The sequence below is a fragment of the Methylobacterium sp. J-048 genome (assembly GCF_022829515.1).
In the GTDB taxonomy this organism is placed as follows: Bacteria; Pseudomonadota; Alphaproteobacteria; order Rhizobiales; family Beijerinckiaceae; genus Methylobacterium.
Map to the genome: position 1 here is coordinate 56,811 of NZ_JAKSYL010000077.1, position 54,686 is coordinate 111,496.

Genomic DNA, 54,686 nt, shown 5'->3' on the forward strand with positions numbered 1-54,686 from the left:
ACCTCGGTCTTGCGGCGCAGGCGGTTGATCTGCACGTCGACGGTGCGTTCCGCGGCGGCTCCTCCGGGGCCGGCGAGCTGCTCGCGCTCGACATTGGCGCCTGCGGCCACCGCCAGGATCGTCAGGATCTCGCGTTCCCGCTCGGTGATGCGGATCAGCGCGTCGTCCCGGCGCAATTCGCCCCGGTCGATGCGGAACGCGAACGGCCCGAAGGTCACGGTCTCGGCCGCCGCCTCGCGCGGGCCGACGCCGCGCTTGATGATGTTGCTGAGCCGCAGGGTCAGCTCCCGGGGCTCGAACGGCTTGGGCAGGTAATCGTCCGCCCCGATCTCCAGGCCCATCACCCGGTCGTTGGGGTTGGACCGGGCCGTGAGCATCAGGATCGGCACCCGGGAGGTCTCGCGGACGCTGCGGGCGTAGTCGAAGCCGTTCTCGCCGGGCATCATCACGTCGAGCACCATCGCGTCGAACACCACGCTCTGGGCCCGGGCCCGGGCCTCGGCGGCACTCGCCGCCACGGTGACGCGAAAGCCCTGGTCGGTCAGGTAGCGGGCGAGCAATTCGCGCAGGCGCCGGTCGTCATCGACCACCAGGACATGCGGCGCCGCGTCCGGCAGCTCGGCCCGGGGCGCGGCCATCAGGCGCCGCCGGCTCCGCGCCGGGCCATCAGGCGCCGGACCGCCGCCCGGTCGTCCGGCTCGATCATCGCCATCAGAAAATCCTCCGGGGAGCCCAGCGCGTCCGGGGCGGCGAGCGCCCGGGCGAGGCGGCGGGCCTGGACCCGGGTGAGGTCGGCGGCCAGCTCCGCGCCGGACGGCGTGCAGTACAGCAGGCGCTGGCGCCGGTCGCTCGGGCCGGTCTTCTGCGCGACGTAGCCCTGGCCGATCAGGTCCTTCAGCACGCGGTTGAGGCTCTGCTTGGTGATCCGCAGGATGTCGAGCAGCTCCGCGATGGTCAGTCCCGGATAGCGGTCGACGAAGTGCAGCACCCGGTGATGCGCCCGGCCGAACCCGTAGGCGGCCAGGATCCGGTCGGGATCGCCGACGAAATCCCGGTAGGCGAAGAACAGCAGCTCGATCAGGTCGTCGCTGCGGAGGACGTGCGCCGGCGCCGCGGCGGCATCGGTCCGGCGGAGCGCGGGCGCCGATGCGGACCCGGCTGCGACGCCGCCGTCGCGGTGTGCCGATGAGGTCACGGGGGGCAGCGTGTCACGGGGGGACCGTCCGAATGGCAAGAAGGTCAGTCCCGCTGACATGTCTCAGCGCCGTCCGGGAGCGTCAAGTCCGGCGGCGCCCGCCCGCGAGACACTTGGCGCCTCGTCCCGGGATCCGGGTCCGAGGCGCGGCACTAAGGCGCTCATCGACATCGTGTTTTCCGGAATCCGGCAGCCGCCGTTCGGGATGCCGCCGCGATCGGGGACTTGCCGGTGGCGACGGCGCGTCCGATACCGGTTCGGGCCGATATCAGCGCCCGAGGGGAACAGCATGAGCGACGCCGACGCACAGGCCCGCCGCCTCTGGATCCGCGATCCGCTGGCCATCCTGGCCGAGGAGGCCGGGGGCGGTGTCGTGGTGGCGGGCAGCCGCATCGTCGAGCGCGTCGCCGCGGGCGCCCGGCCGGCCGACCCGGTGGACGAGACCTTCGACGCCTCGCGCCACGTGGTCATCCCGGGCCTCGTCAACACCCATCACCACGCCTTCCAGACCCTGACGCGGGCGCACCCGATCGCGATCAACAAGCCGCTGTTTCCGTGGTTGAAGGCGCTCTACACGGTGTGGGGCCGGATCACCCCGGAGGCGTTCCGGCTCGCCACCCGAGTGGCCTATACCGAGCTGCTGCTGTCGGGCTGCACCACGGCGGGGGACCACCATTACCTGTTCCCGAAGGGGCTGGAGCAGTCGGTCGACATCCAGGTCGAGGAGGCCAAAAGCCTCGGGATCCGCGCCGCCATCACTCGCGGCTCGATGAGCCTGTCCGACCGGGACGGCGGCTTGCCTCCGGAGACGCTGACCCAGGACGACGACACGATTCTTTCGGACTGCGAGCGGGTGCTGAACCTGTTCCATGACCCCGCCCCCGGGGCGATGGTGCAGATCGGGCTCGCCCCTTGCTCGCCGTTCGCGGTGACGAAGCGGCTGATGCGCGAGAGCGCGGATCTCGCCGCCCGGCACGGCTGCCGCCTGCACACCCATCTCGGCGAGACGCTGGACGAGGACCAGTTCTGCCTGTCGATGTTCGGCTGCCGCCCGGTGGATTATCTGGAGGAGGTCGGCTGGATGACCGACCGGGTCTGGCTCGCCCACGGCATCCACTTCAACGATGCCGAGGTCGCCCGGCTCGGCAAGGCCGGGGTCGGCGTGTGCCATTGCCCGACCTCGAACATGACGCTGGCGTCGGGCCATTGCCGCACCTGCGAGCTGGAGGCGGCGGGCTCCCCCGTCGGCCTCGGCGTCGACGGCTCGGCCTCGAACGACAGCTCGAACCTGATGGAGGGGGTGCGCCACGCGCTGATGCTGAACCGGCTCACCTACGGCGCCGAGACCGTGACCCATCTCGATGCGCTCCGCTGGGCCACCGAGGGCTCGGCCGCCTGCCTGGGACGCTCCGATATCGGCCGGATCGCGCCGGGCCGCGAGGCCGACCTTGCCCTGTTCACCCTGGACGAGCTGCGCTTCTCCGGCGCCCACGACCCGCTCGCCGCCTTGGTCCTGTGCGGCGCGACCCGGGCCGACCGGGTGATGGTGGCCGGGCACTGGCGGGTGATCGACGGTGAGCCGCTCGGGATCGACACGGGCCGTTTGCGCGAGGATCATTCGCGGCTGGCCGTGGAGCTGTTCGGGGTGGGGTGAAGGCTCGAAGGTTCGGATTCAAAAGGTCCGGGACCTTTTGCGGGTGCAGGGTGGAACCCTGCTCAGTCGCGGTGAGCCTTGAAGGCTTAAAATCGCCAGCGTAGCGTTGCTGCGGAGCTACGCCGAGGTGGAGAAGCCGCCCATGACGATCACCACCCTCAACAACCAAGAGTTCGAACACGATACCGGCCGCGCCAAGAAGGCTGCGGCTGAAGAACCGCTCTTCATCATCGAGATCTTGGGCCAACCGGCAGGCGTCGAAGACGTGGCGGTGGATTTCCCCCGCGCGCGCGACCTCGCGCAAGGCGCCGATTTCGACTGATGGTTCTGCTTATCGCAAGGTCCTGAGGGCCTTCCCAGTAGACCGAGCCGGTTCAGATGAAAACGTGCGACGTGAAGCGGTAACGCAGTCCTTCTTCTTAGAAGGTGCGACTGGATTCACACGTCGCCGAACGAGGCGTGGGTCCCCTCTCCCGCACGGGAGAGGGGACCCGCGCTTTATCCTGCACCCGTGCTGCCGCACCGGCACGGAATTCAGCAGCCCGAACGGAAGAGGGAACGCGGCGCGGCCTGCGGAAGGCGATGTGTGAACATCATTGCCTGCAGAGGCGCAGCCTGAGCGCTCCCGCTCAAAACAACCCGTCGATCTGCCCGTCGGCATCCAGCCGGATCGTGTCCGCGGCGGGCACCCGGGGCAGGCCCGGCATGGTCATGATTTCTCCGCAGATCGCCACCACGAAGCCGGCCCCCGCCGAGAGGCGGACGTCGCGCACGCCGACCACGTGGCCCTCGGGGGCGCCCATCAGGCTCGGGTCGGTGGAGAACGAGTACTGGGTCTTGGCCATGCAGATCGGCAGGTGGCCGTAGCCGTCCTTCTCGAAGGTGGCGAGTTTTTGCGCCGCCTTGCTCTCGATCTGGATGTCGGCAGCGCCGTACAGCTTGGTGGCGATCGCCCGGATCTTTTCCGAAAGCGGCGCCTCGGTCTCGTAGGCGTAGCGGATCGGCGCGGGCTCGGCGGCGGAAAGCTGCACCACCGCGCGGGCGAGATCCTCGGCGCCGGCGCCGCCCTCCGCCCAGTGGCGGCAGGTGATCGCCTCGACATCCAGCCGCTCGCGGCACAGCTCCTTGAGCCGGGCATGCTCGGCGTCGGTGTCGGCGTAGAAGTGGTTGACCGCGACCACCACGGGCAGGCCGAAGCCGCGCAGGTTGGTCACGTGCCGGGCGAGGTTGGCGAACCCCTTCTCCAGGGCGCCGATATTCTCGCCCCCGAGGCTCTTCTTGTCGACGCCGCCATGCATCTTGAGGGCGCGGATCGTGGCCACGACCACGACCGCCGACGGGGTCAGGCCGGCCTGCCGGCACTTGATGTCGAGGAACTTCTCCGCGCCGAGATCGGCGCCGAACCCGGCTTCCGTCACGGTGTAGTCGGCGAGCCGCAGGCCGGCCCGGGTGGCGATCACCGAGTTGCAGCCATGGGCGATGTTGGCGAACGGGCCGCCATGGATCAGGGCGGGGTTGCCCTCCAGCGTCTGCACCAGGTTCGGCTGCAGGGCGTCCTTGAGCAGCACCGTCATGGCGCCGGTGGCCTTCACGTCCTTGAGGGTAACGAGCTTGCGGTCGCGGGTCTCGGCGATGACGATCCGGCCGAGGCGCTCCTCCAGGTCGGCCAGATCACGCGCAAGGCAGAACACCGCCATCACCTCGGAGGCGACCGTGATGTCGAACCCGTCTTCCCGGGGGAAGCCGTTGGCGACGCCACCGAGGGACTGGTTGATCTGGCGCAGGGCCCGGTCGTTCATGTCGACCACCCGGCGCCAGTGGATCCGGCGCACGTCGATGTTGAGCTCGTTGGCCCAGTAGACGTGGTTGTCGATCAGCGCCGCCGCGAGGCTGTGGGCCGAGGTGATGGCGTGGAAATCGCCGGTGAAGTGCAGGTTGATCTGCTCCATCGGCACGACCTGCGCCTTGCCGCCGCCGGCCGCCCCGCCCTTCATGCCGAAGCAGGGGCCGAGAGAGGGCTCGCGCAGGCAGATCATGGTCTTCTCGCCGATGCGGTTCAGCGCGTCGCCGAGGCCCACCGTGGTGGTGGTCTTGCCCTCGCCCGCGGGCGTCGGGGAGATCGCCGTCACCAGCACAAGCTTGCCGGGTGTCTTGCCGTCCAGCCCGGCGATGTAGCCGTGGTCGAGCTTGGCGATGTGCTTGCCGTAATTGTGGAGCGCCGCATCCGGGATGCCGAGCTTCTCCGCGACCTGCGCGATCGGCTTCAGGGTCGCGGCGCGGGCGATCTCGATATCTGACGGCATGGGCGTTCCTCCCTGGCTCCGCGGGCACGGCGCCCGCCCACCCGCCGACTGTTATCGTGCGGGGATCTTGCCTCGCGATGTCCTGCCGCGCCGGTCTCGCGCGGACGCGGTCGCACGGCGAGGCCGCCCGACGCGCAGCGGCAGCACTGTGCGTCAAACCGGACGAAAACGCCCGTCGATTTTTATGAGCCGGCCGACAAATTAGTCTTGCCGGCGCGGAGAGGATGCGCAGGCGGTCAGAGGCTGCAGGGGGCCTTCAGCCCCCCGACTTCTTGGCCTTGTCGGCGGAGCCCGGGGCCTCGTGCGGCTGGGGCGCGCCCTTGGGCAGTTCCGGGTTCTCGGCGTTGTGCGGCACGGCGACCGGGGCCGGCGTGGTCTCGGCGGTGGCGGTCGGCTTCTCGGTGTCCGGCAGGCCGTCCTTGAGCTTGTCGTTGATCTGCGCGAGGTCGTCCGGCTCGGGGTTCAGGTCCTTGGCGTGCTGCCACTGGAACTTGCCCTCGAGGCGCCGTCCGGCCCGCCAATAGGCGTCGCCGAGATGGTCGTTGATGGTCGGGTCGCCGGGCTTCAGCTCGACCGCCTTCTCCAATTCGCGCACCGCGTCGTCCCAGCGGCCGAGGCGGTAATAGGCCCAGCCGAGGCTGTCGACGATCATGCCGTCCCGGGGGCTGGCGTCGGCGGCCTGCTGCAGCAGCCTGAACGCCTCGTCGATGTTGATCTTCTGGTCGACCCAGGAATAGCCGAGGTAGTTCATCACCTGCGCCTTGGCGGCCGGCTGGCTCGCGGGCACCAGCGACAGGGCCTTCTTCAGGTCGGCCTCGGCCTTCGGCCATTGCTTGGCGCGCTCGTAGGCTGTGCCGCGGAAGTAGAAGGTCGTCCAGTAATTCGCCAGCGGCCGGTCGCCGATCAGCGCGATGGCGCGGGTGTAGGTGGCGGCCGCCTCCTCGTACTTCTTGCGCGCCCGCTGGACGTTGCCCAGCGCGGTGATCACGTCGATGTCGTCCGGGTGGGCCTTCATGGCCGCGTCGAGATGGGCGAGCGCCTCGTCGCCCTTGCCCATCTGCTCCAGGTTGAGGCCGATCTGGATGTCGGCATTGAGCTTGAGCGGCGAGGTCGCGGGGATCTGGGCGTAGGCCTCGTTGGCGCGCTCGGTCTGCTTCATTCGGTCGAGGGTGTCGGCGAGCGTCAGCCGGGCGAGCCCGTGGTCCGGGGCGAGGTAGAGCGCCAGCCGCAGGTAGATCACCGCGGGCAGCTCGTCCCCCTGCGTCGAGCCCGCCGAGCCCAGCCCGTACAGCACCTCGGCGGCGCCCTCCTGGGCGGTGCCGATCAGCCGGGTCAGGGGCTTGCCGTCCTTGAGCTTGTCCAGGGCGTCGCGCACCAGCGGGTGGCGGGGCGAGAGCTGGTCGAAGTCGGAATAGGCCTGGATCGCCAGGTCGGTGCGGCCGAGGCTGGCCTCGAGCCGGGCATAGGCGTCGACGATGCGCAGGGTGTTCCGGTCGGCCTCGTAGGCGGCCTTGAGGCGCCGCTCGGCCTCGGCGTTGTCGCCGATCACCGAGGCGATCAGGCCGGCATGGTAGTCGCGGAAGGTGTTGTAGTAGCGCTCGCCCCGGAGCTTGTTGACCGTCTCCAGCGCCTTCTTGCCGTCGCCCGCGCCGGCATAAGACCAGGCGGTCAGCAGGGTCGCGGTGAGATCCGTCGCAGCTCCGCGGCCGCTGCGGGAAAAATTCTGGCGGGCGGCGGCCCATTGACCGGCCTTGATCTGGCGCACCCCCAGCGAGAGGTTGGCGAGCCCGTTGGTCGGATCGCGCGCGATCAGCTTCTCGGCGGCCCGGAACGCGTCCGGCAGGGCGCCGTCGGCCAAGAGCGAGATGAAGGCGCGCTCGACCAGCTCGGCGTTGCGCGGATCGGCCTTGACCGCCTCGCGGTAGAAGCTCGCCGCCGCCGCCGTGTCCCGGGACGCACCCGCGATGTAGGCGGAGAGGAAGTTGCCCTCCAGGGATTCCGCGGGCTCGTATTCGAGCAGCGGGGCCGACTCGCGCGGCTGGGCGGCCAGAACGGTCTGGGGCAAGCCGGCGGCGAGCATCAGGGCGAGCGCCGAGACGCTCCGGCGGGCGCGTGTTGTCATCATGAACCGGTCGCGGCTCCTGGGCGCCGGCCTACGAGGGCCAGGCGCGAGAATGGCGGGGCATCCCCGAAAATCGCTGGGGACACTGGACTCATCCCGCCAGCCCCGCAAGGCGAAAGGATGGCGCGGGCCGGCCGTATGGTCTCAGGCGGGCTCGGGGGCAGGCTTCCTCGGAGGCTTGCTCCGTTCGCCGAGCAGGCTCGACAGAACCTCGGCTGGGATCATTGCCGGCAACGCAGCCGTCAGGAGGCCGTGAACGCTGACATGGATGTCTAGGTCAGCAATTTCGAAGGCAGCCCCGCCAGGCCATAGCTCGATCTGCGACAGAAAAGCCGGATCGACATCACGCAAGGGTTCGATCAGCCTGCGCGGGACCAAGAAGCCACCGTGCCGCTCGGTCAGGATCGCGACGGCGTCATGATCCAGCCAGTAGGCCACCGAACTTGCCCGGAACTCGCGCTCCGATTGCGCACGGCCCTGCCGAAGCGCCCGGGTGAAGTCCGCCTCGGAAACGACGTGGCGCGTCATGCCTCATCCCCTGTTCCGGCCTTGATCGTCGCCCTCGAACCGTCGTTGAAGTCCAGCGTCAGGTCCTCGCCGATCGAGTCGTAGACGGCCGTGCGAACCTGGCGGACGCTTCCACGCCGCCGCGCCAGAAACGTGAGGGATCCTGGCTGCCCGAACTCCTGAGCCTTGGCCAATCGCCCTTCGAGACAGGTCGTGCCTTGGACGGACCACCAAACTCTTCGGCAGGCCGCGAGATCGTCCTGTATCTCGTCGAGAAGCAGCCCGATCTCGCGACGCCGAGGCGCGTTCCGGAGCGGCTCGATGTCCCAGAGGGCGACGGCATCCGTAACGAACGAGAACCCGACGCGTGCGAGCCAGGCCTCGCGGCGCTTGAGAGCGCTGACATGCGGCGGGCAATGATCGTGCGAGAACACCACGACCTGCGCCCCCGTCCGCGCCGAAACGAAGACCTCCGCCATGCGAGACCTGCCCCCGAGCCGATCCTAACCGGTCCTGTCGGGTTTCCAAGCACCGCAGCGGAGCGCCTCCCGTCGGCCCCCCTCACATATTCGGATAGTTCGGCCCGCCCGGCCCCTCCGGCGTCACCCAGTCGATGTTCTGGTTCGGGTCCTTGATATCGCAGGTCTTGCAGTGGACGCAGTTCTGCGCGTTGATCTGGTAGCGCACGCCGTCGCTGGCGGCGGCGTCCTCGACCCATTCGTAGACGCCGGCCGGGCAGTAGCGGCTTGAGGGGCCGCCGTAGACGTCGTGCTCGGAGTGCTTCTGGAGTTCCATGTCCCGGACCTTCAGGTGCGGCGGCTGGTCCTCCTCGTGGTTGGTGTTTGACAGGTAGACCGAGGAGAGCCGGTCGAAGGTCAGCTTGCCGTCGGGCTTGGGGTAGGTGATCGGCGTCACCTCCGAGAGCGGCTTGAGGCAGGCATGGTCCGGCTTGCCGTGCTTGAGCGTGCCGAACAGCGAGGTGCCGAGCAGGCTGGTGGTCCACATGTCGATCCCGCCGAGCCCGACGCCCACCAGGGTGCCGTAGCGCGACCAGAGCGGCTTGACGTTGCGCACGGCCTTGAGGTCCTGCCCGATCGGGCTGTCGCGCCAGCCGGCCTCGTAGGCGGTGAGCTCGTCGCCGGCCCGGCCGGCCTTCAGGGCGTCCGCGATGGCGTCAGCCGCCTGGATCCCGGACAGGACCGCGTTGTGCGAGCCCTTGATCCGCGGCACGTTGACGAAGCCCGCCGAGCAGCCGACCAGGCAGCCGCCGGGGAAGACCAACTTGGGCACCGATTGCCAGCCGCCCTCCATGATGGCCCGCGCACCGTAGCCGATGCGCTTGGCGCCCGCGAAGGTGTCGGCGATCAGCGGATGGGTCTTGAACCGCTGGAACTCCTCGAACGGCGACAGGGTCGGGTTCTCGTAGTTCAGGTGCGTGACGAAGCCGACCGAGAGCAGGTTGTCGTCGAAATGGTACAGCCAGGAGCCGCCGCCCGCCTTGTTGGGCAGGGGCCAGCCCATTGTGTGGCGCACCAGCCCCGGTTCGAAGGTGGAATCCGGCAGCTGCCACAGCTCCTTCACGCCGAGCCCGTATTTCTGGTGGTCGCTATGGCGGTTGAGGGAGAAGCGCTGGACCAGGCCCTTGGTCAGGTTGCCCCGGGCGCCCTCGCCGAACACCGTGTACTTGCCGCGCAGCTCCATCCCGCGGGTGTAGTCGTCGCGCGGCTCGCCCGACTTGCCGATCCCGAGATCGCCCGTGGCGATGCCCGCCACCGCGCCGGATTCGTCGAACAGCACCTCGGAGGCCGGGAAGCCCGGATAGATCTCGACGCCGAGCGCTTCGGCCTGGACACCGAGATACTTGCAGACGTTCGACAGCGAACCCACGAAGTTGCCGTGGTTCGACATGAGCTTGGGGAAGAACACGTTCGGCAGGGTGACGCCGCTGTTCTTGGTGAGCATCATGAACTCGTCGCGCCGGACCTCGGTCTTCAGCGGCCGCTCCGGATCGGTGCGCCAGTCCGGCACCAGCAGGTCGAGGCCGTTCGGGTCGATCACCGCGCCCGACAGGATATGGGCGCCGACCTCGGAGCCCTTTTCCACCACGACGACGGAAATCTCTTCGCCGATCTCGGCGGCGCGCTGCTTCAGGCGGATCGCGGTGGCGAGCCCGGCCGGGCCGGCGCCGACCACGACCACGTCGAAATCCATGCTTTCGCGTTCGGGCAGCGCCATCGTCGAGCCTCCTGATTTCTTGTCGATTTGTTCGATCCGTTGCCGGATCGGCATTGCGTGCTGCCGTCTCAAGCGATTCCAGACTGGAAAGGCAAGCGGCCGGAGCCCGGACTTGAGCGAAAGCTCCCCTATGCCGCATGGGTGGGGCCACGGACGAGGTCGGGGCGACTCGGCGGTTCCCTTCGGGCACGGCACGGCGCCCGGGGCCGCGCCGTTCGGTCACGCAAGTCCTTGCCGTCGAGCGGGTTTCAAGAGTTGTCCACAGGCATCGAGCGCCCCACATGCTGAGCAGCATGCCGAGCCCCAACGACGCGCAAGCCGACCTCATCGCCTATCTCGATTTCCACGTGGAGGCCGGCGCCGACGCGGTCCTCGACGAGCAGCCGCATGACCGGTTCGGCGAGGCCGACACGCCGGCCCCGACCCTGCGGGCACCCCGGCGCCCGGCCGCGGCGCCGCGGCCCGTGGCCCAGGCGAACAGCCTCGTCCCGCCCCCGGGCTCGCCCCCGCCGGCGGCGCCCGCCCGCACCTTCGGACGCGCGGCCAGCGCCCAGCCGGACGAGGCGGCGAGCGACGCCCGCGCCCGGGCGCGCGAGGCCAAGAGCCTCGACGAGCTCGAAAAGATCCTGGCGGATTTCGACGCCTGCCCGCTGCGCTTCACCGCCAAGAACCTGGTCTTCGCCGACGGCAACCCGGAGGCCCGGGTGATGTTTCTGGGCGAGGCACCAGGCGCCGACGAGGACCGGATCGGCAAGCCGTTCATGGGCCGCTCGGGCCAGCTCCTCGACAAGATGATGGCGGCGGTCGGCCTCGACCGAACCAGCGCCTATATCGGCAACATCGTGCCCTGGCGGCCCCCGGGCAACCGCAACCCGACCCCCCAGGAGGTGGCGGTGTGCCGGCCCTTCGTGGAGCGCCAGATCGAGCTGGTCGACCCGGAGGTGATCGTCTGCCTCGGCGCCCCCGCGACCCAGACCCTGACCGGCACCAAGGACGGCATCCTGCGCACCCGCGGCCGGTTGTTCCCCTACAAGCTGCCGACCCGCGAGGCGAAGCTGCTCGCCACCCTCCACCCGGCCTTCCTGCTGCGCCAGCCGGTGCAGAAGCGCCTGGCCTGGCGGGATTTCCGGTCCTTGCGCGCCCTGCTCGACGGAAAAGCTTGACCGTGGGCGCGGAACCGGGCGTTCCCTCCCGTCATTAGAGCTTCGTCCCGAACGGTGTCTGCCGGCTTTCGGACATAGGCGATGCACAGTGAGGACCGCGCCCTGCCCGGCGGCAGGCGCGGCATCAGGGCGGTACCATGCGCTGGGACGATCTACGCAGCTCCGACAACGTCGAGGATCGCCGCGGTGAGGGCGGCGGCGGTGGTGGCATGGGCTTCCCGGGCGGCGGCGCGGGCGGACTCGGGATCGGCACCATCGTGGTGTTGATGATCATCGGCTACTTCACGGGCATCAACCCGGCGATTTTGATCGGCGGCGCCCAGCAGATCGGCCGCGGCGGCGGCCAGCAGGAGCAGCAGGCGGACCCGCAGACCCAGTCCAAGCGCCGCCAGGCGCCCACCGACGAGAGCGGCCGGTTCGCCTCGAAAATCCTGGGCAATACCGAGGATGTGTGGAGCCAGATCCTGCCGCAGCAGACCGGCAAGCAATACACCCCGACGACCCTGGTGCTCTACACCGGCGGCACCCGCTCGGGCTGCGGCTCGGCCCAGGCGGCCATGGGGCCGTTCTACTGCCCGCTCGACAAGAAGGTCTACCTGGATACCGGCTTCTTCAAGGAGATGGCGACCAAGTTCGGGGTGAAGGGCGATTTCGCCTACGCCTACGTCATCGCCCACGAGGTCGGCCACCACGTCCAGGACGTGCTCGGCATCCTCGGCAAGGTTCAGGCGCGCCAGCAGCAGGCCTCCAGCAAGACCGAGGCGAACGCCCTGTCGGTGCGGATCGAGCTGATGGCCGATTGCCTCGCCGGCGTCTGGGCCAAGAACTCCAACGACAAATACGCCGAGCTGGAGCAGGGCGACATCGACGAGGCCCTCAACGCCGCTGCCCAGATCGGCGACGATTCGCTGCAGAAGCGCTCGCAGGGCTACGTGGTGCCGGATTCCTTCACCCACGGCTCCTCGGCGCAGCGCCAGCGCTGGTTCACCGCCGGCTACAAGAGCGGCCAGACCAAGGCCTGCGACACGTTCCGGACGGCGAACAATTGAGACGGGGTGACGGGTTCTGCGAGCAGGCCCCGTCTTTGCGAGCGTAGCGAAGCAACCCAGCGGCGCTGCGCTCCCCGACGTGGCGTTACCCTGGGTTGCCTTCGCTCGCGATGACGGCGAAAGCTCCCAGTCAAGCGTCCCCTCTCACCTGCGGCTCCAGCGAAGGGCATTGGCCCGGACCTTCCTGCCTCTGCGGCATCCCGGCGACAGGGCTACGGACTTGACGCGAATGTCATTTCGCATTCCCGTTCCACCCGGTCTGACCCATGGAGAGCGCGATGGCGTCCCTCGCCGTGACGGCGAAAGGACAGGTCACCCTGAAACGTGACCTGCTGCAACACCTCGGCATCAAACCCGGGGAGCGAATCGACTTCGAGAAGCTGCCTGGTGGCGAGCTGCGCGTGCGGGCGGCTCGGCCATCCGGCACGATCGACAAGTTCCTCCATGCCCTCGATGGAAAAGTGACGCTGGATGCGCCGCTGACGATCGAGGCGATGAACGCCATTGCGGAAGCGGGCTGGACTGGCGCGCCGGACGACGGATGAACATCGCCGTCGATACCAACGTGTTGGCCCGGGCGATTCTGATGGACGATCCCGAGCAGGGCCGCACGGCGCGAAAGCTTCTCACGGATGCGACCACGATCGCGATCCCGCTCCCGTGCCAGTTGGTCTGGATCCTCGGCGCGGGGCCAAGCTCGCGACCGCGGATGTGGCGTCCGCGCTGCGCGCGTTGCTCGAAACCGGGAACGTCGCCATGAACCGGCCCGCCGTGGAGGCCGGGCTCGGGCTGCTTGAGGCCGGCGGCGACTTCGCCGACGGTGTCATCGCCCATGAAGGCCGCTGGCTCGGCGGCGAGACCTTCGTCTCGTTCGACCGGAAGGCTGTGGCGCTGCTGTCCCAGCAGGGGGAGGCCGCGCAGCTGCTATCTTGAGCGCGGCCTCGGTCGGGACATATCAACCCTTGCTCAGCCGCCGAGCATTCGCCTGGACCTTCCGGCGGTAGCTGCGGATCACCTTGCTGTTCGAGGCGCCGGAGGCGACCATCAGGGCCGCTTCGCTGGCCGCCATGATCTTCTCCGTCACCATGCGCTGCGCCTCGATCTGCGCGGCCGGACCGCCCACCGCGAACATCGCCATGCGCTGGGCAATCACGCCTTGAGCCTCGAGGCCCAGCATGGCCATGTCGAGGCTCGTCTTCCACCAACCGAACAGCATCGCGTTCCTCTGTCTCGCGCGGGGCAACGGCCCAGCCTGCGCTTGGCTCCCGGCGCCGGTCCCACGGTTGCGTGAGGGGCCCGCGGCCCCCGCGACCCCGGCTCCGTCTTTGCGCCGTCTCGATCCATGCCGTAAGCGGCCCGGAGCATTCTCTCCCGGACACGGCAACCGCCCTTCATGATACGCCTGGACAAAATCACCAAGCAGAACGGGCGGCAGCTCGTTTTCATCGAGGCCTCGGCCGCCCTGCAGCGAGGCGAGAAGATCGGCCTTGTGGGCCCGAACGGGGCCGGCAAGACCACCCTGTTCCGGATGATCATCGGCCAGGAGCAGCCCGACGAGGGCCAGGTCTCCGCCGACCGGGGCATCACCATCGGGTATTTCAGCCAGGATGTCGGTGAGATGGCCGGGCGCAGCGTCGTCACCGAGGTGATGGACGGGGCCGGGCCGGTGAGCGCGGTGGCGGCGGAGCTCGCCGAGCTCGGCGCGGCGCTGGCCGACCCGGACCGCGCCGACGAGATGGACGCCCTGGTCGAGCGCTACGGCGAGGTCCAGGCCCGGTTCGAGGAACTCGACGGCTACGCCCTGGAGGGCCGCGCCCGCGAGGTGCTCGATGGCCTCAGCTTCAGCCAGGAGATGATGGACGGCGATGTCGGCGCCCTCTCGGGGGGCTGGAAGATGCGGGTGGCGCTGGCCCGCATCCTGCTGATGCGCCCGGACGTGATGCTGCTCGACGAGCCCTCCAACCACCTCGACATCGAGAGCCTGATCTGGCTCGAAGCGTTCCTGAAGGCCTATGACGGCGCCCTGCTGATGACCTCGCACGACCGCGAGTTCATGAACCGCATCGTCACCAAGGTCATCGAGATCGACGGCGGCGCGCTCACCACCTTCTCGGGCGACTATGCCTTCTACGAGGAGCAGCGGAAGCTGAACGAGGCGCAGCAGCAGGCGCAGTTCGAGCGCCAGCAGGCGATGCTTGCCAAGGAGATCGCCTTCATCGAGCGGTTCAAGGCGCGAGCCTCCCACGCCGCCCAGGTGCAGAGCCGGGTGAAAAAGCTCGACAAGATCGAGCGCGTCGAGCCGCCCCGGCGTCGGCAATCGGTGGCGTTCGAGTTTCAGCCGGCGCCGCGCTCGGGCGACGACGTCGTGATGCTCAAGGGCGTGCACAAGCGCTACGGCAGCCGCACGATCTACGAGGGGCTCGACTTCTCGGTGCGCCGCCGGGAGCGCTGGTGCGTGATGGGGATCAACGGCGCCGGCAAGTCGACGCTGCTGAAGCTCGTCACCGGCACCACCGAGCCGGATGACGGCTCGGTCACGGTCGGCGGCAGCGTCAAGCTCGGCTACTTCGCCCAGCACGCCATGGACCTGCTCGACGGCGACCGCACCGTGTTCCAGACCCTGGAGGACGCGTTCCCGCAGGCCGGCCAGGGCTCGCTGCGGGCGCTGGCCGGCTGCTTCGGCTTCTCCGGCGACGATGTCGAGAAGCGCTGCCGGGTGCTGTCGGGCGGCGAGAAGGCCCGGCTGGTGATGGCCCTGATGCTCTACGACCCGCCGAATTTCCTGGTGCTCGACGAGCCGACCAACCACCTCGACATGGGCACCAAGGAGATGCTGATCACGGCGCTCGGCGCCTACGAGGGCACGATGCTGTTCGTCTCCCACGACCGGCACTTCCTGGCGGCCCTGTCGAACCGGGTGCTGGAGGTGACCCCCGAGGGCATCCATCAGTATGGCGGCGGCTACACCGAATACGTCGCCCGCACCGGCCAGGAGGCGCCGGGCCTGCGCAGCTGAGGCTTTTTTGGCGCAGGCGCGACCTTCGGGCTCGCTCCCGCGCCGGATTTCCGGCGCTATGCTCGGCCCGACCCTGGGGGCTGAGACGGCGTGCGACGCGTCCTGAAATTCCTGCACACGATGGGCTCCGCCGGCCTCCTGGGCGCGATGGCGGCCCTGGTGGTCATGGTGAGCCTGGCCCCGGCGCCGGCTGCCCTGCCCGGCTACGCCGCGATCCGGGGCGCCATGGGCGCTGTCGCCACCTGGATCTTCCTGCCGTCATTGGCCGCGACCCTGATGTCCGGCCTGCTGGCGATGGCGCTCAACCGCGCCTACCTCAACGCCGGCTGGGCCTGGATCAAGCTCGCCACCGGCGTGCTGATGTTCGAGGGCGGCCTGGTCTACGTGCAGGGGCCGATGAAGCGCGAGGCCGAGCAGAGCGCCCGGGCCCTCGCGGGCCTCCTCGATCCCGCGACGTTGGCCCGCTCGCTCGAAGGCGAGCGCGGCACGCTGTGGGTGCTGCTGGCGGTGGCGACCGCCAACGTCGCGCTGGGGATCTGGCGCCCGCGGATCCTGCGGATCCCGCACTAGGTCGATCGCTTGAGGTGCGAGACCAATCGGACTCCGAATCTCTCCCTCATCCTGAGGTGGCGTAGCGAAGCGGAGCCCTCGAAGGAGCCCTCCAGCCAGCCGCGCGATCCCTGGAGGGCTCCTTCGAGGCCGCTGACGCGGCACCTCAGGATGAGGGAGCGGGTGGGAAAACCTTCGAAATCCATTCTAAAATCGTTCAAAACGCCGGCTGCGTTCTAACTAATGCGCCAACTAACAAAATTATTTTCCGATACAGAATCCGGAGAACAGCCGGTCCAGCACGTCCTCGACGCCGACATAGCCGCCGACCTCGCCGAGGGACCGGACCGCAAGGCGCAGATCCTCTGCGGCAAGTTCGGGCAAGGCGCTCTCCCCTGCGAGCAACCGGTCGAGATGCGCCACGCAGGCGTCCAGGGCTGCGCGGTGGCGGGCTCGGGTGACGAGTGCGTCTCCGGTCCCGAGCCCGGCTTCCGCCACGTGCTGGATCGCGTCGAGGAGGGCTTCCAGCCCGGCTCCCGTCCGCGCCGAGACGGCCAATGCACCGGGCGGTACGGGTTGTGATGAGCCGGCAAATAAATCGGCCTTGGTGTGAATCACGAGTGTCCGAACCGTTGGCTCGCCGAGGTCGGGCACCGTGCCGCCCGGAGGCACGAGGGCCAGCACCAGATCGGCCGCGCCGATGCGGGCGCGGCTGCGCAGGATGCCTTCGGCCTCCACCGGCTCGGCGGTATCGCGCAGGCCCGCGGTGTCGACCAGAAACACCGGCAGGCCGCCGAGATCGAGGCGAACCTCGATGGCATCCCGGGTGGTGCCCGGCACGTCCGACACGATCGCCACCTCCCGGCGGCTGAGGGCGTTCAGCAGGGTCGATTTTCCGGCATTGGGCGCACCCGCCAGCACCACGAAAAACCCCTCGCGCAGACGCTCGCCCCGGCGGCCGTCATGCAGCGCGGTGGCGATGTCCTGGCGCAGGGCGGCGGCGCGGCCGAACAGGGCGGCGTCGAGGTCGGTATCGTCGACATCGCCCTCGTCGGAGAAGTCGAGGGCGGCTTCCGCGGCGGCGAGGCAATCGATCGCCTCGGCCCGCCAAGCCGCGACCTGACGGCTCAACGCGCCGTCGAGTTGGCGCAGGGCCTGGCGGCGCTGCCCCTCGGTCTCGGCGTCGATCAGGTCGGCCACCGCCTCGGCCTCGGCCAGATCCATCCGTCCGTTGAGCACCGCCCGGCGGGTGAAGGCACCCGGACCGGCGGCGCGGCAGCCCGGCATCCGCGCCAGGGCGGTGAGGACGCCCATCCGCACCGCTGCGCCGCCATGCAGGTGCAGCTCGGCCATGTCCTCGCCGCTGTAGGTGTCGGGACCCGGGAACCACGCGACCAGCGCTCGGTCGAGTTCGGTGCCGTCCGCGGGATCCCGCAAGGTCCGCAGAGATAGCCGCCGGGGCGGCGGCAGGGTGCCGCCGAGGGTGACGAGGATCTGCCCGGCGGCCGGTCCGCTCACGCGGATCACCGAGACGGCGGCACGGCCGAAGCCGCTGGCGGGGGCGAAGAGCGTGTCGGTCTCGGTCATGGTGTGTCGCTGCGGCGGGCGGCGGCCGCCGGATCCTCGGGGCGCGTTTCACGTGAAACACGAGCCCCGGTCTCTCTACCATCCCGGCGCCGCAACCGCCTCGTTCGATGCCATCGAATGGTCACGCTGGCCTATCAGATCGGCCGACGTTGCAGCCGAGAGACCTGAGTCGCGCCATGACATCCTGGACCCGCCGCACCGCCTGCCTGAGCGCCCTCGCCGCGCCGCTGATCCTGCGCAACGGGTTCGCCCGCGCCGAGGAGTCCGAGCCTGCATTGGTGGCGATCGAGCGCCGGCTCGGCGGCCGGCTCGGGGTCTCGGCGGGCACGCAGGCGGGCGTCCTTCTGAGCCATCGCGCGGATGAGCTGTTCCCGATGTGCAGCACCTTCAAGGTCCTGGCCGCCGCCGCCGTACTGGCCCGGGTCGATGCGGGCACCGAATCTCTGGACCGGGTCATCGCGTTCGGACCCGGCGACCTCCTGAGCTACGCGCCGGTGACCCGGAAGGCTGTTGAAGCCAGCGGCGGCACCGGGCGGATGAACGTGTCGGATCTCTGCGCCGCCGCCATCGAATGGAGCGACAACAGCGCGGCCAACCTGCTGCTGACCGCGCTGGGCGGCCCAGAGGCGCTGACCCTTTGGCTGCGCGGCATCGGCGATCCCGTCACCCGCCTCGACCGCAACGAGCCGACCCTCAACACCGCGCTGCCCGGCGACCCGCGCGACACCACCAGCCCGGCGGCGATGCGCGAAACCCTGGCGCGCGTGCTGCTCGGATCCGTCTTGTCGGCGGCCTCGCGCGGGCGGCTGGAGGCCTGGATGATCGCGTCCCGGACCGGGCTCAAGCGCCTGCGGGCCGGATTGCCGGCGGACTGGCCGGCCGGCGACAAGACCGGCACCGGCGACAACGGGACGTTCAACGACGTGGCGATCCTGCGGCCGTCAGGACACGCGCCGGTCTTCGCCTGCGTGTACGTCACCGGAGCCCAGGTCCCGGCGGAGGCGGTGGAGGCCGCCCATGCGGAGATCGGCCGGCTCGTCGCCGCGCGGGCGGGGGGAGCCTGAACCGAGACGGCCATGGCCAGGACGCCCGCAAAGACCACCCGCGCGACCCAGGCCCTCGACAAGGCCGGCCTGCGCTACGGCCTGCACGCCTACGATTACGATCCGGAGGCGCCGCGCATCGGCCTCCAGGCCGCGGAAGCGCTGGGCGTCGCGCCCGGCCGGGTGCTCAAGACTCTGATGGCGGCGGTGGACGGCAAGACCGTCTGCCTGCTGGTCGCCTCCGACAAGGAGGTCTCGATGAAGCGGGTCGCGGCGGCGTTTTCCGGCAAGGCGGCGGCGATGCTCAAGCCCGCCGACGCCGAGCGCCTGACCGGCTACCATGTCGGCGGCATCAGCCCGCTCGGACAGAAGCGGGTTTTTCCGACCGCGATCGATGCCGGCTCGCTGTCGGACCCGGCCGCCGAAATCCACGTCAACGGCGGTGGCCGGGGCCTGCAGATCCGCCTGATCGAGGGCGATCTCGTGGCCGCCCTCGCGGCTCTGGTGGTGCCGCTGACCTGAACCGCGGCGCGGGCGTAAGCCAACGTTTACCCTGTTCCCGCACCCTGTCGCCGGAACGGGGATGGGTCGGGCATGCGGGTGACGGGGCGATACGCGATCGGGACGGCGCTCGGCCTGACCCTGCAGCTGATTACCGGGCACGGTGCCCTGGCAGCGGATCTCGACGTGCGCGGCGGCTACGACATGGTGACCCGCAGCGGCCCGCGTTTCTTCCCGCGCAACGACGGGATCGACCGGCCGCCGGTCTACAGCCTTCGCACCCGCGCGGTTCCGGTGGGCTGCACGCCCCGCCGGGTGCCGGTGCCGACCAACGCGCCGGACGATCCGAGTTATGTCGGCTCCGAGTACGGCCTGTCGCATCCGAGCTATTACGGCTTCACCCCGCCGCCGGGCGTCGACGACCCGTTCGGCCGGTCGCTCCTGCCCTACTGCCCCTGATCCGGCGCAGGCGGGTTTCTCTCCCGAACATCATGGTCTAGATCGGCGCCCCGCCCTGGAGCCCGACCTGTGCCCGAATCGACAATCCAGCGTTTCAGCGATCTCGCCGCCCTGCGCCGGAGCGTGACTGGCTGGCGCGGTGCGGGCGAGCGCGTCGTCCTGGTGCCGACCATGGGCGCACTGCACGAGGGCCATCTCGCCCTGGTGGCCGAGGCGAGGCGGATTGGCCGGCGGGTGGTGGCCAGCATCTTCGTCAACCCGACCCAGTTCGGCCCGAACGAGGATTTTTCGCGCTACCCGCGGGACGTTGAGGCCGACCTCGCCCTGCTCGGCCGGGCCGGTGCCGACGCCGTCTGGACGCCCACGGTGGAGACCATGTACCCGCCGGGCTTCGCCACCCGGATCGATGTCGCCGGGCTGACCGAAGGATTGTGCGGCCCGTTCCGGCCCGGCCATTTCTCCGGGGTCGCCACGGTGGTGACCAAGCTGCTGAACCAGGTCGGGCCGGACGTCGCGCTGTTCGGCGAAAAAGATTTCCAGCAGCTCCGGGTGATCCAGCAGGCGGTGGCCGATCTCGACCTGCCGGTGGAGATCCGAGGCGTGCCGACCGTGCGGGAAGTGGACGGCCTCGCCCTGTCGTCGCGCAACCGCTACCTCTCGCCCGAGGAGCGGGCGGTGGCCCCACGGCTCCACGCGGTGCTGGCCGCGATCGCCGCTGCGGCCCGGGGTGGTGGCCCGGTCGCGGGCCCGGTCGCCGAGGGACGCGCGGCGCTGGAGGCGGCGGGTTTCCAAGTGCAGTACCTCGCGGTCTGTGATGCCCGGACCCTGGCACCGGTCGAACGGGTGGACGGGCCCGCCCGGGTTCTGGTGGCCGCGTTCCTCGGCCGGACCCGCCTGATCGACAACGTGGCGGTTTGAAGGGCCGTTCGACCGGTCTTTCCGACCCTCGCCCTCATCCCGAGGGACGGAGCGAAGCGGAGGCCTCCTTCGAGGCTCCCTGTGCGCGCACATCCGGATGAGGGGAAGGGCTGGAGGTCCGTCCCATTGGGCCGTCCCTGGACCAGCCAAAGCTCCGAAAACCCAAGGTTTCAAAAGGTCCGAGACCTTTTGCGGGTGCAGGGCAGAGCCCTGCAATCTTTCACGTCTTTCAAACCTCCGGTTGCGTCAGCATCCAGATCGCGCTCATCTTGGCCGATCCCGTGGCTCCGGCCATCGTGACTGTATTCCCGCCGCGCCGAGGCCCGACGATGCCGACCCCTTCGACCGACGTCAGCGACATCGACCGGATCCGCGCCCGCCTGGCCGCCAGCCCGAGACCGGCCGATCTCGCGGCCCGCCGCGCCCGCGTGGATGCGCTGGGCGCCAATTATCCGCTGCCGGACGATGTCCATGTCCAGCCGGCCAAGGCCCGGGACGTGCCCGCGGAATGGACCGCGACGCCGGCGGCGGACCGCGACCGGGTGATCCTGTTCCTGCATGGCGGCGGCTACGTCTCGGGGTCGCTGGCGAGCCACCGCCACATGGTGGCCCAGGCCGGCCGGGAGGCGGGGACGCGCACCCTCGCCCTCGCCTACCGGCTCGCCCCCGAGCACCCGTACCCGGCGGCGATCGGCGATGCGCTGGCCGGCTACCGGTTCCTGCTCGAATCCGGGTTCGCGCCCGAGCGCATCGCATTGGCCGGCGAGAGCGCGGGCGGCGGCCTCGCCGTGGCGACAGCGCTGTCGCTGCGGGAGCGGGGGATGCCGCTGCCCGGCTGCCTGTGGCTCAGCTCGCCCTGGACCGACCTCGCGCTTACGGGCGGGAGCCTGGACACCAAGGCGTCGATCGATCCTTTGATCAGCCGCACCTACCTCGCCGAACTCGCGGGTGCCTATCTCAACGGCGCCGATCCGCGCGACCCCCTGGTCTCGCCGATCCAGGCCGATCTCGCCGGCTTGCCGCCGACGCTCATCCAGGTCGGCTCCGCGGAAACGCTGCTCGACGATGCCCTGCGGCTCGCGGGCGTGGCCGCGGCCGCGGATGTGGCAGTCGCGCTGGAAGTCTGGCCGCACATGATCCACGCCTGGCACCTGTTCTACCCGGAGGTCGCGGCCGGCCGGCGCTCCCTGGCGAGCGCGGGGCGGTTCATCCGGGCGCAGCTGGGCGGGGCCGCCGGCGCATGACGGCCGGGCCGGCGGGCCCGCGTCTCGTCGTCCTGTCGTGCTGCCTCGGCATCCTGGCCATCGGGATCAACGGCACGGCGATCATGACCGCGCTGCCGACCATGCGGCGCGATCTCGCGCTGGATGCCGGCCACCTGGCCTGGGCGGTGAACGCCTATCTCGTCGCCGCGGCCGCCTGCGTGATGCTGGGTGGTGCCGTCACCGACCGGATCGGCGCCGCCCGGGCCTCCGTGGCCGGCCTGCTGCTGTTCGCCCTCGCCTCCGTCGTGATCGCCCTGGCGCGGGATGCGGACATGCTGCTCGCCGGCCGCGCGCTCCAGGGCCTTGGCGCGGCCCTGTCGATCCCCAGCACCCTGGCGGCGATCAGCACCGCGAGCCCGCCCGAGCGCCGCGCGGCGGCGATCGGCGCCTGGGGCGGGGCCTTGATGCTCGGCTTCAGCATCGGGCCGCTGATCGGGGGTATCCTGACCCACCTCACCGGCTGGCGCGTGATCTTCTGGGCGGATGGGGCCGCCATCCTGCTGGCCGCGTTCGGCCTGTGGTTCGCAGGACCGCGCCGACCCGCGCTGCCGGCCACCAAGCGGCACCGTTTCGACGGAGTCGGTTTCGTGTCCCTTGCGGTCGCGATGGTCGCCACGATCTTCGCCCTGCAGGGGCTCACCCATGTCGGCCGGGCGCCCGTCCGGCTGGCCGTGCCGCTCGGGATCGCGCTCCTGGCCTTCGCGCTGTTCGTGCGCCGGGAGCGGCGCCGGCCCGACCCCCTGGTCGATTTCGGCCTGTTCGCAACCCGGGGCTTCAGGCCGGCCCTGATCATCGCCACCACGGCGATGGTCTGCATCCTGCCACTGCTGCTGTTCTTCAACCTCGACGCACAGAGACCGGACGGCCTCGGCCTCAGCGCCATCGCCGCGGGGGCTCTGCTCCTGCCGATGAGCACGGGGCTGCTCGCCTTCGCGCTGCTCGCCCCCCGGCTCGCGGCGCGGTTCGGGGTGCGGCGGCCCATCGGGGCGGCGCTGGTGCTGGTCGCCGTGGCGGCCCCGGGTGTGGCGTGGGCCTTCGAAGCCCGCGCGCTCCCGCTCCTCGGGTTCGGGCTGTTCTGGCTCGGGGCGGGCCTGGCCGTCCCCTACGCGATCGCGCCGCGCCTGGCGCTGGCCGAGATTCCCGGGCCGCAGGCGGGCCAGGGCTCCGGCATCGTCAACAGCTGCACGCTGCTCGGCGGCAGCATCGGCGTCACCCTCGGCGCCATGGCGTTCGGCGAAGACGGCTTTTCCCGGGTGATGGTTCTGCTGGCCGGCGCTGCCCTGATCGGGCTGTTGGCCGCCGCCCGATTGCCGCCTGCGCGGCCGGCCAGGACCGGGAGGCCCTGACGGGATACGAAGCCCGGCCTGCGCCGCCGCCCGTCGCCAAGCCGTCGCCAAGCCGTGACCGTGGAGCCACGCCCGGGGTGATTCGGGCGTTCGCGGCCTGACGCGATTGGCACCGGTCCCCCGACCTGCTCTGTGGCCGGGTGATGGGAATGCGCCGTGCCCCTGCCCTGCTCGTCCTGTCGCTGGCCGCCGCGTCGCCCGCCGGCGCGGCCCAGGACGCGATCGACGACGCGATCGAGGGCATGGCCGGCCCCTCCGGCGAGCGCCTGCGCTACGACGCGAAGGGCCTGACGCTCAGCTTTCCCGAGCCCGAGGTGAAGCTCCAGATCGGCGGCCGCCTGCATGTCGATGCCGGCGCGGCGAGCTTCAGCCGGCCGGGCCTCGCCGCGACCTTCCCCGACAGCGTCGCGGTGCGCCGCTCGTGGATCGAGCCGACGCTCACCATCGGGAAAGATTGGGTCGTCGCCTTCCAGTACGATTTCAGCGATCCGATCCTGCCGATCAACGACGCCTTGATCGCCTGGAAGGGTCTGCCGGACACGATCCTGACGCTGGGCAACATGAAGGTGCCGTTCAGCCTCGAATGGCTGCAGAGCAACAACGACACGCTGTTCGCCGAGCGCTCCCTGGCCAACGCCTTCGTGCCGGATCGCCGCTTCGGCTTCGCGGTCGGACATCACGGGCAGGCCTGGACCGTCACCGCCGGCGTGTTCGGCAACGCCGCCAGCAACGGCATCACCGGCGACGGGGTGGCGGCCGCGGGCCGGGCCACGGTGGCGCCGATCCTGGAGGAGCGCGAGACCCTGCATCTCGGCCTCGCCGGCATCACCCAGAGCCGCAGCCGGGGCGACGGGGCCTTCAGCTTCTCCACCCCGCCGGAGGCGTTTTTGTTCACGCGTTCCTTCGTCGATACCGGCGACCTGCCGGACGTGGCGCGGGTGTCCCGGATCGGCGCCGAGTTCGCTTATCGCAACGGCCCGGTCCTGGTGCAGGCCGAGGTTATCCGTACCGCGGTCGACCGGTTCGCCGGCCTGGGTGGGGCTTCGCCGAGCCTCGATTTCCAGGGGGGCTATGTCGAGGCCGGCTGGGTGCTGAACGGAGCGGGCCGCGCCTACGCCCTGGCCCCGGGCAGCAGCACGAGCTACGCGACCTTCAAGGGCGTCCAGCCGCGGGACGACCAGCGGGTCTCCCGGGGCGGGGTCGGCGTGTTCGAACTGTCCGCCCGCTACAGCGCCATCGCGCTGAACGCCCGAGGCTTTCGCGGCGGCGCCGAGCAGGACGTGAGCCTGGGCCTGAGCTGGTACCCGGAGCCGAACCTGCGCCTGATCGCGAACGTCATTCACGGCCGCGTGCAGCCGGGTACGGCCCAGTCCGACGCGCTCGGCACCGCGCCGTTCTCGGTCGACACAATCCTGGGGCGGATCCAGATCTACTGGTGAGACGCGCGGCTCGGACCGCCCGTCAGACGGCTCTGCGCAGGACTGAGCGGAACGGCCGCCGCTCGGGCTCCGGCTCGGCCGGCGGTGGCGCGGGCGCCTCGGGCGGCGGCGGCGCGGCCAAAACCTCGGCGCGCACCGGCCGCGGCGCCGCGAAGGCCGCGCCCTGGGCGTAGGGCACGTCGAGGTCGATCAGGTCCGGCACGTCCGCCTCGTCGGTGACTCCGATGGCGACCAGGCGGATGCCGGCCCGGGCCAGGGCCGGGGCGAGATCCTCGATCGCGAGGTCCGACAGCCTGCGCCGGTCGGAGCCCGGCCGCAGCAGCATCTCGGCCGGCACCTTGACCTGGCCGACCCCGAGCCCGGCGAGCTGGGCCACGTCGAAGCGCAGGTCGTCCGCCCGGTCCAGGCTGAACCCGATCCGGCCGCGCAGCGGCAGGAGCAGGCCGCGCTGGCCGCCGTCGAGGCCGTGCCAGCTGGCCTGCGGCAGGGCGATCGCAAGCCCGGCCAGGGCGGGATCCTCCGCGACGGTGCGGGCCAGCTCCCGCAGCAGGCCGGGCTCGAACAGCGAGAGCGGCGACAGCCCGTAGGTCAGCATGGTCTCGCTGCCCCGGCGGGCGAGATGGCGCGCCACGATGGCGGCCCGTTGCAGCATGCGCCGGTCGAGCTCGGTGGTGCGGCCGTAGCGCTCCAGCACCGGCAGGAACGCCTCGGGCTCGATGAGCCGGCCCTCGACCCGCAGGCGGGCCAGCGCCTCGTAGGCCGTGACCTTGCGCTGGGGCAGGGTCACCACCGGCTGCAGGTGGATCTCCAGCGCGTCCGCCTCGAAGGCCTGGACGATCTCGGCCTCGCTCTCGGCCCAGGGTGCGGGCGCGCGGGGGACCGGGCGCGGCGGGATCGGCCGCGGTGCGGGGGCTGGCGCGGGTGGCAGCTCCTGGACGACCGGTCGGGCGGGCGGGCGCGCCTCGATCGGTGCCGTTGGCGGGGCCACCTGCGGACGACTCGCGAGCGCCGGGCCCTCGGGGGCCGGGGCCGCCTGGACGCGCGCCGGCTCCGGCTGGGCCGGGGGCAGCGGCTCGGGGCGCGGCTCCGGCCGAGCCTTGAGGGCGGCGAGTTCGGAATCCTGGGTGCTCACCACCGTGGTCAGGTCGCGCACGATGCCGCTGAGCAGCCCGAGCTCGACGGTCAGTTCCTCGACCTCGGCCCGGAGCGCGGCGTCGCCGGCCTCCGGCCGCGACGGCACGGCGGCGGTCTCGGCCTTCAAGAGGCGGCGGGACAGCAGATCGACTTCGCCGGACAGCTTCTCGCAGCGTGCCTTCAGGGAGGCGGTACGCGCCTGTGCGACGCCGGCCGCGACGGCGGCGAGCGCACCGAGTGCCAGGGCGCTCGTGAGCGGCGCGAACACCGCGAGCGGCCCGAGCACGACGAGCGCCAGAAGCCCGGCCGCCAACAGCCCCGCGTACCGGCCGAGGACCGGGACCATCGTCAACAACACCTACCAGGGTCACGCACCGGCCGCCGGGGGAAGTCCCGGGATGATTCGGCGGGCGAAGACCGATTCGATGATCTTTGTCGCTGCGCGGCTCCCGCGGCAAGGCGAACCGATGCGAATTCCCCCCGGTGTTGTGCCGGAGCAAGCAGGAACGTTGCGGAATCGCCACGGCGAGGCGGTTTGCGTGCGGAGGGGAGAGGGTTGCACCGGGCGCTCATGTGAACGGAAACAAAAGGCGCCATAAAGCGTGGCTATGACCACACTGTCTCCAAGCATTCCGAAGTGCGTCCCGATGCTCCGTTCCCTCCGTCGTGTCGGCTCGTCCATCGGTGCCCTCGTCCTCGCCTTCGGTGTTGCGCCGACACGGGCCGCCGATCTCGGGACGGCGGCCTCCGGCTCGGGGCCGGTCTTCACGCGGGTCGATCCGGGCGCCGTCGATCCGAGCACCTGGATCGTCACCGTCAGCGCCTCGCTCCAGGCGATCCCGCGCTATCCCGGCGCGTCGGACTACGCCGCGGTCGGCTATCCCGGGATCGACATCCGCAAGGCCGGCGAGCCGCGCCGCTTCTCGACGCCGGATGACGGTTTCAGTTTCTCGCTCTACGACGATCCCGTATTCCGGATCGGCCCGACCGCCCGCATCGTGCCGGGCCGCTATTATGGCGACGACCGGCGCCACCTGTTCGGCTTCCGGGACGCGCGCATCGCCCTCGAGCCCGGCGTGTTCGCCGAGTTCTACCCGACCTCGTTCATCCGCACCCGCGTGGAGGCCCGCCAGGGCGTGTACGGGCATCACGGCACGGTCGGCTCGGTGGCGGCGGACTACCTGATGCCGGTGGGCCAGTTCCTGTTCTCGCTCGGCCCGCGCTTCAACATCGGCGATGCCAGCTACGCCCGAACATATTTTGGCGTGTCGCCGGCCGAGGCGGCACTCAACGGCCGCGTGACGCCGTACAATCCCGGCAGCTTCTACGCGGCGGGCGTGCTCGGCGCCGTGACCTACACCCCGAGCGAGACCTGGGCCTATACCGGCTATGCCGGCTACACCCGTATCCTGGGCGCGTCCGGCGACAGCCCGCTGGTGCGGCGCCCGTTCGGTAACCCCGATCAGTTCCAGTTCGGCCTGAAGATCGACTACGCGTTCCGCATGCCGGCCCAGTTCTGACGCTTGCGCCGGCGCCGCCGCGCTCCGACATTCCGGTGACGCTGCTCACGGAGGCCCGGATGGACGAGACGCACGCCGACCTGCTGATGCGGGTGGAGGGCATGACCTGCGACGGCTGCGCCGCCGCGGTGACCCGCACGGTCAACCGGATCGACCCGGCGGCCAAGGTCCAGGTCGACCGCGAAGCGGGGCGCGTCGCGATCCGCACCGACGCCCAGGCTTTGGTGATCGCCGAGGCTCTGACCAAGGCCGGCTACACCGCCACGGCCATGACCGGGTGAGGGGCGTGCCGGATCGGTGTCTCCCGTCCTCGCTCCTCACCCTGAGGTGCCAAAGCGAAGCTAAGACCGGCTGAGAAACATCCCGGTCAGCAGCAGCCCGAAGGCCGCTAAACCGAACCGGCCTTCCTTGCGCTGCGTGGGGTCGAGGAAATGGGCGGCGGCGCCGGCCGCGCAGCAGGCGGCGCCCAGGCCGATCGTCAACGACGACATGACAACCCCTCCTCATCGCGCGTCGTCCCCGACGCTGCGAAACAGTCCCGGTCCCGGGGCCTGCCGGACGCCGTTGTCCGTTCAGGATTCTTTGTATTCGAATGCTGGCACGGCGGATGAAAACTGGCAAGTCGCGAGCGACGTCTTAAGGATCGCAGCAGGTCGAGGGCTGTGTGAGGAAGCGTTCGAAATTCCTTCTGCGATGACTGAAGGGTCTGAGTTGAATGCCGTATTCCTTGCTACGGCGCGAAAGGCGCCGGATCCTCGGCGGTGGCAGGCCCCAAAGAGAAAGCCCCCTCCCCGGCTCGATCCAGCGGTCTTGCGCCGGGATGCGTTGACCGTCCCGGCCACGCCCGCGTAATCACCCGCATGCGCATCACCTCATCCGACCGGTTCGACGTCGTGGTCGTCGGCGGCGGCCATGCCGGCGTCGAGGCGGCCGCGGCGGCCGCGCGCTGCGGCGCCCGCACGGCGCTCGTCACCCACGACCCCGCCACGATCGGGGCGATGTCGTGCAATCCCGCCATCGGAGGGCTCGGCAAGGGCCATCTCGTGCGCGAGGTCGATGCCCTGGACGGCTTGATGGGTCGGGTCGCGGATGCGGCCGGCATCCAGTTCCGGCTGCTCAACCGCCGCAAGGGGCCGGCCGTGCGCGGTCCCCGCACCCAGGCCGACAGAAAACTCTACGCCGCCGCCATGCAGGCGGCCATCGCCGGGACCGACGGGCTCACGGTGGTCGCGGGTGCCTGCGAGGACCTCGTCCTCGACCCGGAAGGCCGCCTCGCCGGCCTCGTTCTGGCGGATGGCCGGACGATCGCCTGCGCCGCCGTGGTGCTGACCACCGGCACGTTCCTGCGCGGGCTGATCCATATCGGCGAGCGCCAGATCCCCGCCGGTCGGGTCGGCGAGGCGCCGGCGATCGGGCTGGCCCAGACCCTCGACCGGCTCGGCCTGCGGCTGGGTCGGCTCAAGACCGGCACCCCGCCCCGCCTCGACGGCCGGACCATCGACTGGTCGGGCCTGGAGATGCAGGAGGCCGATGCCGAGCCGGTGCCGTTCTCGACGTTGACCCAAAAAATCACCACGCCGCAGATCCGCTGCGGCATCACCCGGACCAATCAGGCGGTCCACGACCTGATCCGGGCCAACCTGCACCGTTCGCCGATGTATTCCGGCGGCATCGCCAGCCGGGGCCCGCGCTACTGCCCGTCCATCGAGGACAAGGTCGTCCGCTTCGGCGACCGGGAGGGCCACCAGATCTTTCTGGAGCCGGAGGGGCTGGACGATCCGACGATCTATCCGAACGGCATCTCCACGGCCCTGCCGGAAGAGGTCCAGCGGGCGATCATCCGGCTGATCCCGGGGCTGGAGCGCACCACGATCCTGCGGCCGGGCTACGCCATCGAGTACGATTACGTCGACCCGCGCGAGCTCGATGCCGGGCTCCAGGTCAAGCGCCTGCCCGGCCTGTTCCTGGCCGGCCAGATCAACGGCACCACCGGCTACGAGGAGGCGGCCGGCCAGGGGCTCGTGGCCGGGCTCAACGCCGCCCGGCGCGCCGGCGGCCTCGACCTTGCAGCTTTCGACCGGGCCGAATCCTATCTCGGCGTGATGATCGACGACCTCGTGACCCACGGGGTCAGCGAGCCGTACCGGATGTTCACCTCGCGCTCCGAGTACCGCCTGTCGCTGCGGGTCGACAATGCCGACGAGCGCCTGACGCCGCGCGGCCTCACGCTGGGCTGCGTCGGCCGGCATCGGGCCGATCATTTTTCGGTTTCGCAGACGGAGCTTCGAGAGGCACGCAGCCGGCTCGACGCCTTGAGCCTCACGCCAAACCAGGCGGCCCTGCAGGGAATCAGCTTGAACCGCGACGGCATCCGCCGCAGCGCGTTCCAGCTGCTCGCCTATCCCGAGATCACCTGGGGGCAGCTCGCCGCGATCTGGCCGGAGCTGGCCGAGACCGCGCCCCGGATCGCCGACCGTCTCAAGACCGACGCGACCTACGCGGTCTATCTCGACCGGCAGAACGCCGACATCGCCGCCTTCCGGCGCGACGAGGCCGTGCGGCTGCCGGCCAGCCTGGACTATGCCGGGATCAGCGGCCTCTCGAACGAGATGCGGGTGAAGCTCGAGACCGTCCGGCCCGGCACCCTCGGCCAGGCCGCCCGGATCGAGGGCGTGACCCCGGCCGCCCTCACCCTCCTGGCTGCCCATGCACGACGGGCTGCGCCTGCTGGCGACCGCCGCGTCCCATGAGCGACCCGGACCGCGCCCGAATCCTCGCCGCCTCCGGTGTTTCACGTGAAACAGCCGCGCTGCTCGACCTCTACGTCGCGCAGCTCCGGCGCTGGCAGCCGATCAAGAACCTCGTCGGCCCGGCGACCCTGGCGGAGGTCTGGAGCCGCCATATCGACGACGCGCTCCAGCTCCTCGATCTCGCCCCCGAGGCTCGGACCTGGCTCGACCTCGGATCCGGCGCGGGGATCCCGGGTCTGATCCTCGCGATTGCGGGCCGAACGCGCGGGATCCGCGTGGACTTGGTCGAAAGTAACGCGCGCAAATGCGCCTTTCTCACCGAGACCGCCCGCCTTACCGGCGCATCGGCGCGGGTCCGCAACGCCCGGATCGAGGCGGTGATCGACGAGTACCAGGGCGTCGATGTCGTCTGCGCCCGGGCGCTCGCCCCGATGACGCAACTCCTCGCCTGGACGGAGCCGCTGTTGAAAACGGGCACCACCGGGCTGTTTCCGAAGGGCCGGGACGTGCAAGCTGAATTGACCCAGGCGGCCGCGCAGTGGAGAGTCGTTAACGACCTCGTGCCGAGCCGGACTGATTCCGAAGCCCGGATCGTGCGCGTCACTGCCCTCGCCGCCCCGAGCCATCGATGACCGAAGCGATCCTCGGCGATTCCGCCGACCGGTCCGTGGATCCGTCCAGCGATCCCGTCTTGACCCCTGCCGAAAGACCGTCCGTGCGACATCCCCTGCGGATCCTGGCGCTCGCCAACCAGAAGGGCGGCGTCGGCAAGACCACGACGGCGATCAACCTCGGCACGGCGCTGGCGGCGATCGGCGAGGACGTGCTGGTGCTCGACCTCGACCCGCAGGGCAACGCCTCCACGGGGCTCGGCATCGACCGGGCCCGGCGCCAGGTCTCGACCTACGACGTCATGACCGGCGAGGCGACGCTGGCCGAGGCGGTGATCCCCACGGCGGTGCCGCGCCTGTCGATCGCGCCTTCGACCATGGACCTCCTCGGCCTGGAGATGGAATTGGCCACCCTGCCCGACCGCGCCCACCGGCTGCGCGGCGTGCTCAAGGATATCGGCCAGGACAAGGGTCTGAGCCGGATCAGCTACGTGCTGATTGATTGCCCGCCCTCGCTCAACCTGCTGACCATCAACGCGCTCGCCGCCGCCGACGCGGTGCTGGTGCCGCTGCAATGCGAATTCTTCGCGCTGGAGGGTTTGAGCCAGCTGCTGCGTACCGTCGAGCAGGTTCGCGGCGCCCTGAACCCGAAGCTGACCATCCAGGGCATCGTGCTGACCATGTACGACCCGCGCAACAACCTCTCCGCCCAGGTGGTGGCCGATGTGCGCGGCTTCATGGGCGACAAGGTCTACGAGACCGTGATCCCCCGCAACGTCCGCATCTCCGAGGCGCCGTCCCACGGCAAGCCGGCTTTGCTCTACGATTTGAAATGTGCCGGCAGCCAGGCGTATCTGCGCCTCGCCTCCGAGGTGATCCAGCGCGAAGGCCGGGTACCGGCGGCGGCGTGATTGTGTGATCCCTGAATGCTGGGTATCGAGTGCGGAGTGTGACACGGGTGACAAGGATGGCGGAGGAGGGGGCACGACCCCGTCTCGGGCGCGGGCTCGCGGCGCTGATCGGTGATTTCGGCGATGCCGGACAGGCGGCCAAGCTCGACGGCAAGATCGAGCCGCAGCGCAAGGTCCCGGTGGAGTTCCTGCGCCCGAACCCGCGCAACCCCCGCCGCAGCTTCGGTGAGGCGGAACTCGCGGAGCTCGCGACCTCGATCACCCAGCGCGGCATCATCCAGCCGATCGTGGTGCGGCCGCTTGCCGACGTGCCGGGGGCCTTCGAGATCGTGGCTGGCGAGCGGCGCTGGCGGGCGTCCCAGAAGGCCGGGCTCGACGAGGTGCCGGTGGTGATCGTCGAGATCGACGACCGCGCCTCCCTCGAATTCGCCATCCTGGAGAACGTCCAGCGAGCCGACCTCAACCCGATCGAGGAGGCGTCCGGCTACGAGCGCCTGATGCAGGACTTCGCCTATACCCAGAAGGAGCTGGCCGAGATCCTCGGCAAGAGCCGCAGCCACCTCGCCAACACCCTGCGGCTGCTCAACCTGCCGCCCGCCGTGCAGGACCGGGTCACCGCCGGGGAACTCACCGCCGGCCATGCCCGCGCGCTCCTGGCGGTGCGCGATCCCGAGGCCCTGGCCCGCCGGGTCGTGGCCGAGGGCCTGTCGGTGCGCGAGGTCGAGGCCGTGGCGGCTGCCGAGGCCGCTGAGGCCGCCGCCCCCGACACCCCCCGCCCCGGCCGCCCGCGCCTCTCGGCCGAGCGCCCTGCCCCGGTACGCGACCTGGAATTGCGGATCCGCCGGGCCCTGGGGGTCGCGGTGATCTACAAGCCCAAGGATGAGGCCTCGGGCGAGATCCGCATCCGCTACGAGACCCAGGACGAGCTTGAGGGCCTGCTCAACCGGTTCAAGGTGTCGGAGCCGGAGCAGGGCTGACGGCGGTTGCCGACCTTCGTCCCACCCATTCAACCCATCCAACCCCCTCATCCTGAGGTGCCGCGCAGCGGCCTCGAAGGAGCCCTCCAGGGATCGCGCGGTTTCTGGAGGGCTCCTTCGAGGCCCGCTAACGCGGGCACCTCAGGATGAGGTCGAGGGTTGGAGTCGCGGAACGCTCCGCTCAGGACGAGGGGGGTGGAGGGGATCGACGCTGGCGTCGTGATGCTTAACGCCGCCGCCGCGCGCCCGCCTCCGCCACCCGCAGCAGCGCCGCCGAGGCCAGGGCGTGGGCCAGCTCCGGCTCGGCCCGTCGGCAGGCCAGGATCGCGTCCTGGAGGGCTTTCACCGCCTGCCGCAGGGTTCCGGCCGGCCAGGTGCCGAGCTGGCCCTCGATGCTGGCCTTGCGCTTGAAATGCAGGCCCCGCCAGGACGCCACCATCAGGGACGGCGTCTTGTCGGGATTGTCGAGACGGGTCGCCAGCAGGGTCAGAGCGTGCCGCAGGGCCGAGCCGAGCACCACCCCGGGATCGAGGCCCTCGTGCCGGAAACGCCGGTAGTCGCGCTCCACCGCTTCCCGACGGCCGTCGAAGGCGGCGTCGATCAGGGTGTTGAGCACGCTGGCCGCCACGTCGCTGGTGATGGCCTCGACATGGTCGAGGGTGACGACCTTGTCCCCTTGCCCCTCCCCGCCCGCGTAGAGCGCGAGCTTCTCGATCTCCATCAGGCTGGCCCGGCGGTCGCCGCCGAGGCTGCGGGCCAGGACCTCCCGGGCGGCGCGGTCGATGCGCAGGCCGCGCTCCTGCAGGGTGCGGTCGATCAGGTCCGACAGCGTGCGCTCGTCGTCGGCGTAGCAGGGAATCGCCAGCGCCTTGGGGGAGCGCTCGCACAGGACCCGCATCGGGTTGTTCTTGGCGAGGTCGCCGCCCTCCACGACAATGCGGGCATCGGCCAATTCGGCGGCGAGCACCGCCTCGACGGCCGGCGCATAATTGCGGCTGCCCGGACGCACCCAGATCGACCGGCGGCCGCCGAACAGGCCCATGGTCCCGGCCTCGTCGCAGAGCCGGCCGGGATCTGAGGCGAGGGTGTCGCCGTCGATCCGCACCAGCGCGAAGGGATCGCCTGGGTCGGTGACGAAATCCTCGGCAAGTTTGCGGGCCCGCTCGGTGACCAGGCCGGTATCGGGCCCGTAGACCAGGATCACCGGGATGCGCGGATCCGGCCCGCGCCGGATCAGGCCCTCGATCTCGCCCGCCTTGACCGCCGTCAAAGCGGGCTCACGGCTTGGTCGAGAGCACAGCGGCCAGGCGCGTCTTGATCTGGTCCGCCAGGACGCTGGCGAGGCGGATCTCGGCGTCGCGCGCCGCCCGCTGGCTGGCGAAGCGCTGGACCGAGCGGTCGTAGGTCGCGGTCGAGGTCGCCACGCCCTCGGAGTAGACCTTGGTGCCGGCCATGTCCTCCAGGCTGTACTTGATGTTGGCCACCAACGTGCCGGCCTCGGCGCGGCCGGTGGTCGAGGAGACGATCGGGGTCTGCACGATCTCGGAGCCCGAGAGCTTCAGCCGATAGCGCTTGTTCGCCGGCTGGCCCGACCCGTCGAGTTCGAAGATCAGCTCGCTGCGCAGGTAATGCCCGAGCCGCTCCTGGCCCTGGGCCATCCCGACATCGTCGACCTGCACGGCGGCCAGCAGCGCCTGCACGGTCTCGCCGGAGGCGGTCGGCCCGTAGAGCGGGCGGAAACAGGCCGACAGGCTCAGCGCCAGGCCGGTCACGCAGGCGAGGCGGCCGATCCGGCCCGCAACCGATACTCCCGAACGCACCATCACGTCGCCGTTCCGCCCCGCTTCGTCGCAGCCACTCTTAGCCCGGACCAGGAGGGCCGCGCCATGAGGCTACGCGGCAAGTGTTACGATTCCTCTGCGGCGAGAGCGTGGTCGCCTGGTTTCAGACCGTTGCCAGATAGCCCGAGACCGTGACGATCGACAGGATCGTCGAGACCAGCACCACCGTGGAGGTCAGGTCGGCCTCCCGGCGGTAGAACTCCGCCAGCATGAACGGGCCGGTCCCGGTGGGCAGGGCAGCCATCAGCACCGCGACGTGCAGCAGCAGCGGCGGCAGGTCGAACAGGTAGCGGCCGAGGCCGTAGGCGAGGGCCGGCTGCCCGACGAGCTTCAGGCCGACCAGCAGGGCGGCCGCCCGGGGCTGGGCGCTGCCGGGCCGGCGCTTCTGCGCCAGGAACAGGCCGAGCGCCACCAGGGCACAGGGCGAGGCCGCGCCGCCGAGGAGCTTGAGAAATGTCTCGGCCGACGCCGGCAGGTCGAGGCCGGCGATAGGCACCAGGGCGCCGAGCGCCGGGGCGATCAGCAACGGGTTGCGGATCAGCGACCGGCCGACCGCGCGCCAGACCGGGACGTTCGAACCGGCCTGCCCAGTCCCGCGTGCCTCCCGCCGAAGCCCGGTCTCGATCAGCACGATCGCTACCGCGAACACCCCGCAGACCGTCAGGATCGCCGCCACGGTGGTGGGGGCCAGCGCCTCGGGACCGAAGGCGACCAGCGCCAGGGGAAAGCCCATGAAGCCGGTATTGGGATAGCCCGCGTTGAGCCCGTCCACGGCGGCGTCGGAGAGCGGGTGCCCCTCCCCCCGCCGGATCAGCACCGTGAGCGCGAACACCGCCAAGCTGCTCACCCCGAAGGCGGCGATGAAGCCGGGCTTCCAGATCGCGCTCCAATGCGCGTGCGCGGTCACGTCGAACAGCAGCGCCGGCAGGGCCAGGAACACCACGAAGCGGTTGAGCTCGGTGGTCGCCGCAGCGCCGAGCACGCCGATCCGCCGGGCCAGCCAGCCCGAAAAGATCAGCGCGAAGATCGGCAGCACGACCAGGAGGGTCGAGAGCATGGGCGGCCCGGGTCGGAGGGTGAGGCTCCGGCCTTAGGATGGATCCGCCGCCGACCTCCAGTGCCGCGCGCGGGGACCTGCCATGCTCCCCTGCCCCGCTGGCACCTACCAGCGATAGATCAGGCTGCCGATCACCGTGGCCGGGGCGCCGCGGTAGCAGAAGCCCGTCTGGCAGGTATAGTAGTCCCGGTCGAAGATGTTGAACGCGTTGATCTGTGCCCGGAAGCCTTTGTACTTCGGATCGAGCGCCGCGAAATCGTAGGCGACCAGCGCGTCGAACTGCGTCACGGTCGGGTTGCGGACCGTATTGAGGTCATCCGTGAAGCTGGTGCCGGAGAAGCGGATGCCGCCGCCGATCTGAAGGCCGCGCAGCGGCGAGGCGAGCGGGAACTGATAGGTCCCGAAGGCCGCGAAGGTATCACCCGGGATGCCTGAGACCATGTTTCCGGTGATCGATTGCGTCGTGCCCGGATAGGTCGCGTTGAGATAGCGCAGGTCCAGGTGGGTGTAGGCGATGGTCAGGTTCGTGCCCGGCGCGAAATTGGCGGTTAGCTCGGCCTCGAAGCCTTTGGACTCTACCGAGCCGCTCGCGACCGTGTTGGCGACGTTGGTCGGGTCGGTCTGCAGCACGCTCGACTGCACGATGTCGAAGCCGGCGAACGCGCCGGTGATGTTGGTACCGGGGATCGCGTATTTCACGCCGGCCTCGATCTGGTCGCCGGTGGCGGGCTTGAACGAGCGGCCGTTGATGTCGACGCCGTTCTGGGGCGTGAAGGTCGTCGCGTAGCTCGCGTAAGGAACGAGGTCGGGCGTCAGCAGGTAGTTGAGGCCGACGCGGCCGGTGAACACCGAATCGTTCCGGCTCTGCGCTGCGCCGAGGCTGTCCGGCGTGCCGCTGCGTGTCGCCTGGCTTACGAAGTCCTGACGGCCGGTGAGGGTCAGGACGAAGCGGTCGAACTTGGCCTGCTCTTGGATGTAGAGGCCGATCTGGTCCTGGGTCTGCTCCGATGCAGAGCTGAGGGCCGGGCGCGGCACGAAGGTGCGGGCGCGGAAGGTCGAGAAATTTGTGATGCCCGTGAGGTCGAGATCCGGGACGACCCCGAAGCCGGCTTGGCGCCGGTAGTCGGAGTGGAGATAATCCGCGCCGCCGATCAGCGTGTGGGCGACCGGGCCGGTGACGAGATGGGCTTCGAGCTGGTTGTCGAGCGCCACCGAGCCGAGCCGGTCTTGGATCAGGCCGTTCGAGCGTTGCGCCGAGAGTCCGACGACGTTGTCGATCTGTGTATAGGCGAGCGTCGTGCCAATGTTCTGATAGCGGAAGTTCTGTCGGAAGATCAGGTCGGGCGTGAATTTGTGCTCGAAAGCGTAGCCGATCCGGTATGATTCCTGATCGATGGCGTTGAAGCTTGCATCGCCTTGGTAGAGGCGCGTCACCACGAAGCCCGGGGCATTATAGAACGTCGAGACGCCAGGCGTCTTCGAGCGCTGGTATTCGGTGAGCAGCGTGAAGGTGGTGTCGGCCGAGGGCTTCCAAGTGATGGCTGGGGCGATCGTGAAGCGGTTATCTTTGCCGCTCGGCAGGAATGTATCCGAGTCGCGGAAAGCGCCGGTCAGCCGGTAGGCGAGGGTGCCGTCGCTCCCCTCGACGGGGCTGCCGATGTCGAAATTGCCCTGGTAGCGATCGAAATTGCCGCCTTGGAACCAGACCTCGCCGAAGGGCACGAAGACCGGCCGCTTCGACGTGACATCGACGATGCCGCCCGGTGAGCCGAGGCCGTAGAGGCCGGAGGCCGGTCCCCGCAGAATGGTGACCGCCTCGGTTCCATAGGGCTCGATGCGGGGGGCCGAGAAACCGACAGCCGACTGTCTCAGCCCATCCCGGAACACGCCGGTATAGGTCTCGTCGAAGCCGCGGATGTAGAAGGAGTCGAAGCGCGGGTCGAAGCCGAACACGTTGCTGGACACGCCCGGCGTGTAGGCCAGCGCCTCGTTGAGGCTCTGAACGTTGCGGTCGTTGAGCTGTTCGCGGGTGACCACGGAGACCGATTGCGGAGTCTCGATCAGCGGCGTGTTGGTCTTGGTCGCGGTCGGGCTCACGCGTGCGACGTAGCCGGTCACCCCCGAGGGACCGCCGCCACCGCCGCTTGTGGCCGAGCTGTTGCCGTCGCCGCGACTGATATTCCCGGCGCCCGCCCCGGCCGCGGGCGCAGAAGCCGGGCGGGCGGCCTCGACGGAGATCTCGTTCAGCTGCACGTTCGCGCCCTGCGCGGTGGCGTCCGGTGCGACGGCGGCACTGGCCAGAGCCGTGGAGGTGAGGAGCAGGCCGAGGCGGGCGGAACGCAAAGACATGACAAACCCTGAGATGCGCCGCTCGCTGGCGCTTCAATCTCCAGGATCAACCGTTCACGGGGTCTTGATCAAGCCGAATACGTGTTGAAAATCACACACTTAGAGCAGTTCAAATCTAGAATCGTTCGAGCCTCAGAACTCCAGCGGCGGCTCCCGCAGCGCCTCAGCTTCGCGGGTGCAGACGGCCTGATCGGGGGCCGTGCCGCCTCCGGACAGGGCTCCGCGCAGCTCGGCCCGCGCCTTGTCCAGATCGGCCCGGAAGCCGGAATCGCCCATCAGCGTGGCGAAGACCGAGGTGCCGGTGAGGCGTCCGGCCGCCACGTCGCTGAGCCAGTGCACCCCGCACACGACCCGGCTCTCGCCGTAGGCCCGGCCGCGGGCCAGGATCGCGGTGGCCTTCTCGGGCACCAGGGAGGCCAGGATCAGCGCGTAGGCCCAGCCCTGGGTGGCGTGGCCGGACGGGTAGCTGAAGCTGTCGGTGAGCGCCTGGGTCCGCTGGACGCAGATCGGCGCCTCGTTGCCGACGAAGGGACGCAGCCGGCGGTAATGGACTTTCGGCCCCCGCGTCGCCCGGGCGAGGTCGAGCCGGGCGCGCTCCAGGAGGTTGAGCACCGCCGGCACCCGGGCCTGGTCGATCCGGGTGCCGAGCACGCAGGCGAAGTTGTCGAGAACCGCGGCCGCACCTTCCGACACGTCGTTGGCGGCGATCTCCCAGCGGGGACTGCCCTTCAGGGCGCGGGTGCCGTTGAAGGCCGCCCGGTCGGCCTTGTCGAGGGGCGCATCGTGCGCCGGCGGCGGCGGCAGGATCTGGACGGCATCGGGGAGCGCCGTCTCGGCCAGATAAGGCTTCACCGCCGGCTTTCCGGGCTTGAGCGTATCGGCCCCCAGCGACGGTGCCGCTTGCGGGTTCGACGGGGCAGGGCGGGGCGTATCCTCGGCGCGCAGCGGCGTCGCGGCGGCGATCAGGACGGCGAGGGCCGGCAGGGACAGGGTGCGCAGCATCGGATCCGTGGCGGTGTCGGGCGAAGGGGCGAAACAAGAGGCGGGCCGCCCCCGCAGATAAACGAACGGCCTCGCCGGACGGTTCAGTCCGCCACAGGCCTCTGATCGTGTCCAGGGGCTGCCGTGATGGAGGGGAGGCGGTTGACCCGGGCTGCCGGCTGCGAGAACGCTACGGTGTCCCCGTTCCGGCGTTCCGACCGCATGGCTCAGCCCCTCGACCGCGCCCGCTTCCCCTACCATCGCGGCGTGATCACGATGCCGTCGGAACACGGGTTCCCAAAGGGCTGAGCCCTTTGGCGGGGTTCGGGGGCGGAGCCCCTGATGCATCGGGCGAAGCCCGACACCAGGGCTCTGCCCCGGACCCGCAAAAGGTCTCGGACCTTCTGAATCCGTAAATTTGCGGGCTAAACCGCTTGGATCGCCGTCGCGACTGCGGCGGGGAATTCCTCGTGCGGGCTCAGTGCCCCGGGGATCGGGACGCCCGTGACCCGACCGTGGGCGATCAGCGCATCCATCTCGGCGCCCGAGCGGCGCGGGGCCTTTTCCGGCCGCAGCACCAGGGTCGGCGGCAATCCGTTCCCGAACAGGTCCAGGAAGGCGGCGCGGTCGCCCACAGGGTCGAGGCCGCCGGTGACGAAGGCGGCGGTGCCGAAGCGGCCGTTGCGCTGGCGGGTGATCGCGTGCTTGGCCCGGATCACGGCCGGGGTGACGTGGGCCGGGTCGGCGTAGACATGGGCGCGCAGCATCCGGCCGATGATCGGCGGGCTGATATTGAGCCGGTAGAGCGCGTCGCCGAGCACCGGGGCCTCCACGGCCCGGCGGATCCGGGGGAACCAGTGGGCCCGGCTCGGCATCGCGGTGGGCAGCGGCCCGCGCCAGGTCGGCGCCACCAGCACCAGCCGCGCGAACGCTTTCGGGTGCCTGCGCGCCGCCGCGACCAGATAGCCGGCGGCGTGGCCGGCGGCGATCCCGATCGCGTAGGGGCCGGGGGGGGCGGCGAGCAGCGCGTCCAAGAAGGCGTGCAGGGTGTCCGGATCGAGGGGCAGGCGCGTCCGCGGCCGGGCGCCGAAGCCCGGCCAGTCGGGCACGAGGCAGCGGTACTCGGAGCCGAGGGCGCGGGCGAGATCGCGCATCTCGCCCCGGTCCGAGATCGTCGACAGGGCCGGCAGCAGCAGCGCGTCGCCCCCCGTGCCGATCACGTCGCAGACGGTCGGCACGGGCCGGCCTGCCACGATCAGGTCCAGAGTTCGCGTCGTCTCCACCGGGCCGCCCCCAAGTCCCAAAAAATCAGGTGCGCAGCAGCTCGTTGATGGCGGTCTTGGAGCGGGTGCCGGCATCGACGCGCTTGACGATCACGGCGCAGTACAGGCCGGGGCCCGGGCTGCCGTCCGGCAGCGCCTTGCCGGGCATCGTGCCCGACACCACCACGGAGTAGGGCGGCACGCGGCCGTACATCACCTCGCCGGTGGTGCGGTCGACGATCTTGGTCGAGGCGCCGATATAGACGCCCATGGACAGCACGCTGCCCTGGCCGACGATGACGCCCTCGGCCACCTCGGCGCGAGCGCCGATGAAGCAATCGTCCTCGATGATCACCGGGTTGGCCTGCAGCGGCTCGAGCACGCCGGCGATGCCGGCGCCCCCGGAAATGTGACAGTTCTTACCGACCTGCGCGCAGGAGCCGATCGTCACCCAGGTGTCGACCATCGTCCCTTCGCCGACATGGGCGCCGAGGTTGACGAAGCTCGGCATCAGCACCGCGCCAGGCGCGATGTAGGAGCCGCGGCGCACGAAGCAGCCCGGCACCGCGCGCAGGCCCGCGGCGCGGAACTCGGCCTCGCCCCAGCCGGCGAACTTGGACGCGACCTTGTCCCACCAGGGCGCGCCGCCGGGGCCGCCCTCGATCGCCGCCATGTCGTTGAGGCGGAAGGACAGCAGCACCGCCTTCTTCAGCCACTGGTTGACGACCCAATCGTGGTTGCCGCTCTTCTCGGCGACCCGGGCCTTGCCGGAATCGAGCAGGTTCAGCGCCTCCTCGACCGCCTCGCGCACGGCGCCCTGGGTAGACGTCGAGATGCCGGCGCGCTCCTCCCAGGCCGTCTCGATGGTCTTGGCGAGGTCGGAGGTGGACATGGGCGCACGCTGCTCTTGTGAGGGGAGCCCGTGCTTACTAGCGGGCACCGGGGCTGTCACCCGGGGCGGCCTCAATCCACCTCGCTCAATCCACCCCGCTCAATCCTCCAGCAGGACCCGCACCCGGTCGAGATCGGTCACGAGGTCGACCAGGTCGATCGCCAGGGTGTCGTAGACGGATTGGGCGGCCGCGGGGAACTCTTCGAGCACCCGCCGCATCAGCGTCGGGGTGATCCGCATCACCTCGGCGGCGCCTTCGGCCCGGGCCTCGGTCGGCCGGGTGCCGCGCACGAACAGGGCGAGTTGGCCGATCAGCGCCGAGCGCCCGGCGCGCACCGGCTCGGCGTCCGCGACCCGGGGCGCCAGCCGGATCGTGCCCGACATCACCACGAAGCCGCCATCGGCCGGGTCGCCGCGGGCGAACAGCAGGTCGCCGTCCGCCAGTTCGCGGCGCTCGGCCGCGAAGGTCAGCAGGCGCAGGGCGTCCCGGTCGAGGAAGCCGAACAGCGGCGCGTCTGCGAGGATCGCGATGTCGTCGTCGAGCCCCAAGGAACCGCCCCACCACCTGCGTGCAAACGAGCCTGAGCCCCGCCTACACGCAAATCCCTAAAGCCCTTCCCGATCGCGTTGCAATCGCACTTGGCTCTCGGTTCCGGCCGTGACGCGCAACGAGTCGATCAGGGCAGCAGCTTGTAGCCGCCGCCCTCGGTGACGAGGATCGCCGCAGTGGCGGGGTTCGGCTCGATCTTCTGGCGCAGGCGGTAGATGTGAGTCTCCAGCGTATGCGTGGTGACGTGGGCGTTGTAGCCCCAGACCTCGGCGAGCAGCGTGTCGCGGTTCACCACGGCCCGGCCGGCCCGGTACAGGAAGCGCAGGATCGCGGTCTCCTTCTCGGTGAGCTTGAGCTTCGAGCCGCGCTCGCCGACCAGCAGCTTGGCGCCAGGCCGGAACGTGTAGGGGCCGATCTGAAACACCGCGTCCTCGGACGCCTCGTGGCTGCGCAGATGCGCGCGGATCCGGGCGAGCAGGATGCCGAACTTGAACGGCTTGGTGACGTAGTCGTTGGCGCCGGCCTCCAGTCCCTCGACGTGGTCCGCTTCCGAATCCTGCGCGGTGAGCATGATCACCGGGCCACGGAAACCGCCGGCGCGCATCCGGCGCACGGCCTCGCGCCCGTCGAGGTCGGGCAGGCCGACATCCATCACCGCCAGGTCGATGCGGTCGGTGCCGACCCGCCGGACCGCGTCCGCGGCATTCGCCTCGGTGACCACGGTGAAGTCCTCGCAGAGGTCGAGCTGCTCGGTGAGCGTGTCGCGCAGGATCGCGTCGTCGTCACAGATCAGCAGGCGATAGGCATTCGACATCGTCCGGGGCCCTGGAGCAGGCTGCGGGACCGGGAAACCCGGTGCCGGGAACAGCGTGCGGTGGCAAGGATCTGGAGCACGCCGTCCATCGTGAGACAACACGGCCGGCTCCAGGGAAGCGCAGGGCGCGCCGCACCGGAATCCAAGGGCGTTCGGTCCCCCCGGCGCTGGGGTGGGCTGGTTCGCTCCCGAATCCCGGCTTCGACGGCCTGGGTTCCACGGCAAGGATAGGGCTGCGTTTGTGGCCGGAAATTGCCTTGTGCGCAATTTTTCACGGTTTCGGTATTGGATACCGGGCATAAGGCCCGGCGTTCCGGCCCGCATGGCGACCGGTGGTGTGAGCGTCGGGGAGGGCCGTGATGCGTCGAAGTCTCCGTGAGCGACCCGGCCCCGTCCGCGTGACCTTGGCCGAGATCCGGGTCCGCGCGACGGTCGGCGACCGCCGCCGGGGCCAGCTTCTGATCGGCCCGGCCGTGATCCCCTGCGCCCTCGGGGCGGGCGGCATCGTCTGCGACAAGCGCGAGGGCGACGGCGGCTCGCCGCGCGGACGCTTCCGCCTGCGGGGAGGCGCCTACCGGCCGGATCATCTCGGCCTGCGCCCGCGCACGGCACTGCCCCTCCGGCCGACCCGGCCTGACGACGGCTGGTGCGACGACCGCCGGGACCGCCGCTACAACCGGCCGATCCACCTGCCGGCCCCCGGCATCAGCGCCGAGTCGATGTGGCGCGACGACGGGCTCTACGACGTGGTGATCGACCTCGATTACAACCGCGCCCCGATCCGGAGGGGGCGGGGCTCGGCGATCTTCCTGCACATCGCCCGGGCCGGCTACCGCCCCACCGAGGGCTGCGTGGCGCTGGCCCGGGCGGATCTGCTGCGGCTGCTCAAGCGCCTCGGGCCCCGCACGCATCTGCGGATCGGGTGAGGCTCACACCTTCCGGGTCCGAGCCCCGAAGATCGCCGTCCCGACCCGGACATGGGTGGCGCCCTGCTGGATCGCCGCCGGGAAATCCGCGCTCATGCCCATGGAGAGGATCGGCAGGTTGTGCGCCTGCGCCAGCCGGGCGAGCAGGGCGAAATGGGCCGAGGGCGGGTCCTCCGCCGGCGGGATGCACATCAAGCCCTGGATCGCGAGCCCGTGGGTGTCGCGGCACTCGGCCAGCAGGGTGGCGAGCTGGTCCGGCAGGACCCCGCCCTTCTGCGGCTCGGCGCCGGTATTGACCTGGATCAGCAGCTTCGGGGCGCGGCCCGCGCGCTGGATCTCCTTGGCGAGCGCCGCCGCGAGGGAGAGCCGGTCGAGGGAGTGGATCACGTCGAACAGGGCCACCGCCTCGCGGGCCTTGTTGGATTGCAGCGGCCCGACCAAGTGCAATTCGACATCCGGGTAGCGGGCGCGCAGGTCCGGCCATTTCGCCGCCGATTCCTGGACGTAGTTCTCGCCGAACACCCTCTGGCCCGCCTCCAGGGCCGGGACGATGCCCTCCGCCGGCACGGTCTTGGAGACCGCCACCAGCTGCACCTCCGCCGGGTTGCGCTCCGAATCCTCGGCCGCCTGGGCGATGGCGGCCCGAACCTCGGCGAGCCCGGCGGCGACATCGGCCTCGCCGACCGGCAGCTTGGCGGTCGGCTGCCCCATCCCGTCCGTCGGGGGGGCGTTCGAGTCGGTGATCGCGTCGTCCATCGCGTGCCTGTCCTGTCGCTGCCGGGCCCGCCCCGCGAGGAGGGTGATCCAACCCACCCCCTCATCCTGAGGTGCCCGGCGATCGCAGATCGCTGGGCCTCGAAGGAGCCCTCCAGGGATCGCGCTGCTGGCTGGAGGCCTCCTTCGAGGTCTCCGCTTCGCTCCGCCGCCTCAGGATGAGGGGGATGGGTGGGATCGCCCTGGTGCGGGCTCCTCTCATGAACCGTGTGCTGCCCGCCGACCTATGCCGTTGCGCGTCCCGCGCAAGCCCGAAACCATGCATCCGTTGACCGGCTCCGGCGCAGATATGCTACTGGGCCGCGACGTGCCGCGGCCATCCCCGACCAGCCGCCGAGCCCCTGACCCAGCCGGATCCATGACCAGCACCGCCCCCTCCGCCGTCGAGCGCTACAACGCCAAGGATGCCGAGCCCCGCTGGCAGGCCGCCTGGGCGGAGCAGCGCCTGTTCGAGACCGACAATGCCGACGGGCGCCCGAAATACTACGTGCTGGAGATGTTCCCGTACCCGTCGGGGCGGATCCACATGGGCCACGTGCGCAACTACGCGATGGGCGACGTGGTCGCCCGCTACAAGCGCGCCCGGGGCTTCAACGTGCTCCACCCGATGGGCTGGGACGCGTTCGGGCTGCCGGCCGAGAACGCCGCCATGGAGCGCAAGGTCAACCCGCGGGACTGGACCTACGCCAACATCGCGTCGATGCGCGACCAGCTGAAGGCCATGGGCCTGTCGCTCGACTGGAGCCGGGAGATCGCGACCTGCGACCCCGACTACTACAAGCACCAGCAGCGCATGTTCCTCGACTTCCTGGACAAAGGGCTGGTGACCCGCCGGACGGCCAAGGTGAACTGGGACCCGGTGGACCACACCGTGCTCGCCAACGAGCAGGTGATCGACGGGCGCGGCTGGCGCTCCGGCGCCCTGGTCGAGCAGCGCGAGCTGACCCAGTGGTTCTTCAAGATCACCGACTTCGCCGAGGACCTGCTCACCGCGCTGGACGGGCTGGACCGCTGGCCGGAAAAGGTCCGGCTGATGCAGAAGAACTGGATCGGCCGCTCCGAGGGTCTGGAAGTCCGGTTCGCGCTCGCTCGGCCGCCGGCCGGTGCGGCCGAGTCCGTGACGGTCTACACCACCCGGCCCGACACGCTGTTCGGTGCCCGGTTCCTGGCGATCGCCGCCGACCATCCCCTGGCGGCAACCCTGGCCGCGAACAACCCCGACCTCCAGGCCTTCATCGAGGAATGCCGGCGCACCGGCACCGCCCAGGCGGCGATCGACACTGCGGAAAAGCTCGGCTTCGACACCGGCCTGACCGTGCGCCACCCCCTCGACCCGGCCTGGGAGCTGCCGGTCTACGTCGCGAATTTCGTGCTGATGGAGTACGGCACCGGCGCGGTGTTCGGCTGCCCGGCGCACGACCAGCGCGACCTCGATTTTTCCAACAAGTACGGGCTCGGCAACGTCCCGGTGGTCTGCCCCGAGGGGCAGGATCCGGAAGCCTTCCTGATCACCACCACCGCCTATGTCGAGGACGGGCGGATGATCAATTCGCGCTTCCTCGATGGCATGACCACCGATGAAGCCTTCGAGGCCGTGGCGCAGCGCCTGGAAGGGGAGGGGGTGGCCAAGCGCAAGGTCCAGTTCCGCCTGCGCGACTGGGGTGTCTCGCGCCAGCGCTACTGGGGCTGCCCGATCCCGATCATCCACTGCGAGAGCTGCGGCCCGGTGCCGGTGCCGGTCTCGGACCTGCCGGTGAAGCTGCCCGAAGACGTGTCCTTCGATCAGCCCGGCAACCCGCTGGAGCGGGATCAGGCCTGGCGCAACGTCCCATGCCCGCACTGCAGCGCGCCGGCCCGGCGCGAGACCGACACGATGGATACGTTCGTCGATTCGTCCTGGTACTACGCCCGCTTCACCGCGCCCTGGCTCACCGACGCCCCCACCGACCGGGCCACGGTCGATCACTGGCTGGCGGTGGACCAGTATATCGGCGGCATCGAGCACGCGATCCTGCACCTGCTCTACGCCCGGTTCTTCATGCGGGCGATGCGCGAGACCGGCTGGGCCGGCGTCTCCGAGCCGTTCGCGGGCCTGTTCACGCAGGGCATGGTCGTTCACGAGACCTACAAGGACGCGGCCGGCGCCTGGGTGCCGCCGGCCGAGATCCGCTTCTCCACGGAGGAGGGCGAGCGCCGCGCGTTTCACGTGAAAACTCAGGCGCCGGTCGCGATCGGCCCGATCGAGAAGATGTCGAAGTCCAAGAAGAACGTGGTCGATCCGGACGACATCATCGCGAGCTACGGGGCCGACACGGCGCGCTGGTTCGTGCTGTCCGATTCGCCCCCCGAGCGCGACGTGATCTGGAGCGAGGAGGGCGTGCAGGGCGCCGCCCGGTTCGTCCAGAAGGTCTGGCGCCTGGTCAACGCCGCCCAGGCGGTCACCGGCGACGGCACCGCCGACCTCGCCCTGCGCAAGGCCGCTCACCGGGCGCTGGCCGCCGTGCAGGACGATATCGAGCGCCTGCGCTTCAACCGCTGCGTCGCCCACATCTACACCCTGGCCAATGCCCTCGAAGACGGGCTCCGCGGGCCGGTCTCGCGCGCGGCGGCCACGGAAGCCGCCGGCATCCTGGTGCAGCTCATCGCCCCGATGATGCCGCACCTCGCCGAGGAATGCTGGACGGCGCTGGGCCGCCCCGGGTTGGCCGCCCAGGCGCCCTGGCCGGAGGCGGAGGCCGGGCTCCTGGTCGAGGACGAGATCACCCTGCCGGTCCAGATCAACGGCAAGAAGCGCGCGGACGTGACGGTGCCGCGCGACGCCGACGCCAAGGCGGTGGAAGCCGCCACCCTCGCCCTGGAGACAGTCCAGAAGATCCTGGAGGGCAAGCCGCCGCGCAAAGTGATCGTCGTGCCGGGGCGGATCGTGAATCTGGTGGTGTGACCACCGGCCGATGCCAGCACCGGCCTTCATCTACACACGCCATGCACGGGAAAACCTCACCGATCGCAGGATCGCGCGTGAACTCGTCGAGGGCACGGTCTTGGCGCCGGAGGCAATCGAACCCGATCCGCGCTATCCCGAGCGCATGCGGGCCTATCGTGCTTGGCCTGAGCACGGGGGCCGCGTGCTCCGGGTCGTCTACGTCGAGGAGCACGCGTTGACTTACCGGGTCATCACGCTCTTCCTGGATCGCAACTGGAGGCGAAGACGTGAAAGTCCGATACGATCCGGAGGCTGATGCTCTGTATCTGCGCCTCGCCGACGCCCCCGTGAGCGAGAGCGAGGAGGTGCGGCCGGGGATCGTCCTGGATTTCGATGCGGAGGGCCGTGTCGTCGCCATCGAGATCCTCAACACGAAGGATCATCTCGCGGCTGGGGTCGATCTGGCCCAGCTCACGGCCGCCTGACCGGCAGCTCTACGGCGCCGCCAGCCCCGGATCCTGCCCGTTGGCCTCCAGGCTCCGCGCGACGAACCCGTCCGCCTTCGCCTGCGTCAGGAAGTCGGCGAGGTAGGCCGCCCCCGCATCCCGCCCGACCGGCAGGCCCATCGCCTGCGGGATCTCCATGAAATGTCCCGGCAGCAGCCGCACCTCCGGATGGGCGGCCGCGTAAGCGGAAAGCGGCTGGTGGACCCCGGCGGCGACGTCGAGCCCGTCCCGGGCGAAGGCCGTGACCGCCTCGGCCGAGGTCGCGGCCCGCACCAGGGTGGCGTGGCGCAGCGCCCGGGTCAGGAACAGGTCGTAGGCGCTGCCGCGACCCACGGAAACGCGCACCCCGTCGCGGTCGACCACCTCCGGAGCCCGGATCGGCGAGGCGGCCGGTACCAAATAGCTGCCGGCGATCAGCACGTAGGGCGCCGTGAAGGCGATGCCTTCGGCACGCTTCGGGTCGATCGCCAGGAAGCAGATGTCCCAGGTCCCGGATCCGGCCGAGCCCGAAACGGCGCCCGCCCCGGGAAACGTCACGAAGGCCACCGGCACTCCGAGTTTCTGCGCCAGCGCCCGGGCGAGATCGACCGACACGCCCGCCGGGCCGTCCGCCCCGGACCGGGCCAGAACCGGATTGCCGAGGTTGATCGCCGCCCGGAGCATCCCGGTGGGGGCGAGGTCGTGCAGGGCCGCGGGGGAGGGCGTCATTGGGATCGTCTCCGCGCGGGCCTGGGTGAGGAAGATCAGGGTGCACAGAGCTACGGCGATTCGGATGCTCATCCCCGGCTCCCGCCCGCCGCCCGACGGCGCCCGCGGGCCAGCATGTTGAGGCCCTCCACGCCGGCCGAGAACGCCATGGCGGTGTAGATGTAGCCCTTCGGCACATGCGCGCCGAACCCTTCGGCGATCAGCGTCATGCCGATCATGATCAGGAAGCCCAGCGCCAGCATCACCACGGTCGGGTTGCGGGCGATGAAGGCCGAGAGCGGCTCGGCCGCGACCAGCATGACGATCACCGCCACCACCACGGCCACCATCATCACCGGCACGTGCTCGGTCATGCCCACCGCGGTGATGATCGAGTCGATCGAGAACACGAGGTCGAGGAGCAGGATCTGGCCGATCGCCGCGCCGAACCCGATCGTGCCGCCGGATTTCGGCGTGTCGGTCGGCGAAGCGGGATCGACGCTGTGGTGAATCTCCTTGGTGGCCTTCCAGAGCAGGAACAGGCCGCCGCCGATCAGGATCAGGTCCCGCCAGGAGAAATCCTGGCCCAGCACCGAGAAGACCGGCTCGGTCAGGTGCACGATGAACGCGACCGTACCCAGCAACCCGAGCCGCAGGATCAGGGCCAGCCCGATTCCGATCCGCCGCGCCCGCGTCTGCTGGTCGGCCGGCAGCTTGTTGGTCAGGATCGAGATGAAGATCAGGTTGTCGATGCCGAGCACCACCTCCATCACCACGAGGGTCGCCAACGCGGCCCAGATGGCCGGCTGCGTGGCAAGCTGGATCAGGTCGGTCACGGGTCGGGCGTCTCGCTGGTCGGGAACAGGCGGCTGCCGAGCGCGGCGAGGTCGAACGGACCGGGGCGGTTCGCCGGGTCGGGGGCATAGACCTGGAGAATCTTCGGGAACACCTTGAAATGGGCGGGCGTGTGCGTGGTCAGCTCGCCATCGGTGTTCACCGGCCGGGGCTTGCGCGTCGTGACCGTGATCTCCTGGGTCTGGAAGGCGCGCACGTCGGCCGCGCGCCCGTGGGTGCCCCTGCGCAGGGCCGGCAGCAGCGCGATCAGCCGCCACCAATGGGCGACTTCCAGGCTGTAGAAATCGAGCTTGCCGTCGTCGACCGTGGCGGTCTCCTCGACCGTCATGCCGCCGCCGTAGTGCCGGCCGTTGCCGACCGAGACCTGGATCGTGGTCACCTTCTCGACCGTGCCGTCATGCTCGATCGTCACGGTGAACGGCCGCACCCGGCGCAGCACCCGGATGGCCGCGACCGCGTAGCCGAGCACCCCCCAGGTCTTCTTCGATTCGGCGGTGAGCTCGCCCGCGAGCTCGGCCGAGAAGCCGATGCTGGCGACGTTGAAATAGTAGTGGCCGTTGACCCAGCCGAGATCGACCGGCCGTGGCTCGGCCGTCGGGATGAACCGGGCCGCCGCCAGGGGATCCAGCGGCAGGCCGAGGGAGCGGGCGAGGTCGTTGGCCGTGCCCAGCGGCAGGATCGCCAGAGGCAGGCCGCTCTCCACCAGGGCCGGCGCCGCCGTGTTCATGGTGCCGTCGCCGCCGCCGAGGATCACGAGGTCGACATCCTGGGCCCGCGCGCGGATCTCATCGCGGCAATCGGCGTCAGGGGGCGGCTCCACCGGTTCGATGCCGCCGGCCCGCAGGATGCCCCGCACCGCGTCGAGGTCGAGGCTGCCGTTGCGGGCCTTCGCGTTGCAGATCAGCAGCGCCCGGCGCTGCCCCGCGCTCATGGCCGGCTCCGATGCCGGTTCGGGGTCACCTCGGTCTCGGGTCGGGCCACGGGATCCTCGATGCGCGGGGCGACGGATGGGCCGGCGGAAAACCCAAAACCGGCGACAGCCAAGATTGTCCCCACTTGGTGGCGAAACCATCGAACGCAACCCCGTCATCCACGCAATCCCCGGCTGGTACCGGCCCCGCAGATCGGCAGAGTCGAGAGTGCGCCCGGAACAACCGTGGAACCGCTTCGGCATGCGGGCGCGTTCTCACCACGACCGCCCCGGCCGCCAGGAAGGCACCGATGTCCGCCACCATTCCCACCCGACCACGTGCCCTTGCGCTCGGCGTGATCCTGCCGCTGGCCCTCGTCGGCGGCGCCTCGGCCCAGCAGCAGGGCGCGGCGTCCCCGAGTTCCTGGGTCGATCCGCCGGCGCGTCCGTCGGTGGCCGCGCCACCTGTTCCGGCCAAGGCGCCGACGACGGCCGCGGCGCAGGAACAGGCCAAGCCATCCGTTCCGAACAACGAGCCGGTCCGGCAGGCCGCCAAGCCCGAGCCCGTCGACGACGCCCTGCCCAAGGCTGCCTCGACCAAGGCTGCGGCCCCGAAACGAGCGGCCGCCCTAGAGCGCCCGCCCGCCCGCGAGACCGTTCGGCGGCACGCCTCGCATCCCCGCCGGCTCGCCGACACGCCGGCCGCCGTCACGCCCGCGCCGGCCTCGGCCTCTGCCGAGCGGGCCGCCGTCGCCCGGGCGCTCGCGGCAAACTATCTCGCCACAGTCTCCAGCTCGGGCGAGACCATGGTCGGAGCCGCGCCGCATTTCTACGGGACGCGGGTGCGCTTCTATGGGCATCCGATCACCCTGGCCGGCCTGGTCGCCGAGAAGCGCAGCTTCGTCCAGCGCTGGCCCGAGCGTCGCTACGAGGCGCGGACGATCCGCACCGCCTGCGATTCCGAGACCTGCACGATCCGCACGATCGTGGATTTCCGCACGGCGAATCCCGATCGCGGCGCCATCTCCACCGGGTCGGCCGAGCTGGTCCTGGAGGTGAGCTTTGCGGGCACGCGCCCGGTGATCGTCGGCGAGACCGGGCGGGTCCTGCGCCGGAGCGTCCAGGCCGGCACCCTGGCTCCCTCGCCCGGCAAGGCGTAAGAGCACCCTCACACAACGCCCGGTCACCGGGCGCCTCCCTCTGCACAGGCGGCGCGGAGGGCGTTGTGTGAAAGGCTCTCAAGCGGCGTCCGTGCGGCGCACGGTGATGCCGGGATCGGGTTCATGACGTCTTCAACGGTGGTGGCGGAACAGGAAGCGGCGCCGGCGCGTCCGGCGCTCGACGATCCGGAGCGCGCCGCCCTCCGCGAGGCGATCCGGACGGCGATTGCCCGGGCACGGCCGCGGCCGGTCTCCGTGCGCACCCTCGAGCTGATGGCCGAGGCGGCGATCGTGCCGGGGGCCTACGGCTACCGGGTGCTCGACCGCCACGGCGTGCCGCGCCTGCGCCCGGGCGCCTCCGAGCCGATGACGCTCGCGGATTTCGTGGCGGAGCTGCAGGCGCGGCACCCGGCCCTGTTCCTGCCGGCGGCGCCCGAGCCTGCACCTGCGCCGGCGGCCGAGGAGGCGAAGGATTCGCCGATCCTGACCGGCGCCTACGAGATGAAGGCCGCCACCGCGCGCTTCGTCGAGACCCAGTCCGAGCGGGCCCGCTCTCTCGCCGAGCGCTCCTCGGTGCAGGGTCGGGCGCTGGCGCAGAACGCGGCCGGCCGGTTCGCGACCCTGCGGACGGGCTTGCGGAGCCGGTTCGGCGGTGCCGCCGACGGGAGCACGGTGCCGGCGCGGGGTCCGGACCCGGTCGCGGCCTGGAACGACGGGCCCGGCCGGCTCGGGGAAACGGTGCGGGATGGTCTGCCCGGCTTGCGCGACCAACTCGGCTTCGGCAAAGGGATCGGGGACGAGAGCGGTCGCCGGCATCGGCGCTGGCTCACCGGCGCCAGCGCGGCCGCCCTGGTGGCGGTGGTCGCGGCGGGGCTGGTCCTGGCCGGCCGCGAGCCCGACTCCACCCGCCCGGCGACCACCCAGCCGACGCCGCCCCAGGCCGCGAATACGCCCCCGTCTCAGGCCGGGGCTCCTGCAAGCCCGCCGGTTGCGTCCCAAGCCGCCCCCTCCGCCGCCGACACGGTCACGCCGCCGCCCGAGACCGGCGGCGATCCCGAGCCCGACACGCCGCCGCCCGCGGCGAACGCCATCACCGGCACGGCCCAGGTGATCGACACCGCGACCCTCAAGGTCGGCGGCAAGGTCGTGCGCCTGTTCGGGGTCGAGTGGGTGCGCGGGGGCCAGGCGGATGAGCTGACCCGCTACATCGGCGGCCGCACCGTGACCTGCCAGCCGGCTCCGGGCAGCGACAGCATGAACTGCCTGGTGAACGGGCGCGACATCTCCGAAGTCGTGCTGTTCAACGGCGGCGGCCGGGCCTCCCCGGAGGCGAGCCCGGAGCTCGTCGCGGCCGAGGACCACGCGCGCAGCGAGCGGCTCGGCGTCTGGAAGCGCTGAGCGGGAATCGGCATGCCGGGTGACATCTTCGGCCACACCGCGGACGGGCAGACGGTCACCCGGCACGTGCTGGCCCGGGGAAACCTGCGCGTCCACATCATCGATTTCGGCGCGGTGATCACGGCGATCGAGGTGCCCGATCGGGCCGGCCATAGCGCCAACGTCGTGCTCGGGCTCGACACGCTGGCGGGCTACGAGACCGTGAGCCCGAGCTTCGGCGCCGTGGTCGGGCGCTACGCCAACCGCATCGCGGGCGGGCGCTTCAGCCTCGACGGCCAGACCTACCGGCTGCCGGTGAACGAGGCGCCCAACACCCTGCATGGCGGCGACCGGAATTTCGGGAAGCATCTCTGGCACGTGGAGGCAGCCGACGGCACGAGCCTCGTCCTGGCCCGCCGCTCTCCCGACGGCGAGGAGGGGTTTCCCGGCACCCTCGACGTCCGCGTGCGCTACAGCCTGCCCGAGGACGGGCTGCTGCGTCTCGATTACGAGGCGGTGACCGACCGGCCGACGGTTCTGAACCTCACCAACCACAGCTACTTCAACCTGGCCGGGGAGGGGACCGGCAGCGTGCTCGACCACGCGGTGCGGATCGAGGCCGACGCCTTCACCCCCACCGACGCGACCCAAATACCCACCGGCGAGATCCGGCCGGTCGTCGGCACCCCGTTCGATTTCCGCACTCCGCACGCGCTGAGCGATCGCATCCGGGTCGGCGATCCGCAGCTCGCCTTCGCCAAGGGCTACGACCACACCTTCGTGCTGCGCGGCCCCGCCGGGACCCTGCGCCCGGCCGCCACTTGCATCGATCCCGTCAGCGGAAGGCGGCTCGACGTGGCGACCACGCAGCCGGCTTTGCAGCTCTACACCGGCAACAACCTGGACGGCACGCTGATCGGCCCCTCCGGCCGGATCTACCGATCCGGCGACGGCGTCTGCTTCGAGACCCAAGGGTTTCCGGACGCCCCGCACCAGCCGGGCTTGCCCTCCGCGGTCCTGCGGCCGGGCGAGGTGTTCCAGGCGGTCACGACGTTCCGGTTCTCGGTGGCGTGAGGTGCGCGGATCACGAGGGATTGGCCCCCTCAGACGGTTGGCGCCCTGCGGACAGCCACCAGGTCAGCGCCGCGGCCAGGGACACGGCCACGATGACCCAGAGCGCGACCGGTAGGGCACGGTCGAACTGGTCGGTCGCCGCCAGGACCGCGCCGAAGATGGCGACCCCCAGAGCCGCGCCCGTCTGACGGGCCGCATGGAGGGCCGCGGACGCGATGCCGGTATGGTGCGGCGCGACGGCGCCCAGGGCCGGCGCCGTCGCAGCCGGCGAGATGAAGCCGGAGGCGAGCCCGATCGCCAGCAGCGGAGGAACCGTCAGCCAGGACGACGGGCCCCCAGTCCCCAGGAGGCCGAGGGCACCGATCGCGTACAGCCCGAAGGCGACGGAGAGGGGCCGCCGGGTTCCATAGATCCGCGCGACACGGTCGGAGACGAAGCTCCCGCAGGCGACCATGACGGTGACGGGCAGGAGCGCCAAGCCGGTCTGAATTGCTGAAAGGCCCTGATGCCGTTGATGATACAGGCTGATGAGGAACAGGAATCCGTAGAAGACGAAGGCCGATGCGAGCGACACCGAGACCGATCCGGCGAAGACCCGGTCTCTGAACAGGGACGGCGGCAACATGGGATGCGCGACGCGCGCCTCGATCCGGAGAAACAGCGCCCCGGCGGCGAGCGCGAGGGCGAGGCCCGCCAGCATCGGCGTCGAGAACCATCCGAGGCCCTCCCCCTCGATGAGAACGCCGATGAGCGTGCCGATGGTGACGAACGCCGTCATCTGCCCGGCGAGGTCGAACGGTCGGGCCTGCCGCGGTCCGGGCTCGGACGCCAGGCGCCCCGTCATGGCGAGGCCCAGTAGCCCGATCGGCACGTTGACGAAGAAGATGCTTCGCCAGCTGAAGACATGGATCAGGATCCCGCCGATCAGGGGACCGGTCGCCATGGCGACGCCGCCGCAGCCTATCCACACTCCGATGGCCCGCGCCCTTTGCTCGGGATTGGGGAAAGCTTGATTGATCAGCTTCAGCGAACACGGGACCAGCAGGGCGGCTCCGACACCTTGGACGGCGCGGGCCGCCATCAGACTCACGAGGCCGTCCGCCGCCCCGCACAGGGCCGAGGCGAGGGTGAACATCGCCAGGCCGGCAAAGTAGCCATTGCGCGCGCCCCAGCGATCCCCAAGCGCGCCCCCGGTCAGGAGCAGGCTGGCGAAGACGAGGGTATAAGCGTTCACCACCCATTGCAGGCCGGCCACGTCCGTCGCCATCGACGCGGCGATGCCGCCCAGGGCGACGTTGACGATCGAGGTATCGAGCAGGACGACGACATAGCTCACGCTGGTCGCCGCCATGACGAGCGTCGCATCGGGAGAGGCGCCATTTCGCCGATCTGCCCGGCGCGGCTTGGCTGCGAGTCCTCCAGGGGCCGCCACGGTCACGACCGTGACGCGTCGAGGATCGGAGCGAGCGCCCGGAAGCCGACCCAGCCCCAGTA

53 protein-coding genes and 1 pseudogene (2 of these 54 cut by a window edge) are annotated in these 54,686 nt (G+C 70.5%); 28 read left to right on the forward strand and 26 right to left on the reverse strand.

Going from position 1 to position 54,686, the window contains the following annotated elements:
• Both MKL09_RS04690 and MKL09_RS04695 read right to left on the reverse strand, forming a co-directional pair.
• A protein-coding gene (locus MKL09_RS04690; protein WP_244018400.1) for a response regulator crosses the window boundary here: on the reverse strand, positions 1-638 show its 5' portion. It extends 67 nt beyond the left edge of the window; 638 of the gene's 705 nt are visible here — the first part of the coding sequence; its start codon is at positions 636-638; the stop codon falls past the left edge of the window.
• A complete protein-coding gene (locus tag MKL09_RS04695; RefSeq protein ID WP_409566900.1) occupies positions 638-1,195 on the reverse strand; it encodes a MarR family winged helix-turn-helix transcriptional regulator in 558 nt (185 codons plus the stop codon). The genes MKL09_RS04690 and MKL09_RS04695 overlap by 1 nt, the downstream gene beginning before the upstream one ends.
• Positions 1,196-1,484: 289 nt before the next feature.
• Between MKL09_RS04695 and MKL09_RS04700 the strand changes: the two genes are divergently transcribed.
• Together MKL09_RS04700 and MKL09_RS04705 are read left to right on the forward strand one after the other, a co-directional pair.
• Positions 1,485-2,849 (forward strand): 8-oxoguanine deaminase, encoded by a 1,365-nt coding sequence (locus MKL09_RS04700; RefSeq protein WP_244018402.1) that lies wholly within the window; start codon positions 1,485-1,487, stop codon positions 2,847-2,849.
• A gap of 142 nt (positions 2,850-2,991) precedes the next feature.
• On the forward strand, positions 2,992-3,171 hold the full coding sequence (locus tag MKL09_RS04705) for a hypothetical protein (protein WP_244018404.1): 180 nt from the start codon (positions 2,992-2,994) through the stop codon (positions 3,169-3,171).
• 307 nt (positions 3,172-3,478) lie between these two features.
• Here the strand turns inward: MKL09_RS04705 and MKL09_RS04710 are convergent, their stop codons facing one another.
• The 5 genes from MKL09_RS04710 to MKL09_RS04730 all read right to left on the reverse strand — a co-directional run bounded on the left by MKL09_RS04710 (position 3,479) and on the right by MKL09_RS04730 (position 10,016).
• Positions 3,479-5,152, reverse strand: coding sequence for a formate--tetrahydrofolate ligase (locus tag MKL09_RS04710; protein ID WP_244018406.1), 1,674 nt, complete (start codon positions 5,150-5,152; stop codon positions 3,479-3,481).
• A gap of 256 nt (positions 5,153-5,408) precedes the next feature.
• Positions 5,409-7,277, reverse strand: coding sequence for a tetratricopeptide repeat protein (locus MKL09_RS04715; protein ID WP_244018408.1), 1,869 nt, complete (start codon positions 7,275-7,277; stop codon positions 5,409-5,411).
• A 141-nt stretch (positions 7,278-7,418) separates the two neighbouring features.
• Entirely contained in the window at positions 7,419-7,802 is a 384-nt protein-coding gene (locus tag MKL09_RS04720) for a hypothetical protein (RefSeq protein ID WP_244018410.1), read from the reverse strand.
• On the reverse strand, positions 7,799-8,260 hold the full coding sequence (locus MKL09_RS04725) for a hypothetical protein (RefSeq protein WP_244018411.1): 462 nt from the start codon (positions 8,258-8,260) through the stop codon (positions 7,799-7,801). The genes MKL09_RS04720 and MKL09_RS04725 overlap by 4 nt, the downstream gene beginning before the upstream one ends.
• Positions 8,261-8,342: 82 nt before the next feature.
• Positions 8,343-10,016 (reverse strand): electron transfer flavoprotein-ubiquinone oxidoreductase, encoded by a 1,674-nt coding sequence (locus MKL09_RS04730; RefSeq protein ID WP_244018413.1) that lies wholly within the window; start codon positions 10,014-10,016, stop codon positions 8,343-8,345.
• Between the two features lie 281 nt (positions 10,017-10,297).
• Here MKL09_RS04730 and MKL09_RS04735 point away from each other — a divergent pair, with 281 nt between their 5' ends.
• From MKL09_RS04735 to MKL09_RS04750, 4 genes and pseudogenes are all read left to right on the forward strand, one after another.
• Complete coding sequence (locus MKL09_RS04735) at positions 10,298-11,179, forward strand: uracil-DNA glycosylase family protein (protein WP_244018415.1); 882 nt, start codon at positions 10,298-10,300, stop codon at positions 11,177-11,179.
• 137 nt (positions 11,180-11,316) lie between these two features.
• A complete protein-coding gene (locus MKL09_RS04740) occupies positions 11,317-12,228 on the forward strand; it encodes a neutral zinc metallopeptidase (protein ID WP_244018417.1) in 912 nt (303 codons plus the stop codon).
• A gap of 278 nt (positions 12,229-12,506) precedes the next feature.
• The gene (locus tag MKL09_RS04745) at positions 12,507-12,773 is read left to right on the forward strand and encodes an AbrB/MazE/SpoVT family DNA-binding domain-containing protein (protein ID WP_244018418.1); all 267 of its coding nucleotides are present in this window, start codon (positions 12,507-12,509) and stop codon (positions 12,771-12,773) included.
• A pseudogene (locus tag MKL09_RS04750) lies at positions 12,770-13,161 on the forward strand (type II toxin-antitoxin system VapC family toxin). Before MKL09_RS04745 ends, MKL09_RS04750 begins: the two are co-directional and overlap by 4 nt.
• A 22-nt stretch (positions 13,162-13,183) precedes the next feature.
• Here MKL09_RS04750 and MKL09_RS04755 read toward each other — a convergent pair.
• Positions 13,184-13,444, reverse strand: a complete 261-nt coding sequence (locus MKL09_RS04755) for a hypothetical protein (RefSeq protein ID WP_244018420.1) — start codon at positions 13,442-13,444, stop codon at positions 13,184-13,186.
• A 177-nt stretch (positions 13,445-13,621) separates the two neighbouring features.
• Here MKL09_RS04755 and MKL09_RS04760 point away from each other — a divergent pair, with 177 nt between their 5' ends.
• Together MKL09_RS04760 and MKL09_RS04765 are read left to right on the forward strand one after the other, a co-directional pair.
• The gene (locus MKL09_RS04760; RefSeq protein WP_244018422.1) at positions 13,622-15,244 is read left to right on the forward strand and encodes an ABC-F family ATP-binding cassette domain-containing protein; all 1,623 of its coding nucleotides are present in this window, start codon (positions 13,622-13,624) and stop codon (positions 15,242-15,244) included.
• Between the two features lie 90 nt (positions 15,245-15,334).
• Positions 15,335-15,814 (forward strand): hypothetical protein, encoded by a 480-nt coding sequence (locus tag MKL09_RS04765; RefSeq protein WP_244018424.1) that lies wholly within the window; start codon positions 15,335-15,337, stop codon positions 15,812-15,814.
• A gap of 240 nt (positions 15,815-16,054) precedes the next feature.
• Here the strand turns inward: MKL09_RS04765 and mnmE are convergent, their stop codons facing one another.
• Positions 16,055-17,380: a tRNA uridine-5-carboxymethylaminomethyl(34) synthesis GTPase MnmE gene (gene mnmE, locus MKL09_RS04770; RefSeq protein ID WP_244018426.1), complete on the reverse strand. Its 1,326-nt coding sequence runs from the start codon at positions 17,378-17,380 to the stop codon at positions 16,055-16,057.
• A gap of 176 nt (positions 17,381-17,556) precedes the next feature.
• Between mnmE and bla the strand changes: the two genes are divergently transcribed.
• From bla to MKL09_RS04805, 7 genes are all read left to right on the forward strand, one after another.
• Positions 17,557-18,444, forward strand: a complete 888-nt coding sequence (bla, locus tag MKL09_RS04775) for a class A beta-lactamase (protein ID WP_244018428.1) — start codon at positions 17,557-17,559, stop codon at positions 18,442-18,444.
• A 12-nt stretch (positions 18,445-18,456) separates the two neighbouring features.
• The gene (locus tag MKL09_RS04780) at positions 18,457-18,945 is read left to right on the forward strand and encodes a YbaK/EbsC family protein (RefSeq protein WP_244018430.1); all 489 of its coding nucleotides are present in this window, start codon (positions 18,457-18,459) and stop codon (positions 18,943-18,945) included.
• Positions 18,946-19,017: 72 nt separating this feature from the next.
• Positions 19,018-19,383: a hypothetical protein gene (locus MKL09_RS04785; RefSeq protein ID WP_244018432.1), complete on the forward strand. Its 366-nt coding sequence runs from the start codon at positions 19,018-19,020 to the stop codon at positions 19,381-19,383.
• 69 nt (positions 19,384-19,452) lie between these two features.
• Positions 19,453-20,301 carry a pantoate--beta-alanine ligase gene (panC, locus tag MKL09_RS04790; RefSeq protein ID WP_244018434.1) on the forward strand — a complete coding sequence of 283 codons (849 nt, stop codon included), beginning with the start codon at positions 19,453-19,455 and terminating at the stop codon, positions 20,299-20,301.
• A 329-nt stretch (positions 20,302-20,630) separates the two neighbouring features.
• The gene (locus MKL09_RS04795) at positions 20,631-21,545 is read left to right on the forward strand and encodes an alpha/beta hydrolase (protein ID WP_244018436.1); all 915 of its coding nucleotides are present in this window, start codon (positions 20,631-20,633) and stop codon (positions 21,543-21,545) included.
• Complete coding sequence (locus MKL09_RS04800) at positions 21,542-22,912, forward strand: MFS transporter (protein WP_244018438.1); 1,371 nt, start codon at positions 21,542-21,544, stop codon at positions 22,910-22,912. Before MKL09_RS04795 ends, MKL09_RS04800 begins: the two co-directional genes overlap by 4 nt.
• A 149-nt stretch (positions 22,913-23,061) precedes the next feature.
• Positions 23,062-24,351 carry an OprO/OprP family phosphate-selective porin gene (locus tag MKL09_RS04805; RefSeq protein ID WP_244018440.1) on the forward strand — a complete coding sequence of 430 codons (1,290 nt, stop codon included), beginning with the start codon at positions 23,062-23,064 and terminating at the stop codon, positions 24,349-24,351.
• A gap of 22 nt (positions 24,352-24,373) precedes the next feature.
• Here MKL09_RS04805 and MKL09_RS04810 read toward each other — a convergent pair whose 3' ends face one another.
• Positions 24,374-25,831, reverse strand: a complete 1,458-nt coding sequence (locus tag MKL09_RS04810) for an EAL domain-containing protein (protein ID WP_244018442.1) — start codon at positions 25,829-25,831, stop codon at positions 24,374-24,376.
• Positions 25,832-26,132: 301 nt separating this feature from the next.
• Here MKL09_RS04810 and MKL09_RS04815 point away from each other — a divergent pair, with 301 nt between their 5' ends.
• Both MKL09_RS04815 and MKL09_RS04820 read left to right on the forward strand, forming a co-directional pair.
• Complete coding sequence (locus tag MKL09_RS04815) at positions 26,133-27,005, forward strand: MipA/OmpV family protein (protein ID WP_244018444.1); 873 nt, start codon at positions 26,133-26,135, stop codon at positions 27,003-27,005.
• Positions 27,006-27,064: 59 nt separating this feature from the next.
• The gene (locus MKL09_RS04820; RefSeq protein WP_244018515.1) at positions 27,065-27,286 is read left to right on the forward strand and encodes a heavy-metal-associated domain-containing protein; all 222 of its coding nucleotides are present in this window, start codon (positions 27,065-27,067) and stop codon (positions 27,284-27,286) included.
• A 60-nt stretch (positions 27,287-27,346) separates the two neighbouring features.
• Here MKL09_RS04820 and MKL09_RS04825 read toward each other — a convergent pair whose 3' ends face one another.
• Positions 27,347-27,496, reverse strand: a complete 150-nt coding sequence (locus MKL09_RS04825) for a hypothetical protein (RefSeq protein WP_244018445.1) — start codon at positions 27,494-27,496, stop codon at positions 27,347-27,349.
• 369 nt (positions 27,497-27,865) lie between these two features.
• On the opposite strand from MKL09_RS04825, the gene mnmG reads away from it, so the two are divergent.
• From mnmG to MKL09_RS04845, 4 genes are read left to right on the forward strand one after another with little or no spacing between them, the layout of a single operon-like run.
• Positions 27,866-29,755: a tRNA uridine-5-carboxymethylaminomethyl(34) synthesis enzyme MnmG gene (gene mnmG / locus MKL09_RS04830; protein WP_244018447.1), complete on the forward strand. Its 1,890-nt coding sequence runs from the start codon at positions 27,866-27,868 to the stop codon at positions 29,753-29,755.
• Positions 29,752-30,387 carry a 16S rRNA (guanine(527)-N(7))-methyltransferase RsmG gene (gene rsmG, locus MKL09_RS04835; RefSeq protein WP_244018449.1) on the forward strand — a complete coding sequence of 212 codons (636 nt, stop codon included), beginning with the start codon at positions 29,752-29,754 and terminating at the stop codon, positions 30,385-30,387. The genes mnmG and rsmG overlap by 4 nt, the downstream gene beginning before the upstream one ends.
• Positions 30,384-31,277, forward strand: coding sequence for a ParA family protein (locus MKL09_RS04840; RefSeq protein ID WP_244018451.1), 894 nt, complete (start codon positions 30,384-30,386; stop codon positions 31,275-31,277). Before rsmG ends, MKL09_RS04840 begins: the two co-directional genes overlap by 4 nt.
• A gap of 56 nt (positions 31,278-31,333) precedes the next feature.
• Positions 31,334-32,254, forward strand: coding sequence for a ParB/RepB/Spo0J family partition protein (locus MKL09_RS04845; RefSeq protein WP_244018454.1), 921 nt, complete (start codon positions 31,334-31,336; stop codon positions 32,252-32,254).
• 226 nt (positions 32,255-32,480) lie between these two features.
• Here the strand turns inward: MKL09_RS04845 and holA are convergent, their stop codons facing one another.
• The 9 genes from holA to MKL09_RS04890 all read right to left on the reverse strand — a co-directional run bounded on the left by holA (position 32,481) and on the right by MKL09_RS04890 (position 42,000).
• A complete protein-coding gene (gene holA, locus MKL09_RS04850; protein ID WP_244018456.1) occupies positions 32,481-33,524 on the reverse strand; it encodes a DNA polymerase III subunit delta in 1,044 nt (347 codons plus the stop codon).
• A gap of 7 nt (positions 33,525-33,531) precedes the next feature.
• Complete coding sequence (gene lptE / locus MKL09_RS04855; protein WP_244018518.1) at positions 33,532-34,077, reverse strand: LPS assembly lipoprotein LptE; 546 nt, start codon at positions 34,075-34,077, stop codon at positions 33,532-33,534.
• A 121-nt stretch (positions 34,078-34,198) separates the two neighbouring features.
• Positions 34,199-35,152 (reverse strand): AEC family transporter, encoded by a 954-nt coding sequence (locus MKL09_RS04860; protein ID WP_244018458.1) that lies wholly within the window; start codon positions 35,150-35,152, stop codon positions 34,199-34,201.
• A 105-nt stretch (positions 35,153-35,257) separates the two neighbouring features.
• Positions 35,258-37,501 carry a TonB-dependent siderophore receptor gene (locus MKL09_RS04865; protein WP_244018460.1) on the reverse strand — a complete coding sequence of 748 codons (2,244 nt, stop codon included), beginning with the start codon at positions 37,499-37,501 and terminating at the stop codon, positions 35,258-35,260.
• 132 nt (positions 37,502-37,633) lie between these two features.
• Positions 37,634-38,503, reverse strand: coding sequence for an acid phosphatase (locus MKL09_RS04870; RefSeq protein WP_244018462.1), 870 nt, complete (start codon positions 38,501-38,503; stop codon positions 37,634-37,636).
• 404 nt (positions 38,504-38,907) lie between these two features.
• A complete protein-coding gene (locus MKL09_RS04875) occupies positions 38,908-39,765 on the reverse strand; it encodes an alpha/beta fold hydrolase (RefSeq protein WP_244018464.1) in 858 nt (285 codons plus the stop codon).
• Positions 39,766-39,790: 25 nt separating this feature from the next.
• The gene (dapD, locus tag MKL09_RS04880) at positions 39,791-40,636 is read right to left on the reverse strand and encodes a 2,3,4,5-tetrahydropyridine-2,6-dicarboxylate N-succinyltransferase (protein WP_244018466.1); all 846 of its coding nucleotides are present in this window, start codon (positions 40,634-40,636) and stop codon (positions 39,791-39,793) included.
• A gap of 99 nt (positions 40,637-40,735) precedes the next feature.
• On the reverse strand, positions 40,736-41,185 hold the full coding sequence (locus MKL09_RS04885) for a cyclic nucleotide-binding domain-containing protein (RefSeq protein WP_092045314.1): 450 nt from the start codon (positions 41,183-41,185) through the stop codon (positions 40,736-40,738).
• A gap of 128 nt (positions 41,186-41,313) precedes the next feature.
• On the reverse strand, positions 41,314-42,000 hold the full coding sequence (locus MKL09_RS04890; protein WP_244018468.1) for a response regulator transcription factor: 687 nt from the start codon (positions 41,998-42,000) through the stop codon (positions 41,314-41,316).
• A 359-nt stretch (positions 42,001-42,359) separates the two neighbouring features.
• On the opposite strand from MKL09_RS04890, the gene MKL09_RS04895 reads away from it, so the two are divergent.
• Positions 42,360-42,926, forward strand: a complete 567-nt coding sequence (locus MKL09_RS04895; RefSeq protein WP_244018470.1) for a L,D-transpeptidase — start codon at positions 42,360-42,362, stop codon at positions 42,924-42,926.
• 3 nt (positions 42,927-42,929) lie between these two features.
• On the opposite strand, the gene MKL09_RS04900 is transcribed toward MKL09_RS04895, so the two are convergent.
• Complete coding sequence (locus MKL09_RS04900; protein ID WP_244018472.1) at positions 42,930-43,682, reverse strand: YggS family pyridoxal phosphate-dependent enzyme; 753 nt, start codon at positions 43,680-43,682, stop codon at positions 42,930-42,932.
• Between the two features lie 376 nt (positions 43,683-44,058).
• On the opposite strand from MKL09_RS04900, the gene leuS reads away from it, so the two are divergent.
• The 3 genes from leuS to MKL09_RS04915 are packed head-to-tail and all read left to right on the forward strand — an operon-like array spanning position 44,059 to position 47,108.
• Positions 44,059-46,641, forward strand: coding sequence for a leucine--tRNA ligase (gene leuS, locus MKL09_RS04905; protein ID WP_244018474.1), 2,583 nt, complete (start codon positions 44,059-44,061; stop codon positions 46,639-46,641).
• 10 nt (positions 46,642-46,651) lie between these two features.
• Complete coding sequence (locus MKL09_RS04910; RefSeq protein ID WP_244018476.1) at positions 46,652-46,939, forward strand: DUF4258 domain-containing protein; 288 nt, start codon at positions 46,652-46,654, stop codon at positions 46,937-46,939.
• A complete protein-coding gene (locus MKL09_RS04915; protein ID WP_244018478.1) occupies positions 46,911-47,108 on the forward strand; it encodes a DUF2283 domain-containing protein in 198 nt (65 codons plus the stop codon). Before MKL09_RS04910 ends, MKL09_RS04915 begins: the two co-directional genes overlap by 29 nt.
• Before the next feature lie 9 nt (positions 47,109-47,117).
• On the opposite strand, the gene MKL09_RS04920 is transcribed toward MKL09_RS04915, so the two are convergent.
• The 3 genes from MKL09_RS04920 to MKL09_RS04930 are packed head-to-tail and all read right to left on the reverse strand — an operon-like array spanning position 47,118 to position 49,602.
• On the reverse strand, positions 47,118-47,909 hold the full coding sequence (locus MKL09_RS04920) for an ABC transporter substrate-binding protein (RefSeq protein WP_244018480.1): 792 nt from the start codon (positions 47,907-47,909) through the stop codon (positions 47,118-47,120).
• Positions 47,906-48,652, reverse strand: coding sequence for a TerC family protein (locus MKL09_RS04925; protein WP_244018482.1), 747 nt, complete (start codon positions 48,650-48,652; stop codon positions 47,906-47,908). The genes MKL09_RS04920 and MKL09_RS04925 overlap by 4 nt, the downstream gene beginning before the upstream one ends.
• The gene (locus MKL09_RS04930; protein WP_244018484.1) at positions 48,649-49,602 is read right to left on the reverse strand and encodes a lipid kinase; all 954 of its coding nucleotides are present in this window, start codon (positions 49,600-49,602) and stop codon (positions 48,649-48,651) included. Before MKL09_RS04930 ends, MKL09_RS04925 begins: the two co-directional genes overlap by 4 nt.
• A 290-nt stretch (positions 49,603-49,892) precedes the next feature.
• Here MKL09_RS04930 and MKL09_RS04935 point away from each other — a divergent pair, with 290 nt between their 5' ends.
• The 3 genes from MKL09_RS04935 (at position 49,893) to MKL09_RS04945 (ending at position 53,192) form a co-directional block, all read left to right on the forward strand.
• Positions 49,893-50,741 (forward strand): hypothetical protein, encoded by an 849-nt coding sequence (locus MKL09_RS04935; RefSeq protein ID WP_244018486.1) that lies wholly within the window; start codon positions 49,893-49,895, stop codon positions 50,739-50,741.
• Between the two features lie 123 nt (positions 50,742-50,864).
• Positions 50,865-52,139 (forward strand): nuclease, encoded by a 1,275-nt coding sequence (locus MKL09_RS04940; protein WP_244018488.1) that lies wholly within the window; start codon positions 50,865-50,867, stop codon positions 52,137-52,139.
• Positions 52,140-52,151: 12 nt separating this feature from the next.
• The gene (locus MKL09_RS04945; protein WP_244018489.1) at positions 52,152-53,192 is read left to right on the forward strand and encodes an aldose epimerase family protein; all 1,041 of its coding nucleotides are present in this window, start codon (positions 52,152-52,154) and stop codon (positions 53,190-53,192) included.
• Positions 53,193-53,202: 10 nt separating this feature from the next.
• On the opposite strand, the gene MKL09_RS04950 is transcribed toward MKL09_RS04945, so the two are convergent.
• Together MKL09_RS04950 and MKL09_RS04955 are read right to left on the reverse strand one after the other, a co-directional pair.
• Positions 53,203-54,543, reverse strand: coding sequence for an MFS transporter (locus MKL09_RS04950; protein WP_244018491.1), 1,341 nt, complete (start codon positions 54,541-54,543; stop codon positions 53,203-53,205).
• A gap of 83 nt (positions 54,544-54,626) precedes the next feature.
• On the reverse strand, positions 54,627-54,686 hold the 3' end of the coding sequence (locus MKL09_RS04955; protein ID WP_244018493.1) for a nuclear transport factor 2 family protein. It continues 372 nt past the right edge of the window; only the last 60 of its 432 coding nucleotides appear in the window; the start codon falls outside the window, past its right edge; it ends in the stop codon at positions 54,627-54,629.

What these genes read in the sequence shown, in the direction of transcription:
- rsmG (WP_244018449.1), top strand. Translation starts at nt 29,752, where the DNA reads ATGAGCGACCCGGACCGCGCCCGAATCCTCGCCGCCTCCGGTGTTTCA.
- MKL09_RS04935 (WP_244018486.1), top strand. Translation starts at nt 49,893, where the DNA reads ATGTCCGCCACCATTCCCACCCGACCACGTGCCCTTGCGCTCGGCGTG.
- MKL09_RS04740 (WP_244018417.1), top strand. Translation starts at nt 11,317, where the DNA reads ATGCGCTGGGACGATCTACGCAGCTCCGACAACGTCGAGGATCGCCGC.
- MKL09_RS04780 (WP_244018430.1), top strand. Translation starts at nt 18,457, where the DNA reads ATGGCCAGGACGCCCGCAAAGACCACCCGCGCGACCCAGGCCCTCGAC.
- MKL09_RS04945 (WP_244018489.1), top strand. Translation starts at nt 52,152, where the DNA reads ATGCCGGGTGACATCTTCGGCCACACCGCGGACGGGCAGACGGTCACC.
- MKL09_RS04745 (WP_244018418.1), top strand. Translation starts at nt 12,507, where the DNA reads ATGGCGTCCCTCGCCGTGACGGCGAAAGGACAGGTCACCCTGAAACGT.
- MKL09_RS04785 (WP_244018432.1), top strand. Translation starts at nt 19,018, where the DNA reads ATGCGGGTGACGGGGCGATACGCGATCGGGACGGCGCTCGGCCTGACC.
- MKL09_RS04720 (WP_244018410.1), bottom strand. Translation starts at nt 7,802, where the DNA reads ATGACGCGCCACGTCGTTTCCGAGGCGGACTTCACCCGGGCGCTTCGG.
- MKL09_RS04755 (WP_244018420.1), bottom strand. Translation starts at nt 13,444, where the DNA reads ATGCTGTTCGGTTGGTGGAAGACGAGCCTCGACATGGCCATGCTGGGC.
- MKL09_RS04940 (WP_244018488.1), top strand. Translation starts at nt 50,865, where the DNA reads ATGACGTCTTCAACGGTGGTGGCGGAACAGGAAGCGGCGCCGGCGCGT.
- leuS (WP_244018474.1), top strand. Translation starts at nt 44,059, where the DNA reads ATGACCAGCACCGCCCCCTCCGCCGTCGAGCGCTACAACGCCAAGGAT.
- MKL09_RS04705 (WP_244018404.1), top strand. Translation starts at nt 2,992, where the DNA reads ATGACGATCACCACCCTCAACAACCAAGAGTTCGAACACGATACCGGC.
- MKL09_RS04840 (WP_244018451.1), top strand. Translation starts at nt 30,384, where the DNA reads ATGACCGAAGCGATCCTCGGCGATTCCGCCGACCGGTCCGTGGATCCG.
- mnmE (WP_244018426.1), bottom strand. Translation starts at nt 17,380, where the DNA reads ATGACCGAGACCGACACGCTCTTCGCCCCCGCCAGCGGCTTCGGCCGT.
- MKL09_RS04815 (WP_244018444.1), top strand. Translation starts at nt 26,133, where the DNA reads ATGCTCCGTTCCCTCCGTCGTGTCGGCTCGTCCATCGGTGCCCTCGTC.
- MKL09_RS04910 (WP_244018476.1), top strand. Translation starts at nt 46,652, where the DNA reads ATGCCAGCACCGGCCTTCATCTACACACGCCATGCACGGGAAAACCTC.
- MKL09_RS04860 (WP_244018458.1), bottom strand. Translation starts at nt 35,152, where the DNA reads ATGCTCTCGACCCTCCTGGTCGTGCTGCCGATCTTCGCGCTGATCTTT.
- MKL09_RS04900 (WP_244018472.1), bottom strand. Translation starts at nt 43,682, where the DNA reads ATGGACGACGCGATCACCGACTCGAACGCCCCCCCGACGGACGGGATG.
- MKL09_RS04805 (WP_244018440.1), top strand. Translation starts at nt 23,062, where the DNA reads ATGCGCCGTGCCCCTGCCCTGCTCGTCCTGTCGCTGGCCGCCGCGTCG.
- MKL09_RS04795 (WP_244018436.1), top strand. Translation starts at nt 20,631, where the DNA reads ATGCCGACCCCTTCGACCGACGTCAGCGACATCGACCGGATCCGCGCC.
- MKL09_RS04920 (WP_244018480.1), bottom strand. Translation starts at nt 47,909, where the DNA reads ATGAGCATCCGAATCGCCGTAGCTCTGTGCACCCTGATCTTCCTCACC.
- MKL09_RS04725 (WP_244018411.1), bottom strand. Translation starts at nt 8,260, where the DNA reads ATGGCGGAGGTCTTCGTTTCGGCGCGGACGGGGGCGCAGGTCGTGGTG.
- MKL09_RS04845 (WP_244018454.1), top strand. Translation starts at nt 31,334, where the DNA reads ATGGCGGAGGAGGGGGCACGACCCCGTCTCGGGCGCGGGCTCGCGGCG.
- MKL09_RS04735 (WP_244018415.1), top strand. Translation starts at nt 10,298, where the DNA reads ATGCTGAGCAGCATGCCGAGCCCCAACGACGCGCAAGCCGACCTCATC.
- MKL09_RS04950 (WP_244018491.1), bottom strand. Translation starts at nt 54,543, where the DNA reads ATGGCGGCGACCAGCGTGAGCTATGTCGTCGTCCTGCTCGATACCTCG.
- MKL09_RS04825 (WP_244018445.1), bottom strand. Translation starts at nt 27,496, where the DNA reads ATGTCGTCGTTGACGATCGGCCTGGGCGCCGCCTGCTGCGCGGCCGGC.
- MKL09_RS04710 (WP_244018406.1), bottom strand. Translation starts at nt 5,152, where the DNA reads ATGCCGTCAGATATCGAGATCGCCCGCGCCGCGACCCTGAAGCCGATC.
- lptE (WP_244018518.1), bottom strand. Translation starts at nt 34,077, where the DNA reads ATGGTGCGTTCGGGAGTATCGGTTGCGGGCCGGATCGGCCGCCTCGCC.
- MKL09_RS04810 (WP_244018442.1), bottom strand. Translation starts at nt 25,831, where the DNA reads ATGGTCCCGGTCCTCGGCCGGTACGCGGGGCTGTTGGCGGCCGGGCTT.
- MKL09_RS04890 (WP_244018468.1), bottom strand. Translation starts at nt 42,000, where the DNA reads ATGTCGAATGCCTATCGCCTGCTGATCTGTGACGACGACGCGATCCTG.
- dapD (WP_244018466.1), bottom strand. Translation starts at nt 40,636, where the DNA reads ATGTCCACCTCCGACCTCGCCAAGACCATCGAGACGGCCTGGGAGGAG.
- mnmG (WP_244018447.1), top strand. Translation starts at nt 27,866, where the DNA reads ATGCGCATCACCTCATCCGACCGGTTCGACGTCGTGGTCGTCGGCGGC.
- MKL09_RS04870 (WP_244018462.1), bottom strand. Translation starts at nt 38,503, where the DNA reads ATGCTGCGCACCCTGTCCCTGCCGGCCCTCGCCGTCCTGATCGCCGCC.
- MKL09_RS04895 (WP_244018470.1), top strand. Translation starts at nt 42,360, where the DNA reads ATGCGTCGAAGTCTCCGTGAGCGACCCGGCCCCGTCCGCGTGACCTTG.
- MKL09_RS04700 (WP_244018402.1), top strand. Translation starts at nt 1,485, where the DNA reads ATGAGCGACGCCGACGCACAGGCCCGCCGCCTCTGGATCCGCGATCCG.
- MKL09_RS04760 (WP_244018422.1), top strand. Translation starts at nt 13,622, where the DNA reads ATGATACGCCTGGACAAAATCACCAAGCAGAACGGGCGGCAGCTCGTT.
- MKL09_RS04930 (WP_244018484.1), bottom strand. Translation starts at nt 49,602, where the DNA reads ATGAGCGCGGGGCAGCGCCGGGCGCTGCTGATCTGCAACGCGAAGGCC.
- MKL09_RS04730 (WP_244018413.1), bottom strand. Translation starts at nt 10,016, where the DNA reads ATGGCGCTGCCCGAACGCGAAAGCATGGATTTCGACGTGGTCGTGGTC.
- MKL09_RS04865 (WP_244018460.1), bottom strand. Translation starts at nt 37,501, where the DNA reads ATGTCTTTGCGTTCCGCCCGCCTCGGCCTGCTCCTCACCTCCACGGCT.
- bla (WP_244018428.1), top strand. Translation starts at nt 17,557, where the DNA reads ATGACATCCTGGACCCGCCGCACCGCCTGCCTGAGCGCCCTCGCCGCG.
- MKL09_RS04715 (WP_244018408.1), bottom strand. Translation starts at nt 7,277, where the DNA reads ATGATGACAACACGCGCCCGCCGGAGCGTCTCGGCGCTCGCCCTGATG.
- MKL09_RS04800 (WP_244018438.1), top strand. Translation starts at nt 21,542, where the DNA reads ATGACGGCCGGGCCGGCGGGCCCGCGTCTCGTCGTCCTGTCGTGCTGC.
- MKL09_RS04820 (WP_244018515.1), top strand. Translation starts at nt 27,065, where the DNA reads ATGGACGAGACGCACGCCGACCTGCTGATGCGGGTGGAGGGCATGACC.